63 protein-coding genes, 4 pseudogenes and 1 other annotated feature (2 of these 68 running past the window's edge) are annotated in these 57,671 nt (G+C 39.0%); of the genes and pseudogenes, 55 read left to right on the forward strand and 12 right to left on the reverse strand.

The features are described from left to right. The 3 genes in view from ABC374_RS00325 to ABC374_RS00335 are tightly spaced (at most 12 nt apart) and all read right to left on the reverse strand, a layout consistent with a single transcriptional unit that may run on beyond the window. Nucleotides 1-326, reverse strand: the beginning of a protein-coding gene (locus tag ABC374_RS00325; RefSeq protein WP_413015142.1) for a sigma-54-dependent transcriptional regulator. Its footprint begins 1,105 nt before the window's first position; the window shows 326 of its 1,431 coding nt (coding positions 1-326); it begins with the start codon at nucleotides 324-326; the stop codon falls past the left edge of the window. Between the two features lie 4 nt (nucleotides 327-330). Then, entirely contained in the window at nucleotides 331-1,944 is a 1,614-nt protein-coding gene (locus tag ABC374_RS00330; RefSeq protein WP_413015144.1) for an ATP-binding protein, read from the reverse strand. 12 nt (nucleotides 1,945-1,956) lie between these two features. Then, the gene (locus ABC374_RS00335; protein WP_413015146.1) at nucleotides 1,957-3,105 is read right to left on the reverse strand and encodes an iron-containing alcohol dehydrogenase; all 1,149 of its coding nucleotides are present in this window, start codon (nucleotides 3,103-3,105) and stop codon (nucleotides 1,957-1,959) included. Nucleotides 3,106-3,376: 271 nt separating this feature from the next. Here ABC374_RS00335 and ABC374_RS00340 point away from each other — a divergent pair, with 271 nt between their 5' ends. From ABC374_RS00340 to ABC374_RS00505, 34 genes and pseudogenes are all read left to right on the forward strand, one after another. Continuing rightward, a complete protein-coding gene (locus tag ABC374_RS00340; RefSeq protein ID WP_413015148.1) occupies nucleotides 3,377-4,780 on the forward strand; it encodes a M28 family peptidase in 1,404 nt (467 codons plus the stop codon). Between the two features lie 235 nt (nucleotides 4,781-5,015). Next, complete coding sequence (locus ABC374_RS00345; protein WP_413015150.1) at nucleotides 5,016-5,441, forward strand: YwqH-like family protein; 426 nt, start codon at nucleotides 5,016-5,018, stop codon at nucleotides 5,439-5,441. Next, the gene (locus tag ABC374_RS00350) at nucleotides 5,441-5,728 is read left to right on the forward strand and encodes a YwqI/YxiC family protein (RefSeq protein WP_034306007.1); all 288 of its coding nucleotides are present in this window, start codon (nucleotides 5,441-5,443) and stop codon (nucleotides 5,726-5,728) included. Before ABC374_RS00345 ends, ABC374_RS00350 begins: the two co-directional genes overlap by 1 nt. Beyond that, nucleotides 5,725-7,575 carry a ribonuclease YeeF family protein gene (locus tag ABC374_RS00355; protein ID WP_413015152.1) on the forward strand — a complete coding sequence of 617 codons (1,851 nt, stop codon included), beginning with the start codon at nucleotides 5,725-5,727 and terminating at the stop codon, nucleotides 7,573-7,575. The genes ABC374_RS00350 and ABC374_RS00355 overlap by 4 nt, the downstream gene beginning before the upstream one ends. 25 nt (nucleotides 7,576-7,600) lie before the next feature. Further along, nucleotides 7,601-8,077, forward strand: coding sequence for a hypothetical protein (locus ABC374_RS00360; RefSeq protein ID WP_289321966.1), 477 nt, complete (start codon nucleotides 7,601-7,603; stop codon nucleotides 8,075-8,077). Between the two features lie 204 nt (nucleotides 8,078-8,281). Beyond that, on the forward strand, nucleotides 8,282-9,598 hold the full coding sequence (locus tag ABC374_RS00365; RefSeq protein WP_413015155.1) for a pre-toxin TG domain-containing protein: 1,317 nt from the start codon (nucleotides 8,282-8,284) through the stop codon (nucleotides 9,596-9,598). A gap of 24 nt (nucleotides 9,599-9,622) precedes the next feature. Next, nucleotides 9,623-10,093: an SMI1/KNR4 family protein gene (locus ABC374_RS00370; protein WP_350301052.1), complete on the forward strand. Its 471-nt coding sequence runs from the start codon at nucleotides 9,623-9,625 to the stop codon at nucleotides 10,091-10,093. A gap of 409 nt (nucleotides 10,094-10,502) precedes the next feature. Beyond that, on the forward strand, nucleotides 10,503-11,171 hold the full coding sequence (locus ABC374_RS00375; protein WP_413020207.1) for a DNA/RNA non-specific endonuclease: 669 nt from the start codon (nucleotides 10,503-10,505) through the stop codon (nucleotides 11,169-11,171). 5 nt (nucleotides 11,172-11,176) lie between these two features. Beyond that, nucleotides 11,177-11,665 carry an antitoxin YezG family protein gene (locus ABC374_RS00380; protein ID WP_413015157.1) on the forward strand — a complete coding sequence of 163 codons (489 nt, stop codon included), beginning with the start codon at nucleotides 11,177-11,179 and terminating at the stop codon, nucleotides 11,663-11,665. 163 nt (nucleotides 11,666-11,828) lie between these two features. Then, entirely contained in the window at nucleotides 11,829-12,035 is a 207-nt protein-coding gene (locus tag ABC374_RS00385; RefSeq protein WP_413020209.1) for a hypothetical protein, read from the forward strand. Nucleotides 12,036-12,478: 443 nt separating this feature from the next. Continuing rightward, nucleotides 12,479-12,835, forward strand: coding sequence for an Imm3 family immunity protein (locus ABC374_RS00390; RefSeq protein WP_413015159.1), 357 nt, complete (start codon nucleotides 12,479-12,481; stop codon nucleotides 12,833-12,835). Nucleotides 12,836-13,366: 531 nt separating this feature from the next. Next, nucleotides 13,367-13,921: a hypothetical protein gene (locus ABC374_RS00395; RefSeq protein WP_413015161.1), complete on the forward strand. Its 555-nt coding sequence runs from the start codon at nucleotides 13,367-13,369 to the stop codon at nucleotides 13,919-13,921. 107 nt (nucleotides 13,922-14,028) lie between these two features. Continuing rightward, nucleotides 14,029-14,556 (forward strand): hypothetical protein, encoded by a 528-nt coding sequence (locus ABC374_RS00400; protein WP_413015163.1) that lies wholly within the window; start codon nucleotides 14,029-14,031, stop codon nucleotides 14,554-14,556. Between the two features lie 11 nt (nucleotides 14,557-14,567). Next, complete coding sequence (locus tag ABC374_RS00405; RefSeq protein ID WP_413015165.1) at nucleotides 14,568-14,819, forward strand: hypothetical protein; 252 nt, start codon at nucleotides 14,568-14,570, stop codon at nucleotides 14,817-14,819. A gap of 808 nt (nucleotides 14,820-15,627) precedes the next feature. Beyond that, the gene (locus tag ABC374_RS00410) at nucleotides 15,628-16,221 is read left to right on the forward strand and encodes a DUF2247 family protein (RefSeq protein ID WP_413015167.1); all 594 of its coding nucleotides are present in this window, start codon (nucleotides 15,628-15,630) and stop codon (nucleotides 16,219-16,221) included. Between the two features lie 388 nt (nucleotides 16,222-16,609). Beyond that, nucleotides 16,610-16,726, forward strand: a pseudogene (locus ABC374_RS00415) (Imm3 family immunity protein); the annotation flags it as partial. 375 nt (nucleotides 16,727-17,101) lie between these two features. Beyond that, complete coding sequence (locus ABC374_RS00420) at nucleotides 17,102-17,266, forward strand: ADP-ribosylglycohydrolase (protein ID WP_413015169.1); 165 nt, start codon at nucleotides 17,102-17,104, stop codon at nucleotides 17,264-17,266. A gap of 414 nt (nucleotides 17,267-17,680) precedes the next feature. Then, nucleotides 17,681-18,103 carry a hypothetical protein gene (locus tag ABC374_RS00425; protein WP_350301057.1) on the forward strand — a complete coding sequence of 141 codons (423 nt, stop codon included), beginning with the start codon at nucleotides 17,681-17,683 and terminating at the stop codon, nucleotides 18,101-18,103. 448 nt (nucleotides 18,104-18,551) lie between these two features. Continuing rightward, nucleotides 18,552-18,738: pseudogene (locus ABC374_RS00430) on the forward strand (deaminase domain-containing protein); the annotation flags it as partial. Between the two features lie 28 nt (nucleotides 18,739-18,766). Then, nucleotides 18,767-19,123: an Imm3 family immunity protein gene (locus tag ABC374_RS00435; protein ID WP_413015171.1), complete on the forward strand. Its 357-nt coding sequence runs from the start codon at nucleotides 18,767-18,769 to the stop codon at nucleotides 19,121-19,123. Between the two features lie 176 nt (nucleotides 19,124-19,299). Beyond that, nucleotides 19,300-19,734, forward strand: a complete 435-nt coding sequence (locus tag ABC374_RS00440; protein WP_350301059.1) for a hypothetical protein — start codon at nucleotides 19,300-19,302, stop codon at nucleotides 19,732-19,734. Between the two features lie 149 nt (nucleotides 19,735-19,883). Next, a complete protein-coding gene (locus tag ABC374_RS00445; RefSeq protein ID WP_413015173.1) occupies nucleotides 19,884-20,123 on the forward strand; it encodes a hypothetical protein in 240 nt (79 codons plus the stop codon). Nucleotides 20,124-20,433: 310 nt separating this feature from the next. Then, nucleotides 20,434-20,589, forward strand: a complete 156-nt coding sequence (locus ABC374_RS00450; protein ID WP_350302771.1) for a deaminase domain-containing protein — start codon at nucleotides 20,434-20,436, stop codon at nucleotides 20,587-20,589. A 27-nt stretch (nucleotides 20,590-20,616) separates the two neighbouring features. Continuing rightward, nucleotides 20,617-20,973, forward strand: coding sequence for an Imm3 family immunity protein (locus tag ABC374_RS00455; RefSeq protein ID WP_413015175.1), 357 nt, complete (start codon nucleotides 20,617-20,619; stop codon nucleotides 20,971-20,973). A 292-nt stretch (nucleotides 20,974-21,265) separates the two neighbouring features. After that, entirely contained in the window at nucleotides 21,266-22,288 is a 1,023-nt protein-coding gene (locus tag ABC374_RS00460; RefSeq protein WP_413015177.1) for an ADP-ribosylglycohydrolase family protein, read from the forward strand. Nucleotides 22,289-22,417: 129 nt separating this feature from the next. Beyond that, nucleotides 22,418-22,807 carry a hypothetical protein gene (locus tag ABC374_RS00465; protein ID WP_413015179.1) on the forward strand — a complete coding sequence of 130 codons (390 nt, stop codon included), beginning with the start codon at nucleotides 22,418-22,420 and terminating at the stop codon, nucleotides 22,805-22,807. A gap of 110 nt (nucleotides 22,808-22,917) precedes the next feature. Then, entirely contained in the window at nucleotides 22,918-23,193 is a 276-nt protein-coding gene (locus ABC374_RS00470; protein WP_350301064.1) for a hypothetical protein, read from the forward strand. Nucleotides 23,194-23,440: 247 nt separating this feature from the next. Further along, nucleotides 23,441-24,463: an ADP-ribosylglycohydrolase family protein gene (locus ABC374_RS00475; protein ID WP_413015181.1), complete on the forward strand. Its 1,023-nt coding sequence runs from the start codon at nucleotides 23,441-23,443 to the stop codon at nucleotides 24,461-24,463. A 145-nt stretch (nucleotides 24,464-24,608) separates the two neighbouring features. After that, nucleotides 24,609-24,995 (forward strand): hypothetical protein, encoded by a 387-nt coding sequence (locus tag ABC374_RS00480; protein WP_350301066.1) that lies wholly within the window; start codon nucleotides 24,609-24,611, stop codon nucleotides 24,993-24,995. A gap of 145 nt (nucleotides 24,996-25,140) precedes the next feature. Next, complete coding sequence (locus tag ABC374_RS00485) at nucleotides 25,141-25,560, forward strand: hypothetical protein (protein ID WP_350301067.1); 420 nt, start codon at nucleotides 25,141-25,143, stop codon at nucleotides 25,558-25,560. A gap of 109 nt (nucleotides 25,561-25,669) precedes the next feature. After that, nucleotides 25,670-25,897 carry a hypothetical protein gene (locus ABC374_RS00490; RefSeq protein ID WP_230161384.1) on the forward strand — a complete coding sequence of 76 codons (228 nt, stop codon included), beginning with the start codon at nucleotides 25,670-25,672 and terminating at the stop codon, nucleotides 25,895-25,897. 59 nt (nucleotides 25,898-25,956) lie between these two features. After that, nucleotides 25,957-26,442 carry a hypothetical protein gene (locus ABC374_RS00495; RefSeq protein ID WP_413015184.1) on the forward strand — a complete coding sequence of 162 codons (486 nt, stop codon included), beginning with the start codon at nucleotides 25,957-25,959 and terminating at the stop codon, nucleotides 26,440-26,442. A gap of 152 nt (nucleotides 26,443-26,594) precedes the next feature. Then, entirely contained in the window at nucleotides 26,595-26,924 is a 330-nt protein-coding gene (locus tag ABC374_RS00500) for a hypothetical protein (RefSeq protein WP_350301069.1), read from the forward strand. 120 nt (nucleotides 26,925-27,044) lie between these two features. After that, nucleotides 27,045-27,431, forward strand: coding sequence for a hypothetical protein (locus ABC374_RS00505; RefSeq protein ID WP_350301070.1), 387 nt, complete (start codon nucleotides 27,045-27,047; stop codon nucleotides 27,429-27,431). 134 nt (nucleotides 27,432-27,565) lie between these two features. Here the strand turns inward: ABC374_RS00505 and ABC374_RS00510 are convergent, their stop codons facing one another. Next, a complete protein-coding gene (locus tag ABC374_RS00510) occupies nucleotides 27,566-28,822 on the reverse strand; it encodes a DUF445 domain-containing protein (RefSeq protein ID WP_413015187.1) in 1,257 nt (418 codons plus the stop codon). A 271-nt stretch (nucleotides 28,823-29,093) separates the two neighbouring features. After that, nucleotides 29,094-30,071, reverse strand: a complete 978-nt coding sequence (locus tag ABC374_RS00515) for a bile acid:sodium symporter family protein (RefSeq protein ID WP_137018575.1) — start codon at nucleotides 30,069-30,071, stop codon at nucleotides 29,094-29,096. Nucleotides 30,072-30,391: 320 nt separating this feature from the next. On the opposite strand from ABC374_RS00515, the gene ABC374_RS00520 reads away from it, so the two are divergent. From ABC374_RS00520 to ABC374_RS00535, 4 genes are all read left to right on the forward strand, one after another. Next, nucleotides 30,392-31,069: a response regulator transcription factor gene (locus tag ABC374_RS00520; protein WP_413015189.1), complete on the forward strand. Its 678-nt coding sequence runs from the start codon at nucleotides 30,392-30,394 to the stop codon at nucleotides 31,067-31,069. Further along, nucleotides 31,066-32,445 (forward strand): sensor histidine kinase, encoded by a 1,380-nt coding sequence (locus tag ABC374_RS00525; protein ID WP_413015191.1) that lies wholly within the window; start codon nucleotides 31,066-31,068, stop codon nucleotides 32,443-32,445. The genes ABC374_RS00520 and ABC374_RS00525 overlap by 4 nt, the downstream gene beginning before the upstream one ends. A 91-nt stretch (nucleotides 32,446-32,536) precedes the next feature. After that, complete coding sequence (locus tag ABC374_RS00530; protein WP_413020211.1) at nucleotides 32,537-33,643, forward strand: ABC transporter permease; 1,107 nt, start codon at nucleotides 32,537-32,539, stop codon at nucleotides 33,641-33,643. Beyond that, nucleotides 33,640-34,317: an ABC transporter ATP-binding protein gene (locus ABC374_RS00535; protein WP_413015193.1), complete on the forward strand. Its 678-nt coding sequence runs from the start codon at nucleotides 33,640-33,642 to the stop codon at nucleotides 34,315-34,317. The genes ABC374_RS00530 and ABC374_RS00535 overlap by 4 nt, the downstream gene beginning before the upstream one ends. A 175-nt stretch (nucleotides 34,318-34,492) precedes the next feature. Here ABC374_RS00535 and bioC read toward each other — a convergent pair whose 3' ends face one another. The 3 genes from bioC to bioF are packed head-to-tail and all read right to left on the reverse strand — an operon-like array spanning nucleotide 34,493 to nucleotide 37,249. Beyond that, complete coding sequence (gene bioC / locus ABC374_RS00540; RefSeq protein ID WP_413015195.1) at nucleotides 34,493-35,314, reverse strand: malonyl-ACP O-methyltransferase BioC; 822 nt, start codon at nucleotides 35,312-35,314, stop codon at nucleotides 34,493-34,495. Continuing rightward, nucleotides 35,307-36,053 (reverse strand): alpha/beta fold hydrolase, encoded by a 747-nt coding sequence (locus tag ABC374_RS00545; protein WP_413015197.1) that lies wholly within the window; start codon nucleotides 36,051-36,053, stop codon nucleotides 35,307-35,309. The genes bioC and ABC374_RS00545 overlap by 8 nt, the downstream gene beginning before the upstream one ends. Beyond that, nucleotides 36,050-37,249, reverse strand: a complete 1,200-nt coding sequence (gene bioF / locus ABC374_RS00550) for an 8-amino-7-oxononanoate synthase (RefSeq protein ID WP_413015199.1) — start codon at nucleotides 37,247-37,249, stop codon at nucleotides 36,050-36,052. The genes ABC374_RS00545 and bioF overlap by 4 nt, the downstream gene beginning before the upstream one ends. A 416-nt stretch (nucleotides 37,250-37,665) precedes the next feature. On the opposite strand from bioF, the gene ABC374_RS00555 reads away from it, so the two are divergent. From ABC374_RS00555 to ABC374_RS00625, 15 genes and pseudogenes are all read left to right on the forward strand, one after another. Continuing rightward, nucleotides 37,666-38,505 carry a YitT family protein gene (locus ABC374_RS00555; protein ID WP_350301079.1) on the forward strand — a complete coding sequence of 280 codons (840 nt, stop codon included), beginning with the start codon at nucleotides 37,666-37,668 and terminating at the stop codon, nucleotides 38,503-38,505. A 154-nt stretch (nucleotides 38,506-38,659) separates the two neighbouring features. Continuing rightward, on the forward strand, nucleotides 38,660-38,845 hold the full coding sequence (locus tag ABC374_RS00560) for a hypothetical protein (RefSeq protein WP_034305959.1): 186 nt from the start codon (nucleotides 38,660-38,662) through the stop codon (nucleotides 38,843-38,845). A 362-nt stretch (nucleotides 38,846-39,207) separates the two neighbouring features. Then, nucleotides 39,208-40,497, forward strand: a pseudogene (locus tag ABC374_RS00565) (ABC transporter substrate-binding protein). Nucleotides 40,498-40,663: 166 nt separating this feature from the next. Next, the gene (locus ABC374_RS00570) at nucleotides 40,664-41,524 is read left to right on the forward strand and encodes a carbohydrate ABC transporter permease (RefSeq protein ID WP_098370419.1); all 861 of its coding nucleotides are present in this window, start codon (nucleotides 40,664-40,666) and stop codon (nucleotides 41,522-41,524) included. Then, nucleotides 41,524-42,342 (forward strand): carbohydrate ABC transporter permease, encoded by an 819-nt coding sequence (locus ABC374_RS00575; RefSeq protein ID WP_101224962.1) that lies wholly within the window; start codon nucleotides 41,524-41,526, stop codon nucleotides 42,340-42,342. The genes ABC374_RS00570 and ABC374_RS00575 overlap by 1 nt, the downstream gene beginning before the upstream one ends. A 57-nt stretch (nucleotides 42,343-42,399) precedes the next feature. Continuing rightward, entirely contained in the window at nucleotides 42,400-43,434 is a 1,035-nt protein-coding gene (locus ABC374_RS00580) for a LacI family DNA-binding transcriptional regulator (protein WP_413020213.1), read from the forward strand. A gap of 227 nt (nucleotides 43,435-43,661) precedes the next feature. Beyond that, nucleotides 43,662-44,390 carry a ThuA domain-containing protein gene (locus tag ABC374_RS00585; protein ID WP_413015202.1) on the forward strand — a complete coding sequence of 243 codons (729 nt, stop codon included), beginning with the start codon at nucleotides 43,662-43,664 and terminating at the stop codon, nucleotides 44,388-44,390. Between the two features lie 13 nt (nucleotides 44,391-44,403). Further along, nucleotides 44,404-45,427 (forward strand): annotated as a pseudogene (locus tag ABC374_RS00590) (Gfo/Idh/MocA family protein). A 17-nt stretch (nucleotides 45,428-45,444) separates the two neighbouring features. Beyond that, nucleotides 45,445-46,485, forward strand: a complete 1,041-nt coding sequence (locus ABC374_RS00595; RefSeq protein ID WP_034305944.1) for a Gfo/Idh/MocA family protein — start codon at nucleotides 45,445-45,447, stop codon at nucleotides 46,483-46,485. 21 nt (nucleotides 46,486-46,506) lie between these two features. Beyond that, a complete protein-coding gene (locus ABC374_RS00600) occupies nucleotides 46,507-47,475 on the forward strand; it encodes a sugar phosphate isomerase/epimerase family protein (protein WP_413015203.1) in 969 nt (322 codons plus the stop codon). 1,028 nt (nucleotides 47,476-48,503) lie between these two features. Continuing rightward, the gene (locus ABC374_RS00605; protein WP_033796096.1) at nucleotides 48,504-48,824 is read left to right on the forward strand and encodes a PadR family transcriptional regulator; all 321 of its coding nucleotides are present in this window, start codon (nucleotides 48,504-48,506) and stop codon (nucleotides 48,822-48,824) included. A 71-nt stretch (nucleotides 48,825-48,895) separates the two neighbouring features. Beyond that, a complete protein-coding gene (locus tag ABC374_RS00610; protein WP_413015206.1) occupies nucleotides 48,896-49,249 on the forward strand; it encodes a DUF1048 domain-containing protein in 354 nt (117 codons plus the stop codon). Between the two features lie 199 nt (nucleotides 49,250-49,448). After that, entirely contained in the window at nucleotides 49,449-50,210 is a 762-nt protein-coding gene (locus ABC374_RS00615; RefSeq protein ID WP_350301086.1) for an ABC transporter ATP-binding protein, read from the forward strand. Next, the gene (locus tag ABC374_RS00620) at nucleotides 50,211-50,960 is read left to right on the forward strand and encodes an ABC transporter permease (protein ID WP_350301087.1); all 750 of its coding nucleotides are present in this window, start codon (nucleotides 50,211-50,213) and stop codon (nucleotides 50,958-50,960) included. It abuts the gene before it with no gap. An 86-nt stretch (nucleotides 50,961-51,046) separates the two neighbouring features. Then, on the forward strand, nucleotides 51,047-51,334 hold the full coding sequence (locus ABC374_RS00625; protein ID WP_413015208.1) for a hypothetical protein: 288 nt from the start codon (nucleotides 51,047-51,049) through the stop codon (nucleotides 51,332-51,334). Between the two features lie 80 nt (nucleotides 51,335-51,414). Here the strand turns inward: ABC374_RS00625 and rluF are convergent, their stop codons facing one another. The 4 genes from rluF to brnQ form a co-directional block, all read right to left on the reverse strand. Continuing rightward, complete coding sequence (rluF, locus tag ABC374_RS00630) at nucleotides 51,415-52,122, reverse strand: 23S rRNA pseudouridine(2604) synthase RluF (protein WP_350301088.1); 708 nt, start codon at nucleotides 52,120-52,122, stop codon at nucleotides 51,415-51,417. Between the two features lie 115 nt (nucleotides 52,123-52,237). Further along, a complete protein-coding gene (locus ABC374_RS00635) occupies nucleotides 52,238-53,137 on the reverse strand; it encodes a DMT family transporter (protein WP_350301089.1) in 900 nt (299 codons plus the stop codon). A 154-nt stretch (nucleotides 53,138-53,291) separates the two neighbouring features. Continuing rightward, on the reverse strand, nucleotides 53,292-54,224 hold the full coding sequence (locus tag ABC374_RS00640; RefSeq protein ID WP_413015211.1) for an aldo/keto reductase: 933 nt from the start codon (nucleotides 54,222-54,224) through the stop codon (nucleotides 53,292-53,294). A gap of 122 nt (nucleotides 54,225-54,346) precedes the next feature. Beyond that, on the reverse strand, nucleotides 54,347-55,678 hold the full coding sequence (gene brnQ / locus ABC374_RS00645; protein WP_413015212.1) for a branched-chain amino acid transport system II carrier protein: 1,332 nt from the start codon (nucleotides 55,676-55,678) through the stop codon (nucleotides 54,347-54,349). Nucleotides 55,679-55,777: 99 nt separating this feature from the next. Beyond that, nucleotides 55,778-56,024, reverse strand: a binding site (T-box leader). 207 nt (nucleotides 56,025-56,231) lie between these two features. On the opposite strand from brnQ, the gene ABC374_RS00650 reads away from it, so the two are divergent. Together ABC374_RS00650 and ABC374_RS00655 are read left to right on the forward strand one after the other, a co-directional pair. Further along, nucleotides 56,232-56,405 carry a hypothetical protein gene (locus ABC374_RS00650; protein ID WP_164468807.1) on the forward strand — a complete coding sequence of 58 codons (174 nt, stop codon included), beginning with the start codon at nucleotides 56,232-56,234 and terminating at the stop codon, nucleotides 56,403-56,405. 448 nt (nucleotides 56,406-56,853) lie between these two features. Further along, nucleotides 56,854-57,671: the beginning of a GTPase domain-containing protein gene (locus tag ABC374_RS00655; RefSeq protein ID WP_413015214.1), read on the forward strand. The gene runs 1,924 nt beyond the window's last position; 818 of the gene's 2,742 nt are visible here — the first part of the coding sequence; its start codon is at nucleotides 56,854-56,856; the stop codon falls past the right edge of the window.

The raw sequence follows: 57,671 nt of genomic DNA on the forward strand, positions 1-57,671 counted from the left end.
TCAATATCCACGAAGGGTTTTTCCATGTAATCACTCGCGCCGAGCTTCATTGCATCAACAGCGGTCTTGACGGTGCTGTATCCGGTCATGATCAGTACCTTGCACCGCGGCTGCAGTTGTTTTAGGTGCTGAAGGAGGGAAAGCCCATCACAATCCGGAAGCTTCAAATCTATCATTGCGACATCAAAACGCTGCTGATTCCAATCGATCTCATGAAACTCCTTGCCGCTATTCACAACTTGTACGAGGTAACCTTTCATCGTAAAAAGGCGGGATAGAAAAGTCCCAACCTCTTTCTCATCGTCTACCACAAGTAAATGAACCACCTTATCATCCCCTTTCCTCTCCTTGTAAGGGAAGCCTCAGGAAAAAAGTGCTTCCTTGTCCTGGTGTGCTCAAAACGTCGATCTTTCCGCCATGGTCTTTGGCGATGCCGAGGCTTACAGACAGCCCCAAACCTGTACCTTTTTCACGATCTTTAGTCGTATGAAAGGGATGGAATATGAAGGGCAGGCGTTCTTTTTCAATCCCCGTTCCGTTATCAGTCACCTGAACCACCATGAACTTGTTTTCTGTATAGGTAGTGATCGCAATCGATTTTTCCGTTTTGGCGGACTCATCCAATGCGTCCTTGGCATTCAATAGCAAGTTGATGATGATCTGTTCTATCTGCGGCTGGCTGCCCTTTATGAAAGGAAGGTCTTCCTGAAGGGTAAGATGGAGGGAGATTTGCTTCTTCCCAAGTTGGAACTTCAATAGGTTCAGAACCTGGTGAATGGCTTCGTTAATAGAGTAATAGTGGAATCTATACTCATCCTGCCTTGAAAAGGTAAGCAGGCTTTTCACTATTTGCCTGCATCGGTCCCCACAAATCTTAATATCGTCCAATAGCATATAATCCAGATTGTCCTTTGGGGTTTTCCGTAATAAAATTTGTGAGTTACCAAGAATGGCCGTTAATGGGCTATTCAATTCATGGGCAATCCCTGCTGCCATTTCACCAATCGCCCCAAGTTTCCCGGCATGCAATAGCTGGACTTCCATCTGTCTTCTTTCGGTGACATTTTTATAATAAGCAATGACCCCATATACTTGATGCTCCTTATTCTGAATCGGGTAGGCATGCATTTCCAAGATGGTATCATGCTGAAGGAGAATTTCCTGAAACCCTGGCTTATTACACGTAAAGGTATCTTGAATCAGAGATTGGGATTTTTCAATTAAAGCAAGCAGGTCGGAAAAGTCCCTGGCTGAATCATTGGATTGATAGACCGTTCCTTTGTGATCAAAGACGATGATCATATCCTCAACTGCCTTGAATGTATCCTCCCACTCCTGTTTGGAATGAAGAACTTCCTTATAAAGCTGGGCATTCTCCAAAGTTAACGCAAGCTGGTTGGATAGTTGCTCAAGAAATTCAAGTTCATCTTCATGCCATGTTTTCTTTTTCTTCCTGCCGAAAGTCCAGATTCCGATTTTTTTACTTTTTCCGTATAAAGGGACTAATAGAAGTGATTCGATTTCAAGTGATAATAGACGTTCCTTTTCTGGGAATTCCGGTAGCCGTTTAACTTCCACCTGAATCGGCTGTTTGTCCTTCAAGGCCGATGAGAAATCCTGAAAAGGGTGTAACAAGTTTTTGGGATCCATTTCAAGTTCGCAGTGACCATTAGGGCAGATGTGAAGCAGGGCAGGTTCTTCCTCATACAATATGACAAAATGACTGTCATCGAAGGTAATGAGCTGCTTAAGTTTTGCAATAACATTTCGGAGAGTCTCTTGGATGTCGATGTCCATATTCATATTTTTAGTGATGTCATTCATGATTTCAAGCTGCATATTCTTCTTCTTCAGCTGATCCACGGTTTTCTTAAGTTCCGTGTAATACGTTTTCTTTGAAGATTTAACGCCTGTCATTAAATCTATCATTTCAAGTTTGTTCATGCTTTTCACCTCTTATAGGGCTGTAAGAAGCAGCTGATTTATCTGTTCTAATGACATATCACGAGGATTTGTGATCATGCAGGCATCCTCAAGAGCGGTCATCCCAATGGGATCTATCATTTCTTTCGTAATGCCGACATCACTTAAAGTTTTGGGAGCCCCTATATCCTGTGATAATTCCCTTACGAAGCTAATGGCTGCCATTCCTGCTTGCTGCTCGGTCAATGCTCGTGTATCGATGCCCATGATGTCGGCAATCTCGCGGAATCGCCTTGGTGAGGCAATTCGATTGAAATCCATGACATGGGGAAGGAGTATCGCATTGATTTCACCATGCGGAAGGAGGTACTTGCCGCCTAGGGCATGTGAAATGGCATGGGCAGCTCCCAAAATGGCATTGGAAAAGGCCAGTCCAGCCTGCAGGCTCGCCATCGCCATCGCTTTTTTTGCTTCCTCATTATGCCTGGATGCAACAGAGGGGCGTAAGTGACGGGAAACGATGGAAAGCGCGTTTTTAGCTTGTACATCTGTCAAAGGTGTCGCAGCGATTGAAACATAGGATTCAATGGCGTGGGTTAAAACATCCATTCCCGTAGCTGCTGTCAAATCCGGTCCCAAGGTGGTTAAGGTACCAGGGTCGACTATTGCAATATCGGGGACGAGTGATTTTGAAATGATCGTCATTTTTTTCTCGCGGAATGAATCGACGATCACCGAAAACTGGGATACTTCCGAACCCGATCCTGCAGTGGTCATGATCATCACCATGGGCGGGAGGGGAGAGTGGACTTTATCAACCCCTTCATAATCACTGATGATGCCGCCATTCGTTACTAAAAGGGCAACCCCTTTGGCGACATCCAAAGCACTGCCTCCACCCAACCCGATGATGGCATCACATTCTTGTTCTTTAAATGCCAAACAGCCGGCCTCGATCTCCCTGTCCTTCGGATTGGTCGTCATTTCAATGAAGGTAGCAAAAGCAAGGCCTGCATCTTGGCAGAATTTAATGACTTTATCTAACCAGCCAGCATTGGCCACCCCGGAGTCGCTTACTATCAGCGCCTTTTTGGCACCCAGCCGCAAGCAGGCCTCGCCAGCTTGTTCAATCGAACCTTTTCCAAAAATCACTTCCGGCATCACGAATTTAGTTATCGACATCTTTGCGCCTTCTCCCTGTAGAAATTCTATCTCTTCTGTATTATTTTCCCGAAAAAGAGCGAAAATCCTGTTTGGATTACAGGTATTTTTATATAATATGACAAAATATCGAATGATAGGGAACTTTCGGCATGAGTCAAACATCCTGTTAATTTCTTTTATTTGTAAATTTGTTACTTTAGACATGCATGAATAGGGATAAACCTACCTAGTTAGTATTTTCTATGTATTGTAAAATTATGGAGGAATCTATTAAACTGGGAGGCAATCTATGAAAAAACAATTTCTGTCGGTAACCTTAATCGCAGCATTGACACTCGGGACAGCCGGGGCAACCACCGCATTAGCAGCGCCACATTCATCGCCGGTGCTATCAGCGCCATCCACGGACAAGCAAGTCATTAAAAGAATCGATGCCGATAAAATCTACAAGAATATTGAATACCTCTCACAAACACCTCGGGTGGCCGGTACGGATTCTGAGTATAAAGCCGTCCAATTCATCAAAAAGCAATTTCAATCTTATGGCTATAAAGCCGATATTGAAGAGTTCAATTTTTTATCTTATACAGACCCAAATCTGGTCGAACTGTCCGTTGCCGGATTTGATGGGGAAATCCAAGCGAACCATTTAACCTATTCAGTTAATGGGGACCTATCCGGTGAAGTGGTATATGCCGGTTTAGGAACGAAAGAAGAGCTTGAGGAAACCGACGTTGCAGGGAAGATTGCCCTTATACAAAGAGGAAGCCTCACTTTTGCAGAGAAAGTATTGAATGCAGCGGAAAAAGGGGCAGCGGGAGTCATCCTATTCAATAATGCAGATGGGGAATTAAACGGGACACTCGGAGAGGATAATGACAAGTATATTCCATCCGTCACTATCACCAAAAAGGATGGAGAAGCCCTTCTGGAAAAATTGAATGCTGAAGTCAAATTGACAGCATCATTAAAAATTGAAGGAGCCTATTCCGGAGAAAAAACCTCTTATAATGTAGTGGCAACGAAAAAAGCAACAAAGAACAATAAAGCAACAAAGAACGATATCATTTATATTACTGGCCATCATGATTCCGTCGCAGGAGCACCCGGAGCGAATGATGATGCATCAGGAACATCCGTCACCCTTGAACTTGCCCGTGTTCTGAAGAATCTTCCTACAGATACGGAAATTCGCTTCGTCACCTTTGGGGCAGAGGAAAATGGATTGCTGGGTTCACAGCATTATGTGAGCAATCTCCCTGATGATGATATCAAGCGGACCATTGCCAACTTCAATCTCGATATGGTGGGAAGCAAGGATGCCGGAGATTTGGTCATTTTGACTAATGATGGAGAAATGAACCTTGTAACCGAGCTTGCCCAGGCATCAAGTACAAGACTGAATGGTGAGCCGACTCCATATGGACAAGGCGGGAGAAGTGACCATGTATCATTTTCTGAGGCTGGGATTCCCGCTGCTTTATTCATCCACAGTCCATCAGAGCCTTGGTATCATACTCCTGATGATACCATTGATAAAATCTCAAAAGAAAAGCTTCAGGATGTTGCTGAAATTGTCGGCACCGCTGTCTATGACCAAGCTAAAATCGAAGCTAAAAAACCTGATCTCAATCATAAAAAAGGGAAAAAGGTGAAAGTTCCGCATTTATTTGACGAAAAGGAATTCAAATAATGCAGTAAATATTCAGAGGGTGCAGCATGCACCCTCTCTTTATGTTTAAAAATGGAAAATTAGGGGTAAAAAGTCTAATCTGGAATTGGTGCGTGTGGGATGAATTCCCTAAACACCTAGCATAAATAGCTTATTTATCCCTATTTAACTCTAAGACTATAATCCTTATAATAAAAATTATGAAAAATATGACAGTCTACATAATGAGAATAGTATGTTTGAGGTGATTTTTTAAGTGTATGCAAATTCATTGAGTGAAATTCACTCAGCCCTTTCCAGTAAAATGTCCGATGTGAATGAAAAAATCAACCGTTTGGAGCAGGCAAAAAGACAAATCAAAGAAGAACAGAATGCTTGTCTTGGTGAAATCGCTAAAATTAAAAATCCGTACTTGGCAAAAAGCTGGACTGGAAAACGTGCAGAAGACTTTCAAGATGCCCGCAGTGATGCATACAAGGCAATGTCAACGATCATTCATGATGATTATGACGACTATCAAGAGAAAATCGACGGTAAAATCATGATGCTTAATATAGAGAAAAAGGCTCTGAGTGCAGCAGGTACGATAGCACATGAAGCGGATGTTCTTTTAGGCAAAGGAGAAGCCTTCATAGATCAATTGGAAAGCAAAATATCATATTTAAAAGGGTGGTTGTTTTAATGACGACAATCAAACTGAATCATCCTGCCGTAACGAAGCAAGTCGATCAGGTGAAGACGGCACTTGGTACAGTCACGCTTGGAAATTTGCCGGCAGGCGAGCTTGGCAATAATAAATTGGAATTCACCTCGAAATGGATCGACCGCGAAACGAACCTGGAGAAGGTCTTCGAGCAATATATCAAAATCGTCCAGAAAAATGTGGAAGATACCCGTGCCAACATTGACTTATTAAAAGAACAGGATGAAGCCATCGCCCATACGTCTTCACATGGGTATCAGCGATGAAGATATATGAAGCCGAGACATTGACGGCCGCAACCAAGTCGCGCGCCAAGCAATATGAAGAACTAAAGAAGGAAGTCACAGCCCTGAAAAAGGAATTTCAGGGCATCGTCGGCCTGGATAACGAGTTTCAGGGAGCCGGTGCTGCCGCCATCAAAAGCTTCTATGAAGCGCAAATCGAGGTGGCGGACGCCTGGATGGAACTATTCACTACCCAGATCAGTTTTTTGGAAGGCATTCCAGCCAGTCTGGAAGAGGCGGACCTATCCGGAAATACGGTGGTCGAGGTTCCCTTTTTAGATGGTGAAGTCTCAAACGGAATCAACCAAGCGAAGTCGCTTGTCGATGAACAAGCGAACGATCTCCAAAGGATCCTGAACTGCATTGACGATATCCTGCCTCTTGATATGTTCGACCAAAAGGACTTTAATGAAAAAATCACGCTGGCAGGGCATAGACTGGATGACACCGTGACAAAGGTCGAGAATGTCGACCGGCAATTGGTCGAGGAATATGATGTGTCCATCGGGCAGGAAAACGTGGCCGTCGGCCTCTTCCGCGCCTTGCTTGATGCCACCAAACAGGACGGCAACGTTTCGCCGATGACATTCAACCAATCGGCATTCAAAAATAGTGACGTCTATCAAGTGAAGGATGAAGTCGCCAATCAGATGAAAGACTATCAGACCTTCAAAAAGCAGCAAGCAGAAGCCCGGAAAATCGAACAGGAAATGGAAGAACTCGAAAACCGCCCATGGTACGAAAAAGCCTGGGATACGACAAAAACCTTTACAGGGGAATTCACGGGATATTATGATTCAATCAGGGCCTCAACCGGAGTCGATCCAGTAACGGGCCGCAAGCTGTCCGATGCTGAAAGAATCGCCGCAGGCGCCATGGCAGCCGCTGGATTCATCCCCGTCGTCGGCTGGGCCGGCCGGGCCATCAAAGGCGGCAGCGCCCTATACAAAACTGCCAAAGGACTCAACGCAGCGAACCATGCGCTCGATGCCTATAAAACGACAAAAGGCTTTAGCCTCCTCCAGAAAACCGAATACGGAATATACGGACTCCTCGCAGCCAACGGCCTCGGTGAAGCGGCCACAGGCAAAGACATGTTCGGCAACCAGCTAACCGAGGAACAGCGCCAGAACGGCCTGTTGATGGCACTTGGAATCGGCGGTGTGGCTGGTGCGGCGAAAGTCGCCGATAAAGTAGCGAGTGGTACAAAGTTCGTCCCTTACAGCAAGGAATTTGCGCAAAAGCAGGTTCAGAAGGTTCAAGCCACAATAACAGACATAGCGAGATCAGGAAAAACCACGTTAAAAAATATAGGTGAAGAACTAGGTAAAAAGGAAATTCCTAAAAGTATAAGTGTGGAACAAGTATCCCTCGCAGGAGGTCCAAACCTTCCCCACGTTGTAATGGAAAAGCAGACAATTAAGGAAGCCTATCAGAAATTCACGGTGAAGGATAGCAAAGTAGAGGGTGTTTCAGGGGAGAGTTTTTCTAAGGGGATAGACAAAGGCAAAAATATTAAGGACTATAAAAAGACATTCTTTGATGAATACCCAGACCTTAAAGGTAGTGTAGTAGTTCATCATGCTATAGAGCAACAAATTCTAAAAAGGCACCCGAATTTATTTTCACTTGAGGAAATACATGCTCTAGAAAACCTGAGAGGTATACCAAAAGAAGTAAACAGTGATATACATTTATCAAAAATAAGAATAGATTGGAATAGATTTTATAGAAATAACCCTAATCCCACAAAAGAGGAAGTAATAGGCTATATGATTGAGTTAGATCAAAAATATGGTGAAAATTTTAATCCGCCAGTGAAAAGGTGAGAATGTGATAGGAAGGATGTTACTAATGAAATTATATTTTTTAGAACCAGAAGTATCAGGGGGTCATGGTGAACATACCATTTATGGAACAGAAGAAGATATTGCAACTGAAGGTATTTCAGGAAAGGTAAAATATTTACATTATGAGTTTGAAGGATGGCTAGGAGATGACCTGTTAGAGTCAACACCAGCCTTTATTGTGTCAAGTAAACTTGAAACAGAATTAAAGAATAGTGAATTTAAAGATTACAAATTAGAAAAGTGTTTAATTACTACATCTGATGAATTTAAAGAAATGTATCCAAATAAGGAATTACCTAAATTCAGCAGATTTATTCCGCTTGGTAAAGTTGAAGTAGAAGGAGAGAACTTCAAAAATTGGTCAGGACATCACTTCTGTTTATCACCAAAAGGTGAGTTAGTTGTAACTCAAGAGGTTATGGACTTTTTTAAAAGAGTTTTAATAGATAATTGTTATATTACAACCCTAACACAGGAATAAATAATAAAACCTTAGAGATATCAAAAATCTCTAAGGTTTTATTATTTGAAGGGAGAGCCGAATTCTTTTTTATAGTATTGAGATTAACCTATTGTTAGACCTACACAGCATTTTAAAGCCGTACTTAAAGTTAAATCGTATGTACAATATACCTTTTTTACTATGCCGTAAGGCTACTCTACCTTAATTAATTTCTGAATGTCGATGTCTAATACTTTTTTTCCTAAGATTAATAGAAAAAATATAAAGCTAAGCCTAGAAAATCGCCCATGGTATGAAAAAGCCTGGGATACGACAAAAACCTTTACAGGGGAATTCACGGGATATTATGATTCTATCAGGGCCTCAACCGGAGTCGATCCAGTAACGGGCCGCAAGCTGTCCGATGCCGAACGAATCGCCGCAGGCGCCATGGCAGCCGCTGGGTTCATCCCCGTCGTCGGCCGGGCCATCAAAGGCGGCAGCGCCCTATACAAAACGGCCAAAGGACTCAATGCAGCGGACCACGCTCTCGATGCCTATAAAACGACAAAAGGCTTTAGCCTCCTCCAGAAAACCGAATACGGTATATACGGACTCCTCGCAGCCAACGGCCTCGGCGAAGCAGCCACCGGCAAGGACATGTTCGGCAACCAGCTAACCGAGGAACAGCGCCAAAACGGCCTGTTGATGGCACTTGGAATCGGCGGTGTGGCTGGTGCGGCGAAAGTCGCCGATAAAGTAGCGAGTGGTACAAAGTTCGTCCCTTACAGCAAGGAATTTGCGCAAAAGCAGGTTCAGAAGGTTCAAGCCTTCGGCAGGGAAATCGGTAAAGTGAAAGTGCCTCTCCGTATAAGGGTCGAAGAATTAGCGACGGCCTATGGAAATAACTACAAGCATGTTACTTTTGATAATACGACGGTTAAGGATATTGTACAGAAGTTTGCGGTGAAGAGTGATGGTGGTAAGGGTGTAAACTATCAGAAGTTCATGGTGAAGGATAGCAATGTAGAGGGTGTTTCAGGGAAGAATATTACTAATGGTATAGATAATGTTAACTTAAAGAACATTGATGAGTTCATTGCAGGTACTAAAACTTTTGAAGATGTTATTAATGATTTTGCAAAACTATACAGTGAAAAAATTCTAACAAATAAAACTTGGTCATGGAATAAGTCATTCCATGGTGGAGAATATTTGACTGCTCGCCAACGAAAATTGATAAAGGAAAAAGCGATTGAAAATGGCGTGATTCCTAATGTAAATGTTATTAAAGTTGAGGGAATGAGGTATGGTTTTGCAGATTTCAAGACTGCTGGAGTTGTTGTTGAGATTAAGGAGTTACCAGAAAGGCTTTGGTTATCATCGGACGATGAACAATTTGATTGGCTGGATAATGCAATAGGTGGAAGACCAGAAGGGATGACATGGCATCATACTGAAATACCGGGTAAGATGGAGTTAGTTCCTTTTGGAATACACAATATTACTATTCACAATGGTGGTAGATCTACTGGAATGTGGGCAGACGCTCCGAGATAGTATAGTAAAGAAAGGGGTAAAACTATGAAAATAATACAGGACACTATAGTAAAACCATTACCTTCAGAAGAATTAATCAAAAAACATGAAAAGTTTTGGCGACTAACATTACCAGAGTCTTTCTTAAACTTTATTAAAACGTATAATGGAGCAGAGGTTAAGGAAGCTACATTTGAGAGTAACAATCGTAGTTATGCGTTAGAAAGGTTTTTGTGTATGCTGGATGACATTGAGAATAATCCGAAAGGAATCTATGATATAGATGTTGTATTTTCGCAAATAGGAGAAAGGTTATCTGATAACGAAGATTTATTAGGTGCAGATGTATTGCCGATAGCTAGTATATTTGCAGGTGACTTTGTTTGTTTAGATTTTAGAACCAATAAAAATAACCCATCTGTAAGTGTATGGTCACATGAAGAGTCGGGTGAGTTTGAACCTGTTTTTTACAATGTTGCAGATAGCTTTAATGAATTCTTAGAGTTACTAGAATAGAAACAATGAATTTTGATTGGGCAAAAAACGGATAATTACTTTGTAAATTGAGAATCCATGAGTTGGACCATCGAAGCTATAACGATATTTATTTAAGAAAATAAGAACGATAACTAGGCGAGATGACATTTTAAACGATTGAAGTATTGTCACAGGGAACAATCAAAAAATTAACGAGATGAAACAATCTCGTAGATTTAAACATAAGATTAAGCACTTGTTTGTCTTTTTGGCAACAAGTGCTTTTACATTTTACGCTGAAATTTTTCCCCCTACCAGTAAGAAATATATACAAAAGCAGGTACAGAAGGTTCAAGCTACAATAACAGACATAGCGAGATCAGGAAAAAACACGTTAAAAAATATAGGTGAAGAACTAGGCAAAAAAGAAATTCCTAAACGGATAAGTATGGAACAAATCTACCTCGCAGGAGGACCAACCCTTCGCCAAGTTGTGATGGAAAAGCAGACAATTAAGGAAGCCTATCAGAAATTTACGGTTAAGGATAGCAAAGTAGAGGGTGTTTCAGGGGAGAGTTTTTCTAAGGGTACGGGTAATACTCCTAAGATAACGGAAATACAAGAGGGGGACCTTGGGAAGCACATTATTAAAGGGGAAAATGGGAGAAAAGAACTTGCACCAAACGTGCGTTATATTACTGAGGATGGTTATAAATATACAACAGATGAGCTTGGTAGAATAGTAGATGTTGAGGCAGGAGAATTAATACTTCAAAAAGGAAAACGAAACAAAGGAATGCAAGTGGCAGCAGGACGTGAAGATAGGTTACCTGATGATGATGGTGGGCACTTGATAGGAACTCAATTCCATGGTTCTGGAGATATTGATAATTTGATTGCTCAAAATAGACAAATTAATCGCTCTGGTGGAGAGTGGTATAATATGGAGAAAGAATGGGCTAATGCTTTGAGTGAAATTCCACCGAAAAAAGTATATGTAAAGATTGAACCAGTTTATCAAGGAACTTCACTAAGACCAAACTATTTTGAGATAGTTTATGAAATAGAAGGAAAAGGGATATTTGAGAAGATGATTAGAAATCACGCAGGGGGTTAATTAAAGTGGAAAAAGAAATGAACAAGTTGTATAGAGAAATAGCTGAAACGGTTAATGAAATGATTCCAGAAGAATGGGAGAAATTTTATTTTTATGCTCAGATATCGGAAACTGGAGGGGGAACTTACTTTTTTTATAATACACCTGAAAATAGACAATGCTTTAATTATAGTGTGAAAATCCCATTTAACTATGCTATTGATAAAGAAGAATTTAAAAAAAATAAAAGAAAGCTGTTTGAGTTGAGCGATGAACTAAGAAATGTTTTTAAAGATAATGAGCAAGAACTTTGGTATTCCTTTACAATGACTCTTGAGAGTAGTGGGAAATTTAAGATGCATTATGATTATACAAATTGGTTCGATACAGAATATAGTTTTAGTGATCAAATGATTATTTGGAAAAATAAATACTTAGGCGAAGTACCAAATGATGAAAATTATAAAGCGTTAATCGATAAATATCATAGTGAATTTCCGAATAATCCTATTTAACTAAATGAAAGACAGAAAAAATAATAGGGTGTTTGAAAATATATACTCCATGATGGTTGTACCAACATGGAGTACTGTGTGCAATGATAGAATAGAAAACGAAGTACGAGCTTAGGTGAGATGACATTTTATTGGGCGGCGAATATAAACACATAGAATGAACATCAAAGTAAGGAACTCGTACAAGCTCGTAGGTTTTAACGTAGTATTTGTCACGACATATAAAAGGTGTCATACTGTTACTACAAAACTTACAAATTTATGCTATTTAAAAATACATGAACTTAAAGCACTTGATTGTCGACTAAAGGCAATGAGTGCTTTTTTGCGTTTAAGGATAGAAATGAGTAGGCACATTGTAGTTTTATAAGTGCCTAAGTGTTGAATCTTTATTATTGTTTTAATAGATTGTACTGGCTATATGATAGTAGAGAAAAAATTGTAAAAGGGATTAAAATAACAACAAACCTCGGATTATTAGTAAAAAGATGAGATAGAGAAATTATTTTTCATTCAAATTTAGTACAATCATTGCGAGACGGAAAAAATATTGCGCTTGAACGCACGAGACTAGCAAGCTTAAAAGTAGAAAAATCTAGAAATGAAAAAATGTATCAGCTTGGTGGAAATAAATTATGGGGAGAGGGTATTAGATGAGAAAAGATTTAGAGTGGGAATATGCTGATGCGAAGTATCAGAAACTAAAATTAAAGAAATTGGATTACAATTAGGCTTCCAGTTACCTCAAGATTATATTGATTGTGTAAAGGAGAAAGACTAAAACCAAATTAATAAGTAATGGAGAGATTTTTAATGGAAGACTGGACATACAACGAGTTGTTTGAAACAATTCAAGAGGTATATAAAGAGTTTTTATCTCAAAATAGAGGACATAGACATGCAATAGCAAGAATAGTAGACGATTTCAATAACTTAGGTAAAATAGAGGATATTATTGTAGATGTTGCTATAGGAGAGATTTTAATCACTTATGATAAAGTTTTCGTTGGTTACGTTGAAGGTATAACAAAGAGCTTAAGTATGTTTAACCCAAAAGAAGCAGAAGACGAACTAACTTTAGAAGAAATAAAAGACTTATCGAGACGAATAAATAAAGTAATAGAAGGACTAAAAAATGCAGAGGTTGATTATAATCCTTCAGCAGAATAGTGATATTTATAAAGGATTGGTTACATCAACTGATTATATAAGAATAGAAAGCTCATGATGGTTGTACCATCATAGAGTATTATGTGCAATGATAGAATAGAAAACGAGGTACGAGCTTAGGCGAGATGTCATTTTACTGGGCGATGAATATAAACACATGGAATGTATATTAAACTAACGAACTCGTACAAACTCGTAAGTTTTAACGTAACACTTGTCGCGACATGTAAAAGGTGTCATACTAGTACTACAAAACTTACATTATGCTACTTAAAAACAAATGAACTTAAAGCACTTGATTGTCTACTAAAGGCAACGAGTGCTTTTTTGTGTTTTAACGTGAAAATTTAAAAGAGCACTATAATTTTATAAGGGCACTAAGTGTTAAATTCTTATTGTCGTGTTTATAGACTGTAATGACTGTGAACAGTGTATTACGAGAGTAGAGGAAAAAAGAAACTATCTTTAAAAAATTTTTAGGGTAAAGTGAAATGGAATATTAATCAAATGATTGATCTACCATGAGACCAAGTGCGATCTGTACGGCTTAAACGCAACGGCCTCGGTGAAGCGGCCACAGGCAAAGACATGTTCGGCAACCAGTTAACCGAGGAACAGCGCCAGAACGGCCTGTTGATGGCACTTGGAATCGGCGGTGTGGCAGGTGCGGCTAAAGTCGCAGATAAAGTAGCAAGTGGTACAAAGTTCGTCCCTTACAGCAAGGAATTTGCGCAAAAGCAGGTTCAGAAGGTTCAAGCCACAATAACAGACATAGCGAGATCAGGAAAAACCACGTTAAAAAATATAGGTGAAGAACTGGGTAAAAAAGAAATTCCTAAACGTATAAGTGTGGAACAAGTTTCCCTCGCAGGAGGACCAAACCTTCTCCAAGTTGTAATGGAAAAGCAGACAATTAAGGAAGCCTATCAGAAATTTGCGGTGAAGGATAGCAAAGTAGAGGGTGTTTCAGGGGAGAGTTTTTCTAAGGGTACGGATGATCTTAAGTTTAAGAATGTTGGGGAGTATTTTAATAGTATCAATAATATTGGAAAACGAGATGATTTAACGAGTGAACAGAAGCTTTAAAGATTCACGAAGCATATGCCGCATTAGAAGTAAAAGGTGATGTTACTGTTGTTAATGGCACAAAATTCCTTCGTCCAGAAGGGTTTGGTCGAAATGGTAGAATAATTGTGGATTGGCCAGATAAAATGGGGTTTGTACAAGAATCCATCCAGCCAATTGATAGAAATAGTCCGTTACCAGAAAGATGGGATAGAGTAGGTGGAAAAGGTGGAGAGAATTTCACCACTTTACCTCATAATGGTATTCCATACACATATGATCAACGTGCAATACCGTATATAGAAAACCCTGCTGCAAGGCACGTTGGGCATTTTAATAATGAATCTTATTTTGAATCTATTGATGCAGTCAAAAGTGGAAATCTTGAAGAGTTAAATCGAATTGTAGTGGCCAATGGAAGAAGAGCAATTTCTGACTCGGAATTTGCTGATTTTAAGGCTTATTATGACGATTTCCAAGATAGAGTACAAAAATTTATTGGAAATACAGATACTACTTACGGAGTGAAAGGTACTGCTGCTTCCTGGACTAGTAGCTCTACAGGTGAGAAGTTAATGAATGGTGGAGCAGAACAAATTGTAACGCCATTAAATGGTGAGATGCTAGAGATTATAGGAGTTATACCTAAATACTAGGAGGGCTAGACGTGACAAAACAAGAGTTCTTAAATAGATATGAAGCTGAAAAATTAAATATTGGTGAATATATTATGATACTAGATACTATAACGGATGAGTCGCTAGTAATAGGATGTGCACATGATCAAGGAGTGTGGAAAGTTTATAAAACAAGAGAGAGAGGAGGTCACTATATAATTAAAGAAATTGCTAGTGAAAATGAAGCATTTGATTTTCTTTATGAGTTAATATTAAGTAGACATAACAGAATTAATAATTAAAATTTGCATTAGATGGGAAAGTGTAAAAACACCACTTATTATTCAATTTATATTTTGCATACAGGAATGACCGAACTTGTAGCAAAACATGTACAGGTAATTGAAAAACAAAGCATATTTGAAGTGTACAAAAAAAGAAAAGGCCATTTTGAAGAATCGACTCTATGATGGTTGTACCATCATAAGCTAGTGTTTGCACCCCCATATCTCGACAAGATAAAATAAGACACACGAGCTTAGGCGAGATGGCATTTTATTGTATGGCGGGTACAAAGACATGGAATGTATAGTAAACTAACGAATGCACACAAGCTCGTACGTTTTAAAGGTATTACTTGTCAGGAGACAAAAAAGCTGTCATACTTTTTTTACAATGCAATGAAACTTACAAACTTAAAACGAACATTGAAAATTATAAAATTTACAAACTTAAAGCACTTGATTGTCACTTATGGCAACGAGTGCTTTTTTGCGTTTTGTTTTAGAAACAAGTAGGTACACGTATAATTTTATAAGTGTACTAAGTGTTACATTTATACACTGTAATTGGCTTTATACAGTTTACGACACTACTAGAGAAAAAACGATAAAAAAAATTAAGGGTTGTATTATTTTTTGAAGTCATCGTACAGTACGTTTTAACGGATTTACGTTACGAACACGTTATCCGCAAAAAACGGGTAAACGTTACAGGGACTGTAATTGCTGTAACGGAATGAGAGAATAACAACTGTTAAGGACCAAAATGGAATATTTGAGTGGATTGTTGAGCCGACCAAAGGAGTTACACATAGAAGATTTATTCCTAATGGGCAAATTACAGGTTCTCCAAATCAAAGATCATAAAGTTAAGGTGGTTCAAATGGATATTTCTGTAGATATTTTCAAGCAAAACAAAATAAAGTACGATTGGAGAACACTATATGTGGGATTAGAACTTAATCTAATAGAATATAGTGACATAGTTAATTATGCAGTTGAATTTTTAGCTAACCATCCAGAAATTAGCAATCAAAACATTATTCAGCTAGCTTGGGGTGTGGATGATTTTGATTACGAGAATTTACTAGTAGATATATTAAAAGAGTCACATATCAATGATTTGAACCTGGACGCCGATGTTTGGCAATTTGAAAAAAGAAAATGGAGATTTGGTATACTGGCTTATTTAAAAATGAAACATCAAGATGATTACGAGGGATTATTAAACAAGGTTGCTGAAGTGTATGCTGATTTTAATTATCCCGAAGACATGGATAGCTTTATTAATTATCTGGAACCAAAAGACGGCTTTAATCCTTCACAATACTCGAAAGAAGAGAATGTAGTTAGATTAATAAACTTATTTAATGACTTTCTGAACAAAGAACACCAATATTTACAAAATGATAATACCTTTTAGGCTTTTGACCTTGATTAGCAAAATGCTAGTCAAGGTTTTTTTTATGTTTTAATCATTTAGGTTAAAAGCCTCATATTTGATTCAAAAGTTCATAATGGTAAATAGACTTACGAGATTGGTTGTAGTGACATTTAAATAAATCAACCACACTAACTAGTCGATTTATATTTAGAATGACAAAGCTCGTAATATACTAAAGGTAATAATATATAGGCGAATAGGCAAGTTAACACAAAATTAAATATGCGGATTTTTTGAATGGAACAAAACGAAAATAATTTGTTTGAAAATTGAGACATCATAAAGGTTGTACCATCATGAAGTTTTGGTGAAATACTTTGATTGGGTTAGAGGACCTTAACTTAATTTTTATTGGAGGAGAAAACTAATGAAAGATTGGGAGTATAATGAATTATTTGATGCAATTCAGGAGACATATGAAGAGTTGTTAGATGAAGATAGGGGATATAGGTATGCTATAGCAAAACTAGCTGATGAATTTGATACGAATAAAAAAAGTAATAGAAGGACTAAGAAATGCAGAGGTTGATTATAATTCCTCAGCAGAATAGCATGTGAAAGAAAAATATTTAATGATGCAGTGTTAACCTTGAGTGTCTAAAGCCATTCAAAGTTTTTTAATAAAATGGACAGTTTTAAATCTTTGTATGATACCTACGATGGTTAGCAGATAATTTGGAAATACGAACTGATTTTGCTCTTGTATTTAAATGGAAAGATATTATAGTGGTTGTAGTAGGTGTTAGCATACATAAAAACAAAGTGTGAATTTAATCAATCAGTAGGGCATTTGTTAAGCAAGGGTACTGAGAAATGGTACTTAAACAAAAAATAGGTGTAAAGAATGGTAGGCAGAAGAATGGTAGACAGATGGGAAGACGATAACAAGATTTTTTTGAGTTTAGCCATTAAGAAAAGATTATTACCGAGTCTGTATGGCGGTAATATTGGCGACATGCTTGGTGTCCCAGTTCCCAAAAAGGGGAAACTGCAGAAAGTTTTGGGTCAACAGGAGGTAGAATAAAATAAGAACTTCCGTACTTTTGTTCTACTTAGGAGGAATAGTATGAATATAGATGATGCTAAGAAAATAATTCAAAATGAAGAATTAGAAAATTATTGTTTTTTTGTAAGGAGACTTCCAATGAAGGTGAAGTAGTTATTGAAAAAGATGGTCATGAGTGGAGGGTATACGCAAACGACGAGAGAGCAACAAAAACAGGGGAGAAAATATACAAAGCAGAAATTGAAGCCTTACATGATTTTATCGAGAGGATAAGAGGAGACAAAGCAATGAGAATGTACTTTAAAAGTTTATTGTAAATATGAAAAGATATTAAAAGAGGCTCCAAGTGTTATTAAACAATTTCAAATTAACTAAAGCTGAACATAGTGAAGCGATGAAATGCTGATTTATTTTTGAAATGAGGATTCGCTAATGAATAACTTGAATAATGGAATATTGATAATAGAGGGATTTGAAGTAAAACAAGCTACAAATTTAGATTTTTTTGAGAAGTCATTTGCAACAAATCCTAATTTTGAGGTTAGGAAAAGGCAGTCTGATGAAGCAACTGTTGGTTCTTTAAGGCCTATACAGTTGGGAAGTAAAAAATTTTCTGTTAGAATATCTTTCGAAAATAACATAATACAGGGAATACGTTTAAAAGTTAGTGATCCATCCATTAACCAATGGGACTATGAAGAAAAACTATCTCAGCATGGTGAATGGCTTACAGAGCAAATTGGGTATCCAGAAGGTATATTGTCTGAAAATGTATTTGAATGGGGTAAGATTACCCAATGGTATGATCCAAGGTCATGTGATGCAGGAATCAGCATAATTTATTTCCAAAGATAAACTGAAGAAAAGTGTATAACTGAAGCGTGTAAGAATATAACTCGAATTATTTCTCAAAGTTGAGCATAAAAAAAATGTATAATAAGGATAGGGGAAAATCCGGTCATACTAAGCGAGGAGATCTTAACAAATTACTGTTAAGGTCTTTTTGTTTTTAGTCTCGAGAAAAGAAATCTTGCAATTGATAATTATTATACTGGAAACAAAGCAAAGTCTAGAGAGTTGATAATACGTACTATAATGCAATTTTATAAATGATTTTTGTATTGATAACCCAAGAGGTTCTGTAAACAAAATAAATTCTATTAATCAATTTAAAAAAAGTAGGGAACAAGCAATCCTCATAGTACTGAAAATGCTATTGCTAATTGGTATTCTCAATATAAAGCTTTTCAATCAAAGCCTGAATTGGTTGCTTTATGCAATGAAATAGGAATGGCTATGGTGTTATAAAATACTAAATGACATTGCTTCTAGGCTTGGAGAGAATACAAAAGCTAATGGGGAAATTAAGTTATTTACAGAATTAGATACTTGTGACAGTTGAGGTAAAGTCATAGCAGAGTTTGCTGGCTAAATTTAAAAATATTGAATTAGAAGTCATACACAACAATGGTAATAGAATTATTTCTTAAACTTAATTTTTATTGGAGGAGAAAACTAATGAAAGATTGGGAGTATAATGAATTATTTGATGCAATTCAGGAGACATATGAAGAGTTGTTAGATGAAGATAGGGGATATAGGTATGCTATAGCAAAACTAGCTGATGAATTTGATAACTTAGGCAAGATAGAAGATGTTATTGTTGATACAGCTATTGGAGAAATTGCAATCGGCCATGAAAAAGTTTTTGTTGGGCGCATTGAAGGTATAACAAAGAGGTTAAGCATGTTTAACCCACAAGAAGCAGAAGATGAGTTAACATTAGAGGAAATAAAAGACTTATCGAGACGAATAAATAAAGTAATAGAAGGATTAAGAAATGCAGAGGTTGATTATAATCTTTCAGCAGAATAGCGATATTTATAAAGGATTGATTACATTAGCGGGTTATATAAAAGTAAAAAGCTCATAGTGGTTGAACCATCATGGAGTATTGTGTGCAATGATAGAAAAACCATAAAACTCTGAAATCTCCTTTGAAGAATATAGTAAAATAATGAATTCAATTAAATGAAAATGAGGTTTTTAATTTGGATGGATTAACAGGTGATATTTTAGTGAAAGGAAAAATACTTAATGGAAATACAAATAAACAGGCTTTTTGTATAAATTTTCAAAATGAACTACTATCAAGCGATATACTGAATGCTATGTTTGTTTTTAAAGACGCAATTATGTTAGATGGAATTTATTTTTGGGTTGTAGTTAACTTTCAAAATGATAAAGTTTCTCGTATTGAACTCGACAATGCTGATGAAAGTTTGAAAAATATTTACAATAATTGGTCTGATTATAAAGCTAAAAAAAAGAAAGCGATACATGATAAATGGGTAGAAGAGATATTAGGAAAACCAGATATTAAAAAAGGAGACTCATTAATTTATAATAGAACTTGGGGAGAAGTCACTTCATTTGAAGATAAGAAAAGTGGACAAGTAGAGATCTGGATCAGTTATAAAAAATGACACAGAAAACTGAATCTAGCTATAATAAAATAAAACCTTGAGTGGCCAAAGCCATTCAAGGTTTTTTAATGAATTGAAATGATACTCCAATTAACGTGAAAGCCCTGGAGGATATCAGGGATATTACTTAAATAAAGGAGGTTGGTAAAATGACACGAAATGAATATGAAAATAAGATAAAAGAGTTAGGTATAGATTTGCAAGAACTTAATATTGTTATTGGAAGAAAAACTAATGTACCATTTTCAACAGGTTGTTACTTTGAAGATGGAGATTGGATATTGTGTGATGTGGATGAAAGACAAAATATTTCAATTATCGAAAAGAGTAATGAGGATCGAATTTTCAAATATTTATATATGATAACGTTGGGGAAAATAGGGAAGTAGAATTATAGGTGATAACAATATTAATTTTAATCCCTAGTCTAGTCTAATCATCCAAAAGCTCCAATTGCATGGGTAAAGGATTCAAAGAGAACATGAGCTTTGAATCCTTTTTATAATTTTAATTAGATTATGACTGGGTTATAAGACAGATGCATATCATTTAAGCGAAATAAGGCGGTATCGTTCCTGATATTTATTTACAATCTGATACCTTTATTTTTAAGGCATCAGAAGCTACAGGTCAAGATGGTAAACATATATAAGAGATTCTGATACTGAATATAAAATTCTAAATGATATTGCTTTTAGGATAGGTGATAATACTCAGGTTTCTGGGGATATAAAATTATTTACTGAATTAGATACTTGTACTAGTTGTAATAGAGTTATTGCGGAAGTTTCAGCTAAATACCCTAATATAAGTTTAGAAGTTATACACAACAATGGGGAAAGAATTAAACCATAAAAATCAATTTTTATAGGAGGGATTTGAGTGGAAGATTGGGAGTACAATGAAATATTCGAGGTAATTAATGAGGACTATAATGACTTTTTATCCCTAAATAGAGGATATGAATATGCAATTGCAAGGACGAAAAATGAGTATGTAAACCTTGGGAAAACAGAAGATTTTATCGTTGATACTGCTGTAGGTGAAATATTGCTATCACAAAACAAGGTTTATATTGGATATATTGAAGGTATTACTAAAAGGTTAAGCATGTTTAATCCACAAGAAGCAGAAGATGACTTAACATTAGAGGAAATAAAAGACTTATCGAAACGAATAAAAAAAGTAATAGAAGGACTAAGAAATGCAGAGGTTGATTATAATTCCTCAGCAGAATAGCATATGAAAGAAAAATATTTAATAATGCAGTGTTAACCTTGAGTGGCTAAAGACATTCAAGGTTTTTTATAATGGACAGTTTTAAATCTTTGTATGATACCTACGATGGTTAGCGGGTAATTTGGAAATGCGAACTGATTTTGCTCTTGTATTTAAATGGAAAGATATTATAGTGGTTGTAGTATAGGTGTTAGCATACATAAAAACAAAGTATGAATTTAATCAATCAGTAGGGCAATTGTTAAGCAAGGGTACTGAGAAAGGGTACTTAAACAAAAAGTAGGTGTAATGAATGATAGGCAGAAGAATGGTAGACAGATGGGAAGACGATAGTAAAAGTTTTTTGAGATTTAATCTAAAAAAAAGAATGTTACCAAGTCTGTATGGCGGTATTGTTGGAGACTTGCTTGGTGTTCCAGTTGAATTTAAAAAAAGAGGGACTTTTGCTATTAATGGTATAACGGGATATGGAACCTATAATCAGCCGCCAGGCACTTGGTCGGACGATACTTCATTAACTTTATGTTTAATTGAAAACTTAATTGAAGAAAGCGATTCAGCAGAGCTAATGCAAAAATTCGTTCAATATATGGAATCTGGCTATTGGACACCACATCATGAAATGTTTGATATTGGCAGAACGACCAGTGAAGCCATAATCAAGTTTAAAAATGGAACGCCAGCGCCAGAATGTGGCGGAAATGCCATGTTTGATAATGGGAATGGGGCGTTGATGAGGATCGCTCCAGTGGCATTTATCCTCTTTAATAACTTTAATTTCATTGAAAAAATCCAAACCATTAAAAAATATATGGAAGTTACACATTCTCATCCGCGTTCTGTGGTAGGTTCCATTATTTATGTCGAGTTTTTACTTAGACTTTATTATAATAATTCTCCTGAAGTTTCAAAAAGGGAGATAAAAGAACTTTTTGATGAGAATTTTGAAAAAGATCATATATACCAAAAAGAGCTGCAATCCTATTCAAGAATTTTTGAAGAAGATTTCTTTTCATTACCACAAGAAGAAATTCAGTCAGGTGGTTATGTCGTTCATACGTTGGAAGCAGCCATTTGGTGCTTAGGAAATTCAGATTCGTTTAGCGATGCCGTTTTAAAAGCAGTGAATCTAGGGGATGATACGGATACAGTAGGTGCCATTACGGGAACATTGGCAGGTATGTACTATAAAATGGACGACATTCCTAAAGAATGGCTTGAGAAAATCACCAGAAAAGAAGATATTGATCAATTAATCGAGAAATTCCTTAGTTTTTGTGCAGATAAAGCAATTAAAGAAGTGTATGGGGATTGATGTAAATCACCCACCCTATAAAAGTCCTTTATAGGGTATTTTTATGTCCAGAGTCCAGTTTATGCTATGTTAAACGGGAAGCGAAGCAGTTTATTTTTGGTGATGGAAAATTAATAATGGAGTGGGAAAATGATAAGAAAAGGTGAGTATACGATCTATAATGGGAAAGAGTATAGATTCATAGAATCTGATACAGTGGAAGCTATTGAATTAATTAGTAATGATAAAAATGAAATGAACAATGGCTTTACTTATTACAAAAATAATATATACACGAAAATAGTAGGTGTAGATGAAGTTAAAGAATTATATTCTATTAATCCCTATGCTGTATATAAGGGAGAGATCTTTCCAGCATCTGAAGAAAGAAAAATCGGAAAATTATTGTTGGATACAACAAACACTGAACTTGCTAAAAAGATGGGGTTTGAACGAACCGATAAATATATGTACTCCAAATCTGTGGAACGGGATGAAGTGGAGATAATCGAGGAGAGGAAACCCTATTCATTAGATTAGTTTCCTCATTTCAAACACGATTAATATTTATTGCACTATACCCCCTAATGAGCTTTGGAACTGTTTTGTTAAGGGTCTTCTTTATAGGCGAGTATAGATAGGAGGATAAAATGGATAAGAAAAAGCAGTTAATCGATCAAATAAAAGTTGTAATATATAATCTTGAAAAAGAATTTTGTAATGAAATTACTAGCGGCGTTTTACAACTTATATTTAAAAGATATAAGAATGCATTGGATGTAATGGAGAATAATGAAGATATAAGAGAATTAAATATTATTGGTGGCGTGAGGGCTTATATGGATAGTTATAGTGACTATCAAAATCCGTTATTAGGAGAATTACATAAAGCTGAAAAATTAAATATAGAATTATTTAATACTTGATAAAGTTAATTAAAATTAGTTTATAGGTTGAATCTATGATCCGTGAGTTGACAATTTTAAGGTTGTAAATAGAATAACAACTTATTATATAAGTAGTTGTTAGCTGCTTACTTTTGAAAAATTAGTGAATTCCCTGATGAGGCCGAATTACTTCTCAATGCAGGTCAAGAATTGTTCATTAAAGAAGCGTGAAGATGCAAATGGTATGCATCTTATACTAGACTTTATTAAAAAGTAGGTGTAATGAATGACAGGCAGAAGAATGGTAGACAGATGGGAAGACGATAACAAGATTTTTATGAGTTTAGCTATTAAGAAAAGAGTATTACCGAGTCTGTATGGCGGTATTATTGGAGACATGCTAGGTGTCCCAGTTGAATTTAAAAAAAGAGGTACGTTTGCTATTAATGATATAACGGGATATGGTACCTATAATCAGCCGCCAGGCACTTGGTCAGATGATACTTCGTTAACTTTATGTTTAATTGAAAACTTAATTGAAAAAAGCGATTCAGCGGAGCTAATGCAAAAATTCGTTCAGTATATGGAATCTGGTTATTGGACACCACATCATGAAATGTTCGATATTGGCAGAACGACCAGTGAAGCCATAACCAAATTTAAAAATGGAATTCCAGCGCAAGAATGTGGCGGAAATGCAATTTTTGATAATGGGAATGGGGCGTTGATGAGGATCGCTCCAGTAGCATTTGTCCTTATTAATAACTTTAATTTCATTGAAAAAATCCAAACCATTAAAAAGTATACGGAAGTAACCCATGCACATCCGCGTTCTGTGGTAGGTTCCATTATTTATGTCGAGTTTTTACTTAGACTTTATTATAATAATTCTCCTGAAGATGCAATAAGACAAACAAAAAAACTTTTTGATGAGAATTTTGATAAAGATCATATATACCAAAAAGAGCTGCAATCCTATTCAAGAATTTTTGAAGAAGATTTCTTTTCATTACCACAAGAAGAAATTCAGTCAGATGGTTATGTCGTTCATACGTTGGAAGCAGCCATTTGGTGCTTAGGAAATTCAGATTCGTTTAGCGATGCCGTTTTAAAAGCAGTGAATCTAGGGGATGATACGGATACAGTAGGTGCCATTACGGGAACATTGGCAGGTATGTACTATAAAATCGACGACATTCCTAAAGAATGGCTTGAGAAAATCACCAGAAAAGAAGATATTGATCAATTAATCGAGAAATTCCTTAGTTTTTGTGCAGATAAAGCAATTAAAGAAGAGTATGGAGATTGATGTAAATCACCCATATTACATAAAAAAACCCCTATAAAAGACTTTTATAGGGGTTTTTTATGTCCAGAATCCAGTATATGCTATGTTAAACGGGAAGCGAAGCAGTTTATTTTTGGTGATGGAAAATTAATAATGGAGTGGGAAAATGATAAGAAAAGGTGAGTATACGATCTATAATGGGAAAGAGTATAGATTCATAGAATCTAAAAGCAAAGGATTTATAGAACTAATAAGCAATAACAAGGAAGACATGAACTATGGATTTACCCATTATAAAAAGAATATTTTTACAAAAGTTCTTTCTTTAAATGAAGTAGAAAAGCTATTTTTAATTCATTCTTTTGCAAAATATAAAGGAGAATTATTTGGAGCTTCTAATGGTGGAAATGGGAAAATTATTCTAGCAACTCCTCATTTAAAACTAGCTGAAAGATATGGCTTTAAACGTACAGATAAATATCTTTATTCTAAAAATGTAAATTTAGATGAAGTTGAAATAATAGAAGAGCGAAAACTGTTTTCGTTAGATTAAAAATAAATCGTAACAATCAGTAAGACTTACGAAGAGATACAGGATACAAGTGTTATCAAAATGAAAAATTTAAAATAACTTAAGAATAAGATTACAGATCAAAAAAATTTGAATTTTTTGGAAAGGGACGGAAGGGGATTAAGGGATGAGTAATCTGAAAAAGGGAGAGTTAGAAATAGAAGGTGTTTTTATTTTTCCTAACTGTAAATTGGATGATATAAAAACAAAAGAATCTTCAAGTATGTTTAAATCTATAACCCTTGATAGTCATAATAAATCTTTAAGGTTTTTAAAGGCACCTAAATTAGGTAGCAAATATTTTAATGTCCGATTATCATTTGAAAATAATTTAATATCGGGAATTAATTTGAAAGTAAATGATCCATCCATTAACCAATGGGACTATGAAGAAAAACTATCTCAGCATGGTGAATGGCTTACAGAGCAAATTGGGTATCCAGAAGGCATATTGTCTGAAAATTTATTTGAATGGGGTAAGATTACGCAATGGTATGATCCAAGGTCATGTGATGCAGGAATCAGCATACTATATTTTCAAAGATAAAAAGAAAAAGGTGTATATCTGAATCGTGTAAAAAGATAACTCATTTTATATTTCTTGAGGTGAAGCATCTAAAAGAAAATGTACATAATTTGAGGGGGAGGAAAGCAATTTGAAAAAAACAGAATTGGAGAAATTATTAATTAAAGATAATGTTCCAAAAAATCTATATAGCCTTAATGGTGGACTACCTAATGAGGTGCTTTGCTTAAATAAAAGAGATAATATTTTGGAAGTCTATTATAGTGAACGTGGGTTGAAATCACATTTAAAGAAATTTGATACAGAAGATGAAGCATGTGAATATTTTTATAAAACAGTTTTGGAACTTCTGAATTAATATTCATTTTTCAATACAAGATATTAAATGAGAACAAGTTAGACGAGGTGAAGCTAAAGATGAAATATGCCATATATAATCATAAGGATTACCTCTTGAATATCCGTAACGACAGGTTAAGACTAAGAACCCATGAACCTGAACAAGGTTTTCGTGAACTTGTTGATCAAACAGGGAATATGACAAATCTGTTTATCAAGGATGTGACTAAAGAGGAAGTTGATTTAGTTTATGAACTAAAGTTTTTGGTAGCTTACAAAGGTAAAGAGTTTGAGCCATATTCATTGGGCAGGCATATCTTGGATGAAAATGAGATTTCGTTATTTAGTATGGATAGTAATGATGTAGACTGCTATGGATTCGAAAAGCAAGAGCAATTTGTTTTTAAAAAGGACGTGCCTCTTGACGACATAGAAGCGATTATTGAGATGAAAAAACCAATATTAATATTTGAAGATTTACCTGAAACCAGGAAGGTTATACCAAGGGGAGAAACTAGAGACTATATAATGAAGCTGGATAGTTTATACAATGGAAATTCCTAAAGAACTAATATAAATAAGGGTCTAGCGGGCTTATTAAGCTGGAATCTATTCAGGTGGAGAGAATCAAATTTTTGTGTCGGAACCTTGGGAAGTAAGTATTTAAAAGTGGTGGATGAAGTTCCAATAAAATGACTGTATTATGGGGGATAAACTTGGAGCAAACATTATTAGTTATTAAAGATGCTTATGTTCGTTTGGTGAAAATATTAACAAAAGAAAAAAAAGATTTAGAACATATAATACGACAAGCTAAAGCCTCAATTGAGTTGATTGAAATATGCTTATTGGATTGTGAATCAGCAGAGCAATATCGTAAAACTATGATGGAATTGAGTGGCATCTATCATGATATAAATAAACCTAGAGTGGGTTTATCTGATTATTTTATTTGGGATGATAACTATGACAAGAGAATCGTTGCTAATAACGAATTAGATGGAATAAAAGATATTTTATTAAAAGAATTTAAAAGGGACAATTAATTTTATCAAGAGTATTTCCCGCTAATAAAAGACTTTAACATAAGTTGAAATGATTGTTTCCCGATGAATGAAATACAATTTAATTTTGATGATAATTACTACCTCAAAATGGAGGAACCTATGATAAGAAAAGGAAAGTATGCAATACATAATGGTAGCGAGTATAGTTTTAGTCTACTGGAAGATAAGTCTATAAAGTTAATAAGTAATAAACATGCTGATCTATCTCAAGGTTTCAAACATTTAGATGAAAAAATCTATATAAAAAATGTTTCTGTAGAAGAGGTAGAAAATTTATTTAAGATAAATTCGAAGGCAAAATATAAGGGAGAGATGTTTCAAGCATCTGAAGATAGAAAAACAGGTAAAGTGCTTTTGGATACCACCAACACTGAACTTGCCAAAAAGATGGGGTTTGAACGAACAGATAAATATATGTACACCAAATCTGTGGAATGGGATGAAGTGGCGATAATCGAGGAGAGGAAACCCTATTCATTAGATTAATTACCCCGTTAAAAAGCCCTTAAGGTTAAGGGCTTTTTAATGAGGAGTATCAAACTAAAGGCAACGAATCAGCACCAGTTGATTTGGTAACGACAAGTATACTGCCGTTACCAAATCGCCCGAAGGTGCCTGGATTATAATAGCCTAAGCAGAGCCTGTGCACCTGTTAGGATAAGCCCTATTATAAAACCGCAGACCGCTCCGTTCACACGAATCCATTGTAAATCTTTTCCTACACCATTTTCCATCATATCAATCAGCGTTTCGTTGTCTAGCTTATCTAAATTTTCTTGTACAAGATTGCCGATCTGCGTATGATTATTTTCAATGAGAACAGTAATTTGTCTCTGTATCCAATTATCGATGTGGGTGCTATTTTCTTTTATGTTGTCCAGTACGTGATGAATCATTGGAGTCAGATAAGTATCCATGAAATGTTCATCTTCGACGAAATCCAATGCTTCTTGTTGAATTTGTTGTAGACTTCCCTTTATTGCCGCCTCAGGCTCCCATTTTGTCAGAAGTTGTTTTTTCCATTTTTCAACTCCTTCTAACAGTTCCGGGTTATGGTTAATGCCTTGTATCTCTTTCCTGATATATAAGATTAAAGCCTCTCTATTTGGTTCTTTCTCGTTTTGTAAATTATTTACGACACTTAATAATAGGTTTTGTATGATATTCCCAAGTTTCTCTTCGTTAAGTAGACTTTGAATGGACTTAACGGCGAACTGAAGCATACCTTCCAGTTCAATCTTACTGAGTACATCCATGGAAACAGTGCCAAGTCGGTGACTGGTTTCTTTTTTTCCTAACCAATCTTCAGCTTTTTTCAAAACATGATCCAAAGCCTTCTTATCAAACTCTTCGTTAAGTAACTGTGAAGTTACTAAATGTAGCATCTTGCTCATGTCTATGCTAGAAAGTGATGATTTAATTTTTTTTGCAACGAAAGGTGTAATCTTTTCTATATCTATATAACCAATCATTTGCTTGATTAGTTTAATCAGGACTTTTCTAAAAGTATCACTTTGAATCTCTTTTACTAAAATAGGGATCAATTTTTCAGTAAAAGGAATATGTTTTACTTTGTCCTGAATGCTTTCCTTAGAAAGCCAGTCGTTTTTTAACATCGAAACAAGTGCATTTGTCATTCTTTTACGATTGTTGGGCAAAAGCGCTGTATGGGGGATTGGTAATCCAAGCGGATGGCGGAATAATGCAGTGACTGCAAACCAATCTGCCAATCCGCCGACTAAACCAGCCTCAAACCCTCCATGTAATAAATCTAAAGGCAATGAACCTTGAAATGGAGTGGTTGCAATATAACCCGCCCCCATGATGATTAGTGAATATCTAGCTATTTTTCTTGAAGATTTTATTTTTGGTGACATTATATTCCCTCATCCTTAAAATGATAGTCAATTACTATAACCCGAATCATTAGCAAATTTTATAACTTACTTTCATCTAGTAGTATAGCAGGTAGTTCAAAAAAATAACCACAACAAGGCAGTAAGTTCATTAATTTTCGGCATTGAATATTAGTTATTTTCCCTTGAATGTTCAATTTTCAGATGGTTAATGCATAAAAAAAAGCCGATTCACTCAATCGGCTTTTTTTATTCATTTACTGAAAAGCGTTTTTGGTTCATCTCCAACTTATTATGATGCGTCAGTTTTTATCGAATTATTTTTAACGGTCCCTACTTTTTTCTTATCTTTCATGCGACTGAAAATAAAGGCCAGAACGGAGCCTGATATATTATGCCAAACGCTGAAGATGGCACTAGGAACAGCGGCCAAAGGCGAGAAGTGGGCTGTGGCTATAGCTACACCTAAACCAGAGTTCTGCATACCAACCTCCATTGCAACAGCTTTCTGTTTAGCTAAATCCATTCCGCATAAACGAGCAAAGAAAAAGCCGAGTAAAAAACCAAGAACATTATGAAGAACGACTACTGCAAAAATCAGCAAACCTGTTTTAGCCAGCTGAGCTTGGCTGCCAGCTACTACTGCAGATACAATCAGGACGATAGAAATGACAGATACTAGAGGTAAAGCCTTTGCACCGGCCTCTGCCTGTTTGCCGAAAAACTTTTTAACGATGAATCCAAGCAGCAGTGGGATGATCACCACTTGAATGATCGAAATGAATAACGACCCAATACTGATATTGACCCATTTACTTGCCAAGAGCAGAATAAGCAGGGGAGTTACGATAGGTGCTAGAATAGTGGAAACAGAAGCAATGGCAACTGCAAGCGCAACATTTCCTCTCGCAAGAAACACCATGACATTTGAAGCTGTTCCACTAGGGCAACATCCTACCAAAATAACACCAACAGCCACTTCTTTGGGCAAATCGAACCCTATTGCTAATACAAATGCCAATAAGGGCATAATGATAAAATGTCCTGCTACCCCTAGTGCGACTTCTTTCGGCCGTCGGAATACTTCTTTAAAATCCGATGCTGATAATGTAAGTCCCATGCCAAACATGACAATTCCCAATAATGGAACAATATAGGCTCCAATCCATATAAAATGATTAGGTAAGATATACGCAATAACTGCAAATAAAATGACCCATAAGGTAAACGTTTTACCAGCAAATCCGCTGATTTTCTCTACTACTCCCATAGTGACCTCCTAGATGTTTTAAAATAAAACAATTATAATTTATATTCAGAATATTTAAAACCCTTTTGGGCAATAAAAATATCATTACGGCTGAACTAGTATGAATATGACGATTTACTATAGGAAAAAAGCGGACAGGGTTTTTAGATTCTGTTCGCTTTTTTACTTTATCTTTTTAAAAAAATAAGAGGGTGCTGTATATTAGTGGCAAACTAGTTTATAAGGAACTGAGTTAGAATTAGTATTTGTTGTTTTACATGTTTAATTATTGCTATTGTATGTTTAGCCAGGGCTATAAAAGAAGTGGAGATGTGGTTTCTTTGATACATATATTAATTGCGGATGATGATCGGCATATTCGGGAGTTGCTTAAATTTCACTTGGAAAAGGAAGGGTACATGGTATTCGAAGCGAAGGACGGGAATGAAGCTTCCTTGCTACTGGAGAAGGAACGGATTCATCTGGCTGTTGTCGATATTATGATGCCGTATAAAAACGGGCTGGATCTTTGTAAGGAAATTCGGGATCAATATGATCTGCCCGTCATTTTATTGACAGCTAAAGATCAACTTATCGATAAGGAAAAGGGGTACTTTGCGGGTACGGATGATTACCTAGTAAAGCCGTTTGAGCCAAGGGAACTTCTATTTCGGATAAAAGCGCTATTGCGAAGGTACCGTCTGGTGAATTCTGAATCGATATCATTGAATCAAACTGTGATTGACCGTAAAAGTTACGAAGTGCGAATAAAGGGGAATACGCTGCTCCTGCCGCTTAAGGAATTTGAGCTGCTGGCTCAGCTGGGGAGTTTTCCAGATCAGGTCTTTACGCGTGAGCAGCTTATTGAACTGGTTTGGGGTGCTGATTTTGCAGGGGATGATCGAACGGTTGATGTCCATGTTAAACGGTTGAGGGAACGTTTTGCCGGGCGGACCGATGACTTTGTCATAACGACTGTCCGTGGATTAGGTTATAAACTGGAGGTCAACAAGAAGTGAAAACACTCTATTTCAGGATAGTTATTCAAACCATTTTGATCATGGTGCTTGCCAGTGTCATCGCTTTTTTAATTTCCAATGTTTATTATCATCAGGTTCAAAAACCCAACAATGGTGAGAAAATAAGCAAAGTCGCAAGTGAGATCGTCTCCTTATATGAGGAGAATCCTGATCAGGATATTGATGCGTATTTAAACCATATTGCAGGTTTGCACTATCAAATGTATCTATTTAATGAGCAGGGTGAAGGAACTTTATATGGTGAGCCGTTTCGGGAAGCGAGTTTGGATCGCGACACGATTTCAGGAGTTTTGAACGGGAAAACCTATCAAGGGATCGCCAATTATAATAATGGGTTATTTATTACCGGATTTTTTGAAGATGTTTTAATTAATAGCATTGGGGTCCCAATTAATGTGGATGGCGAGAAATATGCTTTGTTTGTAAGGCCGAATATAGAGCTGCAGTTTGGAGAGTTCCGCTTTTATCTTTCTGTTTTGCTCGTACTTACGCTCCTGCTCAGTTTTTTATTTGTTATTATTAACACGCGTTTCATCGTTAAGCCAATTACGAAATTAACGGAAGCTACAAAGAGAATCGCTGATGGGGATTATAGTAGTGAATTGAATGTCACCCGCAGTGATGAAATTGGGGATTTGGCTCAACATTTCTCGAAAATGACTCAAAGCATACAGCGGTTAGATGATATGAGACAGGAATTCGTTTCAAATGTTTCTCATGAAATTCAATCTCCGCTCGCATCCATCCAAGGTTTTTCTCAAACCCTCCAATCGGAGGAATTAACAAAAGAACAAAGAAATCAGTACTTGTCCATCATTGAAAAAGAAAGCAGGCGCATGTCATCGTTAAGCAAACAGCTGCTCATGCTTGCTTCGTTGGATAAAGCAGAAGATCCGCTGCAACGGACAAATTTTGATTTAGCGCAGCAAATCCGGCAAGTGTTGTTCATGCTGGAATGGAATTGGCGGGAAAAAGATATGGTGATCGAAATGGATTTGCCGTCAACCGTCATTTCTGCAGATGAAAAACTTTTAAATCAAGTTTGGACGAATTTGATAACCAATAGCATTAAATACTCGGAAAGCGGCAGTTCGATCGATATTCGGATTAAAAGAATAGGCAGTGCTGTTGAAGTGATTATCGCGGATACGGGCATCGGAATTCCAGAAGAAGACCTCCCTTATATCCTTGATCGCTTTTATAAAGTCGACAAAGTGAGGAACAGGAGTGAAACCGGAAGCGGCTTAGGACTTTCGATTACGAGGAAGACGGTTGAACTTCATGGGGGAATGATCGAAGTTCAAAGCGAACTTGGTAAAGGGACCACTTTTTATATACGGCTGCCCCTTATGTAATCAGTTGTTCATCTTCCATTCATATTGATTGTTTACAATCGGGTCATACCGATTCAATGATCGGTAAACAAAAGGAAAGGGAGATGAAATGATGTTTTTGGCAATACGTGAACTAAAGCATTCAAAATTACGTTATCTGCTGATTGGACTGATCATGATATTGGTCGCTTTGCTTGTGTTTATCATTTCAGGATTAGCTAATGGACTTTCTTCAGATAATGCTTCATCCATACAAAACATGAAGGCCGACTATTTTGTTATGGAGCATGACTCTAAAAATAAATTGAACCGATCGATCATATCGATGGAAAAGCTAGATGAAATCCGGGCTTCATCGGATGTTAAAGCAGCCGAAGGACTTGGGCAAATGATGATCACATTGAATAAAGTCGGCTCTTCGGAGAAAACGGATGTCACTATTTTTGCGACCGATGCCAGTGGTATTTTAGCACCGAAGGTCATAGAAGGAACGAGCTATGACAATAAGAAACAAGGTGAAGTCGTTGCAGATCGTTCTTTAAAGGAAGTTGGTTATAAATTGGGTGATTCACTCAAAGATGACCTATCTGGTAAGATTTTCACCATTGTTGGTTTTACTGAAAAGCAGTCTTATAGCCATACACCGGTAGTTTACATGAATGTTACGGGGTGGCAGGAGATTAACCCAGCATTGAAAAATCAAGGAAAAGACTCAATCAGCACAATAGCCGTGCAAATGGATTCGAAGTCAGAAGAGAATGTACGTGAATCATTGCCTGAAGGCGTAACGCTCATTTCGAAAGAAGAATCACTTCAAAGTATACCAGGGTTCAAAGAGGAACAGGGTACACTGACGATGATGATTGTCTTCTTGTTTGTCATTGCAGCTTTCGTTTTGGCAGTATTCTTTTATGTGATTACCTTACAGAAGACGAATCAATTTGGTGTCCTTAAGGCACTCGGGGCAAATACGGGCTACCTGGCAAAAAGCATCGTTGGTCAAGTAATGCTGCTTGCCGTGACATGCATCGCCATCAGTGTTGCACTGACATATATCGTCACTTTAATCATGCCAGAAGGAATGCCATTTGAATTGAGTACCGATTTGGTCATTAAATATTCCGTGTTACTTTTGGTTGTATCCGTATTGGGTTCGCTGCTATCACTATACCGAGTAGCGAAGATAGATGCGATCGAAGCAATAGGGAGGGTATCATGATGGGGGATAAACTATTATTTGAAAACGTCAGTAAGATTTATGGGGAAGGCGATAATAAGGTGACAGCCCTTGATAATATTTCGCTGAATGTGAGAGCGGGGGAATTCGTCGCCATCGTGGGTCCTTCAGGCTCAGGAAAAAGTACTTTCCTATCAATAGCAGGTGCGTTACTATCCCCGAGCAAAGGTCGCTTACTGCTGAATGGTGGGGATATTACAACACTATCCCCAAAAGAATTGACTCGAGTGCGCCTTGAAAAGATCGGGTTTGTATTCCAATCGTCGAATCTTGTGCCATATCTCTCCGTACGAGATCAGCTTCTGCTACTTTCTGAACTGATTGGCAAGCGAGATAAAAAAACTGTGAAAAAAGCGGACGAATTGCTTAGCCACCTTGGACTTGGACATCGGGCAGATCACCTGCCAGAAGCACTGTCGGGCGGTGAGCGGCAGCGTGTAGCCATCGCCCGTTCGCTAATGAATGATCCAGAAATCATTTTAGCGGATGAACCAACGGCAAGTCTTGATTCCAAAAGAGGCAGGGATGTTGTTGAAATGCTTGCACATGAGGTGAAATCAAGAAATAAAGCGGCCATCATGGTAACGCACGATGAAAGAATGTTAGATTTATGTGATCGAGTGGTCAATATTACAGATGGCAAGGTATTTGGATGAAGTTATACGTAAAAGGCCGCCGCCTCTCCAAAGGAATTAGGAGTGGCGGCGGCCTGAATTGCTTGAAGGGAATGGTTAATACAGTAAGCGGATGGAATACTAGTCGTTACCTTTATATAAACGATTTGCAATTATGTATAATACTTTGCTTGTATCCCAGATGGTTATCTTCGGATTAATCATGTTTTTTTATTTTAAAAAACAAGCAGTGATAGGTTGCTTTCACACCTGATTGATTTCGGTATTCTGTGTCGTAAATGTTGATTAACTCTCGAAAAAAGGAAGGGCGCTGGCAATAGTTTTCTTTGTTGCTGTTAGCAGCACCAATCTTTTTAATTGAAGTGAAAAATTCACGTACTGTCTGAAAGTACTCCAGTTCAAGCTTTTCTATTTTTGTTATCTCGATTGGGACTGCAGATGAATAGGGGATTGCAGCTTCACAAATCTGAGATAATTCTTCCAGAGTGTAAAACATTTGGCCTGGTGAACTATCCATGGAAAGCTGAAGCTTTTCCTTCGCATGTTCATATGACCTATGAAGCTCTTGAAAGGTATCTATTCCGAACGTTGAAAATATCAGGTTTCCTTCGGCCGTTAATCGTGTAAAAAGTTTTTCAAGGGTTGCAGGAATATCATTCAGCCATTGAAACGTTGCATTGGAAATAATCAAGTCGTAATTTTCATTAAGCGCCATTTCTTCAATATCCGTACATAAAAATGTAACACGGTCCTCCTTTGTCATTCCTTTCGCCACTTCAACCATTCCTGGTGCAATATCAACAGCCGTAATGGCGGCATTAGGGAATGTTTTGAGGAGTAACCTGGTTAAGTAACCGGTGCCGCAGCCGATTTCAAGAATATTGATTTTATGATTGGTGTTTTTTTGAGGAAGCAAATCCACTAATTGTTTTGCCATGTTTTTTTGAACATTGGCATACGCATCATATGTTTTCGCGTGTTCACTGAACCGCTTGCTTAACAATCGTTTATCAATCATGAACGTACTCCTTTTGAATAAATGTTTTTATATGCTCCATACATTCCTGAGGTTTTGTGAGAAATGGAATATGGCCAGCACCTTCAATAATATGAAGCTCGGCTTTCCCACCCAGATTTTCTTTAATGAAGGATGAGGCTTCAAGTGGACAAATTTTGTCTTCCCTCCCATGAAGCAATATAAAGGGGGCTTCAATCCGGTCGAGTCTTGCTCTAGCATCTTTCTGAAATAAATAATCCAGACCAATCAGAAGCGAAAACACATCATCTCCATGAAACTCGCGTTGAATTGTGTTGATGAATTGATGATGAAAACCTGCTTCTTTTTCAGCATCGGAAAACATTGCTTCATAGAAGGAAGACAAAGTCTTCTCTTTATTGCGCTGCAGTTGTTTCTTCATGCGCTCGACCATTCGTGGATCCCAGCCAAATGAATAATTTTCTCCTGTAGTGAACCGACTGGTTGCGCCAAAAAGGATAAAACCGTTTATTTTTTCTCGATACGAACTTGAAAGTTCAAGTGATACTAGTGATCCTAATGACCAGCTCAGTAAATAAACAGGACCATCGAGGGAAGCGATTGTGTCCATGACTCGTTCTTCAAAGTCATTTAGTGCTTTCATATCTCTCCAATCTATAAATGAAAGGTGAAATAGTTCTGACAGCGGTTTGATTAACGGTTGAAACGCATCTTTTTCCATTCCCCAGCCAGGAAGCACGACTAAATTCGGCTGTTTCATTCAACAACACCCATTTCTTTTCCAATGATCGAAACTTTTTCAACTGCCCAATCAAGATCTTTTTTATCGTGGAGAGCCGTTACGGTAAACCGGATTCTCGCTTCATTTTCAGGAACGGTCGGCGGCCTGACAGCGATAGCGGCAATTCCTTCTTTCTGCAAACGTGCGGCAAATTCCATCGCTTTTTCGTTTTCCCCGATGACGATAGGAACAATTTGTGATCGGCTTCCGCAAATATTAAACCCGTAATATGTGAGTTCTTGTCTAAAGTGTTCTGAGTGTTTTTGGAGCAGTGAGCGGCGTTCTGGTTCTTGCTGTACAAGTTCAATCGCTGTTTTTATAGCACCGAGTATGGCCGGGGGAAGTGCAGTTGAATATATGAATCCGCGCATGCGATTTTTTAAATAGTCGATGAGCCATTTTTTCCCGACGACATAGGCCCCGAATGAGCCGAGCGCTTTACTGAATGTTCCCATTTGGATATCTATTTTATTTTGAAGATGGAGGTGACCGGCATAGCCTTCACCGTTTTTACCATAGATACCGCTTCCATGTGCTTCATCTGTCATTAACAGTGCGTTATAACGTTCCTTTAATCGGACAAGGTCTTCAAGAAAAGCAAAGTCACCATCCATACTGAAGACCGTATCCGTCACGATTAATTTACGTGCTTCAATCGGTGATTTTTTCAAAGATGCTTCTAAGTGGTCTAAATCATTATGACGATAGCGTATATGCTTTGCACGGCTTAAAAGAGCTCCATCGACAATGCTTGCATGATTCAATTTATCGCTATAAATAATATCGTTACGGGACAGCAGGGTGGAGATTATTCCAAGGTTCGCGTTATATCCACTGTTGATGATGAGTCCTGCTTCGGCTTTCTTCCAATTGACAAGAGCTTGTTCCGCCTGCTCGTAAAGAGGATGATTGCCAACAATTAAACGTGAAGCCGTTGCTCCTGCACCATATGTAAGTACTGCATCAACCATAGCCTTTTTCAGCCGCTCATCTCCTGCATATCCTAAATAGTTATTAGAAGCCAGATTAAGCATCCTGCACCCGTTGATCGTAAGCCAAGGCTGCTCGGCACATACGGTTGATACGAGTTCACGCTTTTGCGAAATCTCTTCTAAATGAGCGAGTTCTTTTTTTATTTTTTCTTCCCAACAAGGTAATTGTTTTTCACTGTGCATGGCCATTCTCCTTTTTATATGTCAACTAAAATTAATATAAGTTAACATATAAAACATTCTAATCATGACTCAATGAAACTGTCAAGCTTTGAAAAGGAGCATGAGAATAAATTAATGATCCATTAATCTCGGAGAAATCAAGGGTCAAAAAAAGCTGGTTGGTTATTTTGATCCAAGCCAGAACATTTAAGGAGAATCGGGCAGCGGCTTTGTTAAGCTAATGAATAAAAAAGCTTAGTGAAAATAGTGACTTTGTATGTATTAAGCTCGTTCATTAAAGATAATCTAACTTCCAAGGTAGTCTTTTTGTTAAACCTTCAAATCTTTGAAGGATTAAATGGAATTCCATGTTACTATAGAGCAGTGAAATTTAACAGAATTCACATTAACCATTACATAAAGGAAGGGTAATAAATATGAAAAAGATTTCTTTGGATGTTTTCTTTATATTAATAGGAGCTTTTATTTTCGCTTTGGCAATAAATCTTTTCGTCATTCCCAATGAGCTTGGTGAGGGAGGAGTCACGGGGATAACCATCATTTTGTTTTATCTTTTTGAATGGTCACCAGGGCTGTTAAGTTTGATCATTAACGCTTTCCTGCTCATTGTCGGTTATAAATTTTTGTCGAAATTAACAACGGTATATACAATCGTAGCCGTTGCATTTAATTCACTTTTCCTTCATTTAACCGAAAGTTGGACGATATCTTCAGATGAATTGGTCATCAATGCAATATTTGGCGGGGTTTTTGCCGGTGCAGGAATTGGCATGATCATTCGTGTTGGGGGCACTACTGCCGGTACGACGATCCTGGCCCGAATTACGAATAAGTATTTGGGATGGAGCTTAAGCTATGGACTTCTGTTTTTCGATTTAATCGTTGCGTTCTCATCTTATTTCATCATTGGTGCAGAAGGTCTGATGCTCACTATCCTTATGCTTTATATTGGAACAAAAACGATGGAATTCATCATTGAGGGATTGAACCCGAAAAAAGCGATTACCATCATTTCAAATGAAGCGGACCAGATTGCAAAACAAGTAACCGAATTGATGGACCGGGGGGTCACTGTTTTTAGCGGTCATGGATACTATACAAAGGCATCCAAGGATATTTTATATATCGTTATAAGTAAGCAAGAGGTGCTAAAGTTAAAGAGAATAGTGCAGTCAACGGATAGCAATGCTTTTATAGCCATACATGACGTTCGGGACGTATTTGGTGAAGGATTCCTGGATATCTCGAAGTCCTGATGCTAGTAAGGTATAAGCGAAATGAAAAGGCCTAATTAGGCTTTTTTATTTTGCATTGCAAAAAATCTGTAAATTCGGAATAATTTGTTATATTATGTAAGTAAGAAACCACACACCCTGAGGAGTGCAGCCATTAAATGTGGAGGTGTCCAAGATGATCCTTTTAAAAGTGGATGACAGAAAGTTTGGGAAAAGCAATATCAAGTACAGTGTCGTTGATAAGGAAACAAATGAATTGATCATTAGCGGTGTGTTTAAGGAATTTGGACAAGCAAGCGATAAATATTATGAATTGAAGGATGAATACGGTCCTTCCAATGTGAAAATGATATTGAAGTGAAAAGAGGGGGACCGACGGGTTTCCCTTTTTTCGTATAATGCCAGGAATGAAAATGGCCCGTACGATAAATAATCGGATAAAGGAATAATCAAAGGTTTCTGAATCATATAATTAGATTAAGAGAGTTCTTAACATCCTTTTTTTACAATATACTACAATTTTATTGTAAAGTATGGAATTTGGTGGTAATATTAAGCGCATAAATGTAAACGTTTGCAATGTTTTTTTGTGAGGAGGTGATGTAAAAGAAGTACGCTAGACTATGAATTTTATGGAATTAAAGGCTTTTATTTTACTAATTTTATGCAAACGTTTTCTTAAAATTGCATGAATATTATGAGAAAAAGGGAGAGTGGGTAGGCATGAGGCGTAAAAAATGGTACGGGGGAATTCTTACTGTTTTATTAATTTTTAGTGTAATTTTGGCAGGATGCTCTTCTTCAACTGGCGGAAACAGCGACTCAAAGGATGTCGTGACGCTCGATATATTTCAATTCAAGGTAGAATTCAAGTCGCAATTCGAGACATTGGCAAAATAATATGAAAAAGAAAATCCAAATGTGAAGATCAAGGTATCGACAGTCGGCGGCGGTAATGATTATAAATCTGCCATAACGGCAAAGTTCGCTTCAGGTGAGGAGCCAGCGGTTTTTAACATTGGCGGACCGGTAGATGTCGCACAATATAAGGATAGATTAACAGATTTAAAGGACACGAAAGCTGCTGCTGCAGCGCTTGACGGTACTTTGGATGGCGTGGAAGAGGACGGGCAAGTCCTTGGACTTCCATTTAACCAGGAAGGATACGGCTTGATCTATAACAAACGAATATTTAAAGAAGCCGGAATTAATCCTGATGAAATTACAAGTTATGAAGCCTTAGAGGCGGCAGTTAAGAAAATCGATTCACAAAAAGACAAATTGAAGCTCGAAGCAGTTTTCGCATATCCGGTAAAAGAGAAGTGGGTGACAGGAAACCATTTATCCAATGTATTCTTATCACCGGAGTTTGATGGAAATGTGTTAGAAGCAAGTAAAGCACCTACGGTTAAATTCACGGATGGTGACAAGTTTAAACAATTGGTCGATATCCAAAATGAGTATTCCGTCCAGCCGACAGCAAGTCTTGATTACTCCCAACAAGTGGAGGAGCTGTTCTCGCTTGAAAAGGTTGCGATCATTCAGCAAGGTAACTGGGTGTATAACACAGTCTATGATATGGACCCTGAGTTAGCTGAAAAGGGAATTGGCATCATCCCGATTCCAAATGGAGACAATGCAGGCATGCCGGTCGGCGTACCGAACTATTGGGCAGTGAACAAGAAATCGGATGAAAAGGTACAGGAAGCGGCGAAGAAGTTCCTCGACTGGATGTATACATCCGAAGCAGGGAAAAAAGCCGTTTTGGAAGATTTTAAATTCATTCCTGCTTATGAAGGATATGATGTAGAAAAAATTGCAGATCCAATTTCAAAAGAAATTTATAAATACTCTCAAGAAGGAAATACGATTGGTTGGGTGTTTAATGGATATCCGGTCGGTTGGAACGATGATCTTGGTGCAAGTGTCCAAAAATACGTAACTGGTAAATTGACTTGGGAGGAACTTGTCCAACAGAACATAGAAAATTGGGAGAAGATTCATAGCAAATAAGTGTTGGGAAATGCAAGTGACCAATCGGCATGAAAAACGTGTCGATTGGTTGTTCCTTATTATAGAAAAGCCGCTGAGGTAATTTGCCTCAACAAGGGATTCATCAAATAACACAGTATGATCTAAACCCATTAACTATTAAATCATTTCAAGGAGGTCGGTTTCGTTGAGAAATCGGGATGCCGCATATTGGCTGTTTTTGACACCTGTTCTTGCTGCACTCATTTTGGTTGTGATCGTGCCGCTCATATACGGATTTTATTATTCCTTTACGAACTGGAACGGTTTAGGGACTCCGGATTTCATTGGTCTTAAGAATTATATAGACTTGTTTACGGATAAAGGGTTCCTTGATACATTTTGGTTCACCATTAAATTTTCCGTAGCGGCAATTGTGGTAATCAATATCATCGGATTAAGTTTGGCCCTCATCGTGACTTCGAAAATTAAATCAAGCAACATATTGCGGACAGTTTTCTTTATGCCCAATTTAATTGGCGGCTTGATTCTCGGCTTTATTTGGCAGTTCATTTTTATTAAGGTCTTCGGTGCGATTGGTGATTTGACTGGGATCGAAGCTTTTAATGGGTGGTTATCAACGACTGATACAGGTTTTTGGGGATTGATCATTTTAACGTCTTGGCAGATGGCCGGATATATCATGATCATTTATATTGCCTATCTGCAGGCTGTTCCTGAAGACTTGATAGAAGCGGCAAAAATTGACGGAGCGAACAGCTTCCAGCGTTTTCGCCATATAACTTTTCCACTAGTGGCACCTGCTTTTACCGTCAGTTTGTTTTTGACGCTTTCCCACTCGTTCAAGATCTATGATCAAAACCTTTCTTTGACGAATGGAGCTCCCTATAATTCAACTGAAATGGTTGCGATGAACATTGTAAAATCCGCCTTCACCGAAAACGATATGGCATATGCACAGGCAAAAGCCGTTATCTTTTTCGTAATCGTGGCGGTCGTTTCGCTGACACAAGTCTATTTCAATAAAAAACGGGAGGTTGAGCTGTAATGAGGGGAAAATGGAAATTGTGGCTGATTGGATTCATCGGATTCATTTTGGCCATATTATGGCTCACTCCGTTTTATTTAATGCTTGTCAATGCTTTTAAAATGAAACGAGATATATTTGCCGATACACTGGGACTGCCTGAAACCTGGACATTCGAAAACTTCACTCAAGCTTTCGAGCAATTGGATTTCCTCCGGACTTTATTCAATTCTTTATTGATATCGGGCGTCAGTGTAGTCATCATCATCATCTTTTCTGCGATGGCAGCATACGCTCTTTCCCGAAACAAAAGTAAAATAAGTTCCCTGCTTTTCTTTGTGTTTGTAGCAGCCATGCTGATCCCGTTTCAGTCTGTGATGATACCGCTCGTTGCCCAATTCGGACAGCTGGGGATGTTGAACAAGGCCGGACTGATTTTCATGTATTTAGGTTTTGGCTGCAGTCTTTCCATATTCCTGTATCATGGTACTTTAAAAGGGATTCCCCTCTCACTTGATGAGGCAGCAAAGATTGATGGTGCAAACCGCTTTCAAGTATTTTGGTATATCATATTTCCATTATTAAAACCGATGTCCATTACAGTTGGGATCTTAAATGTCATTTGGATATGGAACGACTATTTGCTGCCATCCCTTGTTATTGGCGGCGCAGGATCGGAGACCATCCCACTTAAATTATTCTTCTTTTTCGGTCAATATACGAAGCAATGGCATCTTGCCTTGGCTGGACTTACCTTATCCATCATTCCAGTCATCATTGCGTACTTTTTTGCTCAGAGGCAAATTATCAAAGGAATTGCAGATGGAGCAGTTAAATAACTATTTAAATATAGGGAATATTAAACCATGTGCGGTTAACGGGGAGTGTTGATGAATTTGTCTGTTACTATAAAAGACGTTGCCAAAAAAGCAAATGTCGCTCCATCAACGGTATCGCGTGTAATCCATAACAGCCCGACAATCAGTGAAAAGACAAAGCGTAAAGTACGCAAGGTATTAAAGGAAATGGGCTATCATATGAATGAAAATGCCCGGAACTTAGTCACGAAGTCAACTAAGGCCATTGGGATCGTCATGAAAAGTTCGGCAAGGGAATCACTTTATAATCCCTTTTTTCCAGAAGTGATCCGAGGCATCGGGGATTTCTGTAATAAAGAAGGGTACAGTCTTTCCCTGACAACCGGCGAGACGGAGGATGCCATCTTTGAGGATGTCGTGAAAATGGTTCAGGGCAGAAGAGTGGATGGCATGATTGTTTTGTACTCTAAAAAGGACGATAAAGTGGTGCCGTATCTATTAAAGCAGGGCTTCCCGTTCGTTTTGATCGGGAAGCCAAGTACGAACATGAGCGGAATCACGTTCATTGATAACGATAATGTTCAAGCGGCCAGGGAAGTATCGGAGTTTGTAATAAGTCTTGGACATGAGCGAATCGCCTTTTTAGGGGGCAGTCCCGAGTTTGAGGTGATCCAGGACCGCTTGACAGGTTTTCAACAAGCGATGGAACAGGCCGGGCTGGATGTGCGACAGGAATATATCAAATTGATTCCTTTAAATCGAACGGATGGAATAAAGGCCATTGACGAATTGCTGGAATTGAAAGAGGCACCAACCGCATTTTTGGTTATGGATCTTTTATTGGGTGTTCTCTTGCTTGGAGTGTTAGCTGAAAAGAACTTGAAAGTGCCGCAGCAAATAAGCGTCGTCTGTTTTAACCACTCAGAATTCATAGAATTTTTAAGTACGCCGCTGACAACGGTTGATATCCATACGTATCAGTTAGGGTATGAGGCGGCAAAATGCGTGTTCGATCTAATTGCAAATCCGGAAATGATGGAAAAGAGTATCAGTATTCCTACCAAAATCATAAAGCGGGAGTCGCATTTTGTTGCCGAAAAGGAAATTAAATGAAAAATGTAGAAATGTTTTACCAATTAAAGCTTGATTTTTGCTAACATAAATTTACAATATAGATTATCACTATTATTTTTGAAAATTCATACTTACTGAAGTCAATAAGTATGTTCTTATATTTTGATCACACCTAACGCAAACGTTTGCGTTATGGATAAAGAGGTATAGTTAAACCATGCAAAGCAAGTTGCCGTGAAATGAATCTTGAATGGAGGAGGTTGTTCATGAGAGTCCTGGTATGGAATGAGTTTCGCCACGAGAGAACAAAGCCTGAAGTAGCCAAAGTATACCCAGATGGTATCCATGGTGCAATTGCCGGCTTTTTACAAAGTGAGCAGGTCGAGGTGAGGACCGCTACTCTCGATGAAGAAGAGCATGGATTAACGGAAGAAGCACTGGAACGAACCGATGTACTTCTTTGGTGGGGGCATGTTGCACATGATGAAGTTCAGGATGAAATCATTGCAAGGGTCCACAAGCGAGTACTCGAGGGCATGGGTCTCATCGTCCTCCATTCCGGTCATTTTTCAAAAATCTTCAAACGACTTATGGGCACGACTTGCGATTTGAAATGGCGGGTCGCGGATGAAAAGGAACGGCTTTGGGTTGTCGATCCCAGTCATCCTATCGTTGATGGAATCGGAGAATATATAGAGCTTGAGAAGGAAGAGATGTACGGGGAACATTTTGATATTCCTGCACCAGATCAATTAATATTCGTCAGTTGGTTTGAAGGCGGGGAGATATTCAGAAGCGGCTGCACGTATCAGCGGGGTAAAGGGAAGATTTTCTATTTTCGTCCAGGTCATGAAACATATCCTACTTTCCATAATCCGGAGATTCAACGAGTAATTAAGAATGCCGTTGATTGGGTCAAGCCGGAAACTGGAGTCGTAACGAACTATGGGAAAGCCGAACCGTTGGAATCCATCTCAGGCAAAGAGATGAAGTGAAGGAGAGAACAAAATGGGCAAAGTGAAGGTAGGAGTCATTGGATGCGGGAGTATCGCAAAAAACAGGCATTTTCCGGAGTATGATGCACATCAGGAAACGGAGATCATTGCCGTTTGTGATATTGTGCAGGACCGGGCGAATGCAGCAGCACAAAGGTATGGCGCCCAAGCATATACTGATTATATAGAACTTTTGAAGAATGAGGAGATTGAAGCGATCAGTGTATGTACACCGAATTACCTGCATGCACGCATCACGGTTGCGGCCCTGGAAGCTGGTAAGCATGTCCTTTGTGAGAAACCAATGGCTACTTCTTTGGTGGACGCTGAAAAAATGAATGCAGCAGCAGCGAAAAGCGGCAAAATACTAATGATTGGTCATAATCAGCGTTTTGTTCCTTCTCATCAAAAAGCGAAACAGCTTATTGAGAGCGGGGAGCTAGGGAAGGTCTATAGCTTCCGGACGGCTTTTGGACATTCAGGGCCTGAAACCTGGAGCGTGGACGGATTGGAAAGCTGGTTTTTTAAGAAGGATCAGGCAGTCATTGGTGCAATGGGCGATTTAGGCGTTCATAAAGCTGATTTATTACGGTATATCCTTGGAGAAGAATTTGTTGAAGTGGGAGCCTTTGTGGAAACGACTGCCAAGAAAAATACAGACGTTGATGACAGTGCGGCCTGTATCCTCCGGACGGAGAGCGGTATCATCGGAACTCTTACCGCCAGCTGGTTCTTATGCAAAAGAAGACAATGCTACGGTCATTTATGCGGAAAAAGCGGTATTGCGCCTTGAAGACGATCCGAAATACTCACTGATCATCCATCATGATAATGGAAAGACAGAAACCATCCAATTAGGAAGCATCCAGACTAATGACTCAGAAGGACAGCATGATTCCGAAGTGATCAGCCACTTTGTAAAATGTGTTGTGGACAATGAGGAGCCTCTTGTCTCAGGAGTTGAAGGTTTAAAATCATTAAAAGTCATTCTTGGCGCGATGGAATCAAATGCATCCCGAAAAATCATCCGCTTATAAAGGGGTTAAAAGTCATCATGTACAAATTAAAAATGGGTATTATCGGTGCTGGCGGAATTGCCCAAAAAAGGCATATCCCAGCTTTTCAAAAATTTCAAGATAAAGTGGTTTTATACGCCATTCAGGATATAGATGAAATGAAGGCGCGAGAAGTGGCGCGTGAATTTCATATCGAAAAGGTTTTCACCAATTATGAAGAAATGTTTGCTGAAGTGGATGCTGTTACGATTGCAACGCCAAACAAGTTCCATGCGGAGATTTCCATTGCTGCTCTGCAAGCGGGTGTTCATGTGTTATGCGAAAAGCCGATGGCCATTACAACCGAGGAATGTTTAGCAATAACCGAGGCTGCAAACATATCGGGTAAAGTGTTATCGACTGCTTATCATTACCGCTTTATGAAGGAAGCACAGGCTGCAAAGAAAATGATTCAGGCCGGTGAAATCGGTGAACCGTATGTAGCGCGTGTACAGGCAATCAGACGTCGCAAAGTCCCGGGCTGGGGAGTTTTTACAAGCAAGGAATTGCAAGGCGGGGGAAGCGTGATCGATTACGGCTGTCATTTGCTTGATTTGGCATTATGGCTGATGGATGACCCAGAACCGATTGAAATCGTAGGTTCGACATATAATTATGTCAGTAAGGGTGTCGATCAGGTCAATTTATGGGGGAATTTCGATGCCTCGGTATTTGAAGTGGATGACCATGCCACGGCATATATCAAATTTGCCAACGGAGCATCTCTATTATTCGAAACATCCTGGGCCGCGAATATCCGTGAAGAAGCAACTGTATTAAGTTTATCCGGAACGCAGGGCGGGCTTGATGTGTTCCCTTTAGTCTTGAATCAGGCTAAGCACGGCATGCTTTTAAATAGTGAAGCAGTATGGATGCCAGGGGAGGATACACCAGACCTGCAACAGGCAGAGAACTTTATTAATAGCTGCCTGGGGTTGGCAGAACCATTGGTAAAACCATCGGAAGCCATGAAAGTTTCAAAAATAATCGAAGCCATTTATCAAAGCTCGGCAAGTGGGAAGGTCATGAGTATAAATTAATGAAAAGGTGAGGTGGGGCATGTGAAATTAGGGATCTTTACAGTGCTATTTGCTCAAAAATCATTCGAGGATATGCTTGATTATGTCGCGGATTCCGGATTAAAAACAGTTGAAATCGGTACAGGCGGGTATCCAGGGAATATCCATTGTCCACTCGATGAACTGCTGGAAAGTGAAGAAAAGCGCCAAAAATACCTCGAATCCGTTCAAGCGAGAGGGTTAACGATCAGTGCATTCAGCTGCCACGGCAATCCAATCTCTCCAGATGAAGCATTCGCTAAAGAAAGTGATGAAACACTGATTAAAACAATCAAGCTTGCTTCCTTACTGAACGTCCCGGTCGTCAATACCTTTTCCGGTACAGCAGGTGATCACGAAGGAGCTAAATATCCAAACTGGCCCGTCGCCCCATGGCCGAATGAGTATACAAATGTGCTGAAATGGCAATGGAAAGAAAAATTGATCCCCTATTGGAAAAAGGCGGCCGCCATTGCCGATGAGCACAATATAAAAATCGGCCTTGAACTGCATGGGGGCTTTCTCGTCCACACTCCCTACACCTTGTTAAAACTGCGGGAAGCTACATCTGATGCAATAGGCGCCAACCTTGATCCAAGCCATCTTTGGTGGCAGGGCATCGAACCAGTCGGGGCCATCAAAATCCTCGGGAAAGCGGGAGCAATCTACCACTTCCACGCAAAAGACACATACTTGGATCAGGATAACATCAATATGTATGGGTTAACCGACATGCAGCCATATGGAAATATTCAGAGCCGTGCCTGGAACTTTCGCTCTGTAGGATGCGGCCACAGCCTGCAAGAGTGGTCCGACATCATGAGCGCCCTTCGCACATACGGTTACGATTACGTCGTCAGCATCGAACACGAAGATCCGCTAATGTCAGTTGAAGAAGGATTCCAACGGGCCGTAACCAATCTGAAAACTGTACTCATCAACGAAAGCCCAACTGATTTATGGTGGGTATAATTTAGAGCCGATAACGAGCAGCCTAATGCAGGTTGCTTTTTATTTTTAGTCCTTACTCGTAGAAAAGAGGAATTCACGAGTAAAACAGTATAATTCACGAGTAAAAGTGCAAAACTCATGAGTAAAATTGTGATATTCACGAGTAAAGTGCGAAACTCACGAGTAAAAGCGCGAAATTCACGAGTAAAAGCGTGAAACTCACGAGTAAAAGCGTGAAATTCACGAGTAAAAGTGCAAAACTCACGAGTAACAGCATGAAATTCACGAATAAAAGAGGAATTCACGAGTAAAACAGTATAATTCACGAGTAAAGTGGAACTAATAATACGTCAAAATTTCTTTTTCACATCAATTGTGTTGAAGACAAACATATTATGACCCTTTCCACCCTTACGTTTAAACGTGTTCTTCACTGTCAATATACAGAAATCTTTCGCCTCTCTTAACATACGTGTAGTCATTGTGAAAGAAGTATAGGAGGAATAAAAGCTCCATAAAAGAAATCAGCTGTATCCAATGCAGATAGCTGGTTTTTAAAAAAATTCAAGTTGACAGTCACCCTACTACGTGTTACAGCATACCTTATAGTAAGTAACACTGGATACCAACATCACTGAATAGTGAAGTTGCAAAAATATTATTAAGAAAAGGAGTTGACACCTCTGCTACTCGGTGTTACAGTTTAGTTGTAATAAGTAATACTAAATAGTGTGGTTACCCAAAAGCTATTCAATAAAAGTTCAGCAGTATCCAATGGAGATAGCTGGTTGAAAAAAATTCAAGTTGGCAGTCACTCTACTACGTGTTACAGCATACTTTATAGTAAGTAACACTGGATATCAACAGTACTGAATAGTGAAGTTGCAAAAATGTTATTAAGAAAAGGAGTTGACACCTCTGCTACTCGGTGTTACAGTTTAGTTGTAATAAGTAATACTAAATAGCGTGATTTTCCAAAAGCTATTCAGTAAAAATTCCCCTCGGAACTACGTTATAATATAAGTCACAAAATAGAGGAGGCTCTGAACATGGAAAATTTAACTGAAATGCTGAAGGGTTCGCTGGAAGGCTGCGTGCTGGAAATCATCAGCCGCCATGAAACCTATGGCTACGAGATTACCCGCCGCCTGAACGAGCTTGGGTTTACTGAAGTCGTGGAAGGGACGGTCTACACCATCCTCGTGCGATTAGAAAAGAAAAAACTGGTGAACATAGAGAAGAAACCGTCAGATATGGGGCCGCCCCGCAAGTTTTACTCACTTAATGAGGCTGGCCGCCAGGAACTTGAATTGTTTTGGGAAAAATGGGATTTTGTATCATCAAAAATCAATGTCTTAAAGTCAATCTAGCTTCATAAGATATTCCGTACGATATTTTTGGAGTGTCTTGTTCAGCTTTATAAACAAGGAGGAAAAATAACATGATGGAATTATTCAAAAAAATGATTGGTGATAAAAAAGAGTATAAAATGATGATGGCAAGGGTTGAAGCCCTGCCAGAGGACTACCAGTTTGTATTTAAGAAAATTCAAAACTACATGTGGAATTTCTCAGCGGGCAGCGGGATGGATATGCTGCACATGCAGTATGAATTAATCGATTTGTTCGAAGCCGGTGCGGCGGAAGGCAGACAAGTGCTGGAAATCACTGGGGACGATGTGGCGTCCTTTGCCGACGAACTAGTGGCAAATGCTAAAACCTATTTCGCCAAGTATCGTGAAGATTTGAATGAAAGTATCATGAAGCGATTGGGAAAAAATAAATTCAATAAATAATTCCGACTGAATAGCTGGTTACAAATGTGAATTGCCACCTTCGCTATTCAGTATATTTTTAACTCGGTAATAAGTAATACAGAATATCGGTCAGACTAAATAGAGGAGAATAGGCAATTTAGTTCCGCTAGGCGCTCGACCGGATAATTACGAAACTTACAAGCGGCCTTGCCGCGCTATTAAAAGGAGGAAAAAAAGTATGAGCAATGCAGCGATTTCTGTAAAAGGGTTAAAAAAATCCTTTAAAGACAATGAAGTTTTAAAGGGGGTGGATTTTGAAGTGCGGCGTGGCGAAATTTTCGCACTGCTGGGCTCAAATGGAGCGGGCAAGACGACGACGGTCAATATCCTCTCTACTCTGATGAAGGCCGATGGCGGCGAAGTAGGTATTTGCGGCTTTGACGTCCAGCGTCAACCGGATCATGTTCGCCAGAGCATCAGCCTGACAGGGCAGTTCGCAGCTTTAGACGGTATGCTCACCGGGCGGGAAAACCTGATGATGATCGCCAAGTTGCGGGGAGTTTCCAATCCTGCTCAAGTCGCCGACAATCTTCTTGCAAGATTCAGCCTGACCGATGCGGCCAACCGCCGGGCGGACAAATATTCCGGCGGGATGAAGCGCCGGCTTGACATCGCCATGAGCCTGATCGGGACGCCAGCAGTCATTTTTCTCGACGAACCGACGACAGGGCTTGACCCCGAAGCGCGGATTGAAGTCTGGGATACCGTCAAGGAGCTTGCCGGCGGCGGCACGACAATCTTGCTGACGACCCAGTACCTGGAGGAAGCCGAACAACTGGCGGACCGTATCGCCATCCTGCATGGCGGAAAAATCATCTCGACCGGGACGCTTATCGAACTCAAGGAGATGTTCCCGCCAGCGAAAGTGGAGTACATCGAGAAGCAGCCGACACTGGAGGAAATTTTCCTCGCAATCATCGGCAAAAAGGAGAAGATGTAAATGAAAAGTAAAACAGGGGTATTACTAGGACGTTTAATGCGCAACATCATGCGCAGCCCGGATACAATTATCACGGTGGCGATTACGCCGATTATGATGCTGCTGCTGTTTGTCTACGTATTTGGAGGCGCCATAGAGGCAGGCACGGACAACTACGTCAATTATTTATTGCCGGGAATCTTGCTGATGGCTATCGCATCCGGCGTCGCTTACACTTCCGTGCGGCTGTTTACGGATGTAAAGAGCGGACTGATGGCGCGTTTCATTACCATGCCCATCAAGCGCTCGTCGGTATTGTGGGCTCATGTGTTGACCTCGCTTGTTTCCAATGCGCTTACTATCGTGGTGGTTATCCTTGTCGCGCTCTTGATGGGCTTCCGTTCCAACGCTGATATCCTGGAATGGCTCGCGGTAGCTGGGATACTCGGGCTGTTTACGCTAGCGCTGACATGGCTGGCGGTCATTCCCGGATTGACAGCGGGGTCTATGGAAGGGGCGACAGCCTACTCGTACCCGCTGATTTTCCTGCCGTTTATCAGTTCGGCCTTTGTTCCCACCGAAACGATGCCTAAAATTGTCCGTGTGTTCGCTGAGAACCAGCCCGTGACTTCAATCGTGAATGCGATTCGTGCCCTCTTGTATGAAGGGTCTGTTGGCAACGATATTTGGATCGCGCTTGCCTGGTGCGTCGGCATAATGGTCATCGCCTACTTCTTCGCCAGTAAAGCATTTAAACGCCAGTTAGGGTAAGTACACCATTATCGGATTAGCCATATCAATAGTCAGCCGCTCGATGAATGCATGGAAGGCTGCTTAAATATTAGGGCAACCGTCCCATGGAATCCCTCAAAATTGTTGTGATTGGTGGTGGTTCAATCACTTATCCCAACGCGAGGTTTGCTATGCATGCTCCGAGTAAAACAGCAAAACTCACGAGTAAAAGAGTGAAATTCACGAGTAAAACAGCAAAACTCACGAGTAAAAGAGTGAAATTCACGAGTAAAACAGCAAAACTCACGAGTAAAAGCATGAAATTCACGAGTAAAACAGCAAAACTCATGAGTAAAACAGCAAAACTTACGAGTAAAAGCGTGAAACTCACGAGTAAATCGGCAAAAACGTAAAACTAATAGCAAATGATTGCTGAAAATTCTTCTGAAATTAAAAAAACGATGCCCCCGGAATTCCGGGGGCATCTTCATTATCATCTTTGCCTTGGGGTGTAATCCAATTCCTTAAATAGTTCCGTCAATTCATCCTCGGTCAGGTCACGCCATTGGCCGTTCGCCAGTCCGTCCAGATGGATGTTCATGATCCGGATTCGATGTAAATCACGGACTTCATAACCCAGTGCGGAGCACATACGGCGGATTTGTCTGTTCAGTCCTTGCATCAAAGTGATGTTAAATGTATATTTGGTCAACTGCTCAACTTTGCAAGGAAGTGTTTTCGTATCCAAAATCTCCACTCCGGAGGACATATCTTTAATGAAGGACGCGGTAATTGGCTTATCCACGGTTACGATGTATTCTTTTTCATGCTTGTTTTCTGCACGAAGGATTTCATTTACGATGTCTCCGTCATTTGTAAGAAGGATCAGACCGCTTGAGTCTTTATCAAGCCGTCCGATATGAAAAATGCGAAGCGGATGATTTACAAAATCAACGATATTCCCTTTTATGTGTTTTTCGGTCGTACTTGTAATCCCTATCGGTTTATTCAGTGCAATATAGACATTTTGCTGTTCGACTTTTATCGGCTTGCCGTCTACACGGACATCATCGCCGGGTTCAGCTTGACTGCCGAGCTCTGCTACCGTGCCATTAATCGTCACACGGCCCTCGGCTATCCATTTGTCTGCGCCTCGTCGCGAGGTAATTCCGGATTCACTGATAAATTTATTGATCCTCAACTAAAGCACACCTTTACATTCAGATTTTCTTCTTTAAAGGATAACGTAAATCATGGTGCATAGACAAGGGGAAAAGACAAGAAAGCGTTCGTTGTTGAGAATTACTGGAGGTTCTTTACATGTTCTTCGTGACAGCTGCCGGATATGCCTTTTTCTTTTTGCTTGTCAGGTAAACGCCAATAAAGACAAGGATGCCACCGAGGATTTGGATGAACGTAATCGCATGACCTAAAACCAGGCTAAGGATGGCGGTAAATACAGCAATCAGATTCAGGTAAATTCCAGCCTGGCCGGCATTGATATGACGAAGGGAAATATTCCAGAAAATAAATGAGCCGACAGACGGGAAGATTCCAATATATAAGAGACCTGTGATTGCTTTGCTGCTTAAATCAAGGTTCATTCCAGAGCCAATGGCGAATGGAGCGACGAGAATCAATCCGAGAAATACGGAAACGGCAGTAGCAGAGATGATCGGAATGTTTTTCAGTTTTTTACCGATTATTGAATAGAAGGTCCAAACGAGAATCGCCAGGATCATCAATAGGTCGCCTTTATTATAGGTTAGCTGGAAAATATCCAGAAGGTGTCCTTTTGTCAAGACCAATAAAACGCCGAATAAAGATATGATAAGTCCGAGTGCATGGAGGGATGAAATTTTCTCCTTTAACAGCAAAGCGGAAAAAAGAACAATTAAGGCAGGGTTCATGGAATTGACAAGAGCGGCATTCATGGAAGTTGTATAGGTCAAAGCCCAATAAAGGAAAAAATTATAACTGATGATTCCGAGCACACCCAAGACTAATAGTAATTTCCAGGCTTTCCATATAATCCTCCAGTGTGGCTTTTCAATCCATTGCGCTAAAGGAAACAATAAGAAAACGGCAATTAGCCATCGCGTAAATGTTAGCTGGATTGGGGAAAGTTCTGTCACAACGTATTTTCCGAAAATGTAATTACCGGCCCAGAACAAATTTGCCAATATAAGAAATAAAATAACAATAGATTTTTTCATCAGACTGCCTCTTCCTTAATTTATGGAATATTCACTAAATATAACAAAGTAGAGGCACCTAAGCAATATAGAGACCCTACAGTCAATTGATGAACCGCAGAGCAGGATAAAAAGGCCGTTCAGCTTAAACTGAACGGCCTTTTCACATCTATAATTAAGCGAAAATGGCACTGATTTCGGCGATTTCATCCATGGTTAGATCGACGTCCAATGCTTGTAGGTTGCGGGTGACCTGTTCTGGCTTTTTCGCTCCGGGAATCAGTACATCGATCGAGTGCCGAGTTAAATACCAAGCTAGTACGACATCGGCGACTTCGGTATGCTTCCTGTTGGCTATCGCCCGTACTTCTTCCACTTTTTGCAGGTTGCTTACAAAGGCTTGTCCTTGGAAAAGCGGACTTTTTGCCCGGCCGTCATCGAATGTTGATTCCTGATTATATTTGCCGCCGAGCAGACCGGACGCAAGCGGGAAATAAGGAATGAAGGAAATATCATTCTCGGCTGTATATGGCAGCAGGTCTTGTTCTGCCTCACGTTTGAATAGATTGTACTCGGATTGCAGGACATCGACATAGCCGTCTTTATTCGCTTCCTTCAATTGTTCGAACGAAAAGTTCGAGACGCCGATTGACTTGATTTTGCCTGCATCCTTCAATTCCTTTAAGGCACCTACTGCTTCATCTTTAGGGGTATCCCTATCAGGGAAATGGATATAAAATAAGTCGATGTAGTCTGTTTGGAGCCTTTTTAGACTCGAGTCCACGGCATCTTTCAGAAAAGCAGGAGAGTTATCAAAGACGATGTTGCCATCGACAAATTTATGTGCCCCTTTAGTGGCAAGGACTATGTCATCGCGTCTGCGGCTATCTTTAAGGATTTCACCGATAATTTCTTCTGAACGCTCAGGACCGTAAATGTAAGCCGTATCCCAAAAGTTGATTCCCTCTTCCAATGCCGTTCTCAAAACATCCCTTCCTGTATCCTCACTTAGATTAGGGAAAAGGTTATGTCCGCCAATTGCATTCGTGCCAAGGCCAATCGGATTTACATACAGATCTGTTTTACCAATACGGGTTTGCTTAGACATATTACTTATCATCTCCTTTGACCCCATCATAACAAAAAGTGGATGTCGATTTCCAAAATAAAGCAATGCAGGCGTGCACAAAATAAGCAGATGATCTGTAAAATCACCTGCTTACTTCATTATTATAGTGTTTCGATTTCCAACTCCTCAGCTGGAGCTGTTTGTCCGATTTGACTGAGCAGAACGCCAAGGGCTGTACCGACGAGAGCAGGGATGATCCACTCCATGCCGAAGGCGGAAAGGGGAAGGACATCACTCAAGGTTTGCACGGGTCCTAATTGTAAGCCGAAAGCATTCAGTCCATCCATCAAGGCGAAAACTCCTGTGAAAGTCATTGCACTGCGATAAACCTTCTTCGGGTTTTTGAAATGACGGCTGAAGAATGTCAGGACAATCAGGACGATCGTTAACGGATAAGCCATCACAAGGAATGGCACCGATACTTTCAGAATTTGATTCAGACCCATATTTGAAAGGATGAAACCGACGATTGTTACGATCAGAATGACGGTTTTATAGTTCAGCTTGGGGAAAAGTTTCGAGAAATATTGTCCGCAAGCAGTCGTCAATCCGACAACGGTGGTGAAGCATGCTAAAGTGAAAATGATGCCGAGAAGGACCTTACCGCCAGTACCAAGCAAAAGGGTCGATGCGACAGTGAGGATATCCGTTCCGTTTTCGAATGAACCATCGGCTGCCATGCGTGCCCCGATTACTCCTAAGGAGATATAAACTACAGAAAGCAAAACACCAGCGATGAGACCCGCTTTTACTGTATATCTCGTCAATTGCTTTCGTTCGGAAATCCCCCTTTGCTGGATTGAAGTAAGGATGACGATCCCAAAAGCCAGGGAAGCTAGAGCATCCATCGTATTGTAGCCTTCAATGAACCCTTTCGAAAATGCTCCTGCAGCATATGCTTCGGTTGGAGCTTGGAATGGAGCATCAAGCTTTACGAACCCAACGACGCAGAGAATGACCATGGACAATAGTAGAACGGGTGTAATCCAGCGTCCCATGAAGGTTTCCATTTTTTCTGGATTTAATGAAATGGCATAAACGATGATGAAAAATACGGTTGTGAACATGAATAGAAATAGTGATTGATTCATTGAGTCGCCAAGATACGGCTTGAGGCCCATTTCATAGGCAACATTCGCATTCCGCGGAATGGCCAGAAACGGCCCGATGCTTAAATAGATGACAACCATGAACAACGTACTGAATAGTGGATGTACACGGGCACCGATGGTTTGTGCCCCGCCTTTAACAAGTGAGACTGCAAGAAGCACCAAAATTGGCAGGCCGACTCCGGTGGCGACAAAACCGGCAATGGCCGGCCAGAAAGAAGTTCCTGAAGATGCTCCTAAAAATGGAGGGAATATAAGATTCCCTGCTCCGAAGAACATTGAGAAAAGCATAAGGCCGATAAATAATGTGTCTGTTTTTTTCATGGTGATTTCTCCTTTTTTTTAAAAATGATAACTCTCGCCGACTGGCCTGAAAAAGGCTAATTAAAGTGTTTTGTGCAAATAAAAAACTCGCCCCTGAAAATCAGGGACGAGTTTGTGCTCGCGATACCACCCATATTCCGCACTTCAAAGAAGCTGCGGCACTCAGTCAACGTACGAATTCATACGTGATCCATTGTAACGGCGGAAACCCGTCAAAGCCTACTGCATTTTCAGCTTCGCATCTCAGAGATGATTTTCGGATAGGCCTTGGACATCGACTTCCACCACATGTCGACTCTCTGTGGAACAGGGTTCTCATCTTACTCTTTCTCTTCATAGATTTTATAATATAAAGACAATTTAGCAAATTCTGATTATGAAGTCAACATAATTTATCATTAATCCTTTAAAAGGAGCAGGAAATTAGTCCCTCATTGGCGAAATTTCCTTTATCCAGAGGATTTTTTGAACAAGAATAGGCTATAACTCCCTATTATCTTTCTAATCGCAACTATATTATAATAGAAGGCAGAACACTAAAGGAGACAACAGTATGTCTGAAAATAAAAAATTAAGCCTGGCGGATGCAGTCAAACAAAAACTGGCTCAAAAGCAAGCAGGATCAAGTAAAGATAAACTGGAAACAGGCGTTGTAAAGAAAACGAAACAGCTTAAAAGCCAGTTGACCAAAAAGCCGAATAACCAACGTAAGCGTACAGGGGTATAATCCTAATTTGTCAAAGGACAAGTACTGTTCGGAGCTTATCAGAGAGCAGTTACCTTTTATGAATGAGGTACTGCTTTTTTATATGGATGAGGCAGGGTGATTTTGCTTTTTACCGTTTATAGGTAAGTTGAAGGGGTGGGCTTCTGGTAATTTAGAGGGAGAAGAATGGTTCGCTCACCTCTAGAAAAAACATATTTTCTCGAATATGGAAATGACATCTCTGTATCGGTTTATTAAAAACATTACAGTTCCAATTGTTTCTGTTTTAAAATTGTAAGAGTGGTGACATGTTGTTACCATATTGTTTTGCTAAAATAACATTTTAAGGTTTTGTAAATGATTTTTTAACTAAAGGAACCTATAGATTGAATGTTAGGTCTACTAGAAGGCTTATAGAATCAGTGATTATCCTTTAATTGAAAATATGAAATATATCGGGGGAATAAAGATGGACGAACGTCTGATCGGAAAAAAATATTATGAAACGATGATTGAGGATACAAGGAAGCACCCCATTCAAGCTTTGGGTGAAATGTTTCTCGTGGAACAAAAAAAGGAAATAGCGGATTTAACCGCAATTCGATTTGCTCAAGGAGAAGTATATTTTCAGCATCATGACTATGAGGCAGCCATTTTTAAATGGGAAAACATAGAAGGGGAACTTGGTTCATGGGCGAAGAAAAACATCGCTGATGCTTATTTTGAACTGGAAATGTATTCAACCGCAGAGGATATCTATAAATCCGTCGATACGGATGAAGCGGTCTTGAAAACAGAGGTTCTTTTGCAACTGTTTTCCCTGTACATAGTGGAATCGAGAAATGACCTGGCTTCCAATGTCGTGAAAGAAGCGGTCGAGTTCCAACCGGACTACCCGAATGTCACGGAAATTGCACGGGCCTTTTTTGAAGAACAAAAGGATTGGAACAGTGCGGTGGTATTAGCGGCGAATGAAAGTATCCGTACAGAATCAATGGGCTGGTTCGATGTACTGAAAACGTATATCCATCAAGGTGTTGCCCAATCGATGGATCCGGATTATTTTTCAACTGTCCTTGGTTCGCTTTACACACTCGACCAGGAACGTTTCGAAAAGGTGACGGTTGCCCTGTGGAAAAACTATAAATATACGGATTCTTATTTCGAATGGCTAAGAGTGATAAATAACTTGATAGATACCATCGAATTGAACCATGCGGATGTATGGGATGAGCTTTCCGTCTATTACAGGGATGCATATGCAGGTCTGTTAGAAGGAACGCACCT

Source organism: Peribacillus phoenicis (genome assembly GCF_047238085.1).
GTDB lineage: Bacteria > Bacillota > Bacilli > Bacillales > DSM-1321 > Peribacillus.

Bases quoted from the DNA above. Each gene is read 5' to 3' on its own strand.
- ABC374_RS00330 (WP_413015144.1), bottom strand. From the start codon at position 1,944: ATGAACAAACTTGAAATGATAGATTTAATGACAGGCGTTAAATCTTCA.
- ABC374_RS00335 (WP_413015146.1), bottom strand. From the start codon at position 3,105: ATGTCGATAACTAAATTCGTGATGCCGGAAGTGATTTTTGGAAAAGGT.
- ABC374_RS00340 (WP_413015148.1), top strand. From the start codon at position 3,377: ATGAAAAAACAATTTCTGTCGGTAACCTTAATCGCAGCATTGACACTC.
- ABC374_RS00350 (WP_034306007.1), top strand. From the start codon at position 5,441: ATGACGACAATCAAACTGAATCATCCTGCCGTAACGAAGCAAGTCGAT.
- ABC374_RS00355 (WP_413015152.1), top strand. From the start codon at position 5,725: ATGAAGATATATGAAGCCGAGACATTGACGGCCGCAACCAAGTCGCGC.
- ABC374_RS00360 (WP_289321966.1), top strand. From the start codon at position 7,601: ATGAAATTATATTTTTTAGAACCAGAAGTATCAGGGGGTCATGGTGAA.
- ABC374_RS00365 (WP_413015155.1), top strand. From the start codon at position 8,282: ATGTCTAATACTTTTTTTCCTAAGATTAATAGAAAAAATATAAAGCTA.
- ABC374_RS00370 (WP_350301052.1), top strand. From the start codon at position 9,623: ATGAAAATAATACAGGACACTATAGTAAAACCATTACCTTCAGAAGAA.
- ABC374_RS00375 (WP_413020207.1), top strand. From the start codon at position 10,503: ATGGAACAAATCTACCTCGCAGGAGGACCAACCCTTCGCCAAGTTGTG.
- ABC374_RS00390 (WP_413015159.1), top strand. From the start codon at position 12,479: ATGGAAGACTGGACATACAACGAGTTGTTTGAAACAATTCAAGAGGTA.
- ABC374_RS00410 (WP_413015167.1), top strand. From the start codon at position 15,628: ATGGGCAAATTACAGGTTCTCCAAATCAAAGATCATAAAGTTAAGGTG.
- ABC374_RS00420 (WP_413015169.1), top strand. From the start codon at position 17,102: ATGGTAGACAGATGGGAAGACGATAACAAGATTTTTTTGAGTTTAGCC.
- ABC374_RS00425 (WP_350301057.1), top strand. From the start codon at position 17,681: ATGAATAACTTGAATAATGGAATATTGATAATAGAGGGATTTGAAGTA.
- ABC374_RS00435 (WP_413015171.1), top strand. From the start codon at position 18,767: ATGAAAGATTGGGAGTATAATGAATTATTTGATGCAATTCAGGAGACA.
- ABC374_RS00445 (WP_413015173.1), top strand. From the start codon at position 19,884: ATGACACGAAATGAATATGAAAATAAGATAAAAGAGTTAGGTATAGAT.
- ABC374_RS00460 (WP_413015177.1), top strand. From the start codon at position 21,266: ATGATAGGCAGAAGAATGGTAGACAGATGGGAAGACGATAGTAAAAGT.
- ABC374_RS00465 (WP_413015179.1), top strand. From the start codon at position 22,418: ATGATAAGAAAAGGTGAGTATACGATCTATAATGGGAAAGAGTATAGA.
- ABC374_RS00470 (WP_350301064.1), top strand. From the start codon at position 22,918: ATGGATAAGAAAAAGCAGTTAATCGATCAAATAAAAGTTGTAATATAT.
- ABC374_RS00475 (WP_413015181.1), top strand. From the start codon at position 23,441: ATGACAGGCAGAAGAATGGTAGACAGATGGGAAGACGATAACAAGATT.
- ABC374_RS00480 (WP_350301066.1), top strand. From the start codon at position 24,609: ATGATAAGAAAAGGTGAGTATACGATCTATAATGGGAAAGAGTATAGA.
- ABC374_RS00485 (WP_350301067.1), top strand. From the start codon at position 25,141: ATGAGTAATCTGAAAAAGGGAGAGTTAGAAATAGAAGGTGTTTTTATT.
- ABC374_RS00495 (WP_413015184.1), top strand. From the start codon at position 25,957: ATGAAATATGCCATATATAATCATAAGGATTACCTCTTGAATATCCGT.
- ABC374_RS00505 (WP_350301070.1), top strand. From the start codon at position 27,045: ATGATAAGAAAAGGAAAGTATGCAATACATAATGGTAGCGAGTATAGT.
- ABC374_RS00510 (WP_413015187.1), bottom strand. From the start codon at position 28,822: ATGTCACCAAAAATAAAATCTTCAAGAAAAATAGCTAGATATTCACTA.
- ABC374_RS00515 (WP_137018575.1), bottom strand. From the start codon at position 30,071: ATGGGAGTAGTAGAGAAAATCAGCGGATTTGCTGGTAAAACGTTTACC.
- ABC374_RS00530 (WP_413020211.1), top strand. From the start codon at position 32,537: ATGTTTTTGGCAATACGTGAACTAAAGCATTCAAAATTACGTTATCTG.
- ABC374_RS00535 (WP_413015193.1), top strand. From the start codon at position 33,640: ATGATGGGGGATAAACTATTATTTGAAAACGTCAGTAAGATTTATGGG.
- bioC (WP_413015195.1), bottom strand. From the start codon at position 35,314: ATGATTGATAAACGATTGTTAAGCAAGCGGTTCAGTGAACACGCGAAA.
- ABC374_RS00545 (WP_413015197.1), bottom strand. From the start codon at position 36,053: ATGAAACAGCCGAATTTAGTCGTGCTTCCTGGCTGGGGAATGGAAAAA.
- bioF (WP_413015199.1), bottom strand. From the start codon at position 37,249: ATGCACAGTGAAAAACAATTACCTTGTTGGGAAGAAAAAATAAAAAAA.
- ABC374_RS00555 (WP_350301079.1), top strand. From the start codon at position 37,666: ATGAAAAAGATTTCTTTGGATGTTTTCTTTATATTAATAGGAGCTTTT.
- ABC374_RS00560 (WP_034305959.1), top strand. From the start codon at position 38,660: ATGATCCTTTTAAAAGTGGATGACAGAAAGTTTGGGAAAAGCAATATC.
- ABC374_RS00575 (WP_101224962.1), top strand. From the start codon at position 41,524: ATGAGGGGAAAATGGAAATTGTGGCTGATTGGATTCATCGGATTCATT.
- ABC374_RS00585 (WP_413015202.1), top strand. From the start codon at position 43,662: ATGAGAGTCCTGGTATGGAATGAGTTTCGCCACGAGAGAACAAAGCCT.
- ABC374_RS00595 (WP_034305944.1), top strand. From the start codon at position 45,445: ATGTACAAATTAAAAATGGGTATTATCGGTGCTGGCGGAATTGCCCAA.
- ABC374_RS00605 (WP_033796096.1), top strand. From the start codon at position 48,504: ATGGAAAATTTAACTGAAATGCTGAAGGGTTCGCTGGAAGGCTGCGTG.
- ABC374_RS00610 (WP_413015206.1), top strand. From the start codon at position 48,896: ATGATGGAATTATTCAAAAAAATGATTGGTGATAAAAAAGAGTATAAA.
- ABC374_RS00615 (WP_350301086.1), top strand. From the start codon at position 49,449: ATGAGCAATGCAGCGATTTCTGTAAAAGGGTTAAAAAAATCCTTTAAA.
- ABC374_RS00620 (WP_350301087.1), top strand. From the start codon at position 50,211: ATGAAAAGTAAAACAGGGGTATTACTAGGACGTTTAATGCGCAACATC.
- ABC374_RS00625 (WP_413015208.1), top strand. From the start codon at position 51,047: ATGGAATCCCTCAAAATTGTTGTGATTGGTGGTGGTTCAATCACTTAT.
- ABC374_RS00635 (WP_350301089.1), bottom strand. From the start codon at position 53,137: ATGAAAAAATCTATTGTTATTTTATTTCTTATATTGGCAAATTTGTTC.
- ABC374_RS00640 (WP_413015211.1), bottom strand. From the start codon at position 54,224: ATGTCTAAGCAAACCCGTATTGGTAAAACAGATCTGTATGTAAATCCG.
- brnQ (WP_413015212.1), bottom strand. From the start codon at position 55,678: ATGAAAAAAACAGACACATTATTTATCGGCCTTATGCTTTTCTCAATG.
- ABC374_RS00650 (WP_164468807.1), top strand. From the start codon at position 56,232: ATGTCTGAAAATAAAAAATTAAGCCTGGCGGATGCAGTCAAACAAAAA.